At 63.9% G+C, this 49,535-nt stretch carries 49 protein-coding genes, 2 tRNA genes and 1 pseudogene; 21 read left to right on the forward strand and 31 right to left on the reverse strand.

The genetic code is table 11. From position 1 onward, the window contains the following. The 6 genes from RMN73_RS04325 to RMN73_RS04350 form a co-directional block, all read right to left on the reverse strand. On the reverse strand, positions 1-179 hold a 179-nt coding region (locus tag RMN73_RS04325; RefSeq protein WP_405051525.1), incomplete at its 3' end, for a GTP cyclohydrolase I. After that, on the reverse strand, positions 160-1,461 hold the full coding sequence (locus tag RMN73_RS04330) for an FAD-dependent oxidoreductase (RefSeq protein ID WP_309602086.1): 1,302 nt from the start codon (positions 1,459-1,461) through the stop codon (positions 160-162). The genes RMN73_RS04330 and RMN73_RS04325, both read right to left, overlap by 20 nt. Before the next feature lie 24 nt (positions 1,462-1,485). Continuing rightward, positions 1,486-1,562: transfer RNA gene (locus RMN73_RS04335), tRNA-Arg, on the reverse strand. A gap of 33 nt (positions 1,563-1,595) precedes the next feature. Further along, positions 1,596-2,420, reverse strand: coding sequence for a carbon-nitrogen hydrolase family protein (locus RMN73_RS04340; protein WP_309602087.1), 825 nt, complete (start codon positions 2,418-2,420; stop codon positions 1,596-1,598). 2 nt (positions 2,421-2,422) lie between these two features. Beyond that, entirely contained in the window at positions 2,423-2,680 is a 258-nt protein-coding gene (gene grxC, locus RMN73_RS04345) for a glutaredoxin 3 (RefSeq protein ID WP_309602131.1), read from the reverse strand. Between the two features lie 28 nt (positions 2,681-2,708). Next, positions 2,709-3,446 carry a ComF family protein gene (locus tag RMN73_RS04350; protein ID WP_309602088.1) on the reverse strand — a complete coding sequence of 246 codons (738 nt, stop codon included), beginning with the start codon at positions 3,444-3,446 and terminating at the stop codon, positions 2,709-2,711. Between the two features lie 41 nt (positions 3,447-3,487). Here RMN73_RS04350 and RMN73_RS04355 point away from each other — a divergent pair, with 41 nt between their 5' ends. Together RMN73_RS04355 and RMN73_RS04360 are read left to right on the forward strand one after the other, a co-directional pair. Continuing rightward, positions 3,488-4,225, forward strand: coding sequence for an SAM-dependent methyltransferase (locus RMN73_RS04355; protein ID WP_309602089.1), 738 nt, complete (start codon positions 3,488-3,490; stop codon positions 4,223-4,225). Between the two features lie 95 nt (positions 4,226-4,320). Continuing rightward, positions 4,321-4,503, forward strand: a complete 183-nt coding sequence (locus RMN73_RS04360; RefSeq protein WP_309602090.1) for a Flp family type IVb pilin — start codon at positions 4,321-4,323, stop codon at positions 4,501-4,503. A 12-nt stretch (positions 4,504-4,515) separates the two neighbouring features. Here RMN73_RS04360 and RMN73_RS04365 read toward each other — a convergent pair whose 3' ends face one another. The 5 genes from RMN73_RS04365 to RMN73_RS04385 all read right to left on the reverse strand — a co-directional run bounded on the left by RMN73_RS04365 (position 4,516) and on the right by RMN73_RS04385 (position 9,852). Continuing rightward, positions 4,516-5,976 (reverse strand): M48 family metalloprotease, encoded by a 1,461-nt coding sequence (locus RMN73_RS04365; RefSeq protein ID WP_309602091.1) that lies wholly within the window; start codon positions 5,974-5,976, stop codon positions 4,516-4,518. Positions 5,977-6,048: 72 nt separating this feature from the next. Further along, on the reverse strand, positions 6,049-6,990 hold the full coding sequence (locus RMN73_RS04370; protein ID WP_309602092.1) for an acetyl-CoA carboxylase carboxyltransferase subunit alpha: 942 nt from the start codon (positions 6,988-6,990) through the stop codon (positions 6,049-6,051). A gap of 37 nt (positions 6,991-7,027) precedes the next feature. Beyond that, positions 7,028-7,918, reverse strand: a complete 891-nt coding sequence (locus RMN73_RS04375) for a tyrosine recombinase (RefSeq protein WP_309602093.1) — start codon at positions 7,916-7,918, stop codon at positions 7,028-7,030. A gap of 10 nt (positions 7,919-7,928) precedes the next feature. After that, positions 7,929-9,698: a hypothetical protein gene (locus RMN73_RS04380; RefSeq protein WP_309602094.1), complete on the reverse strand. Its 1,770-nt coding sequence runs from the start codon at positions 9,696-9,698 to the stop codon at positions 7,929-7,931. Between the two features lie 16 nt (positions 9,699-9,714). Continuing rightward, entirely contained in the window at positions 9,715-9,852 is a 138-nt protein-coding gene (locus tag RMN73_RS04385) for a hypothetical protein (protein WP_309602095.1), read from the reverse strand. A 76-nt stretch (positions 9,853-9,928) separates the two neighbouring features. Between RMN73_RS04385 and RMN73_RS04390 the strand changes: the two genes are divergently transcribed. Beyond that, positions 9,929-10,468, forward strand: a complete 540-nt coding sequence (locus RMN73_RS04390) for a shikimate kinase (protein ID WP_309602096.1) — start codon at positions 9,929-9,931, stop codon at positions 10,466-10,468. Then, positions 10,465-11,523, forward strand: coding sequence for a 3-dehydroquinate synthase family protein (locus RMN73_RS04395; protein WP_309602097.1), 1,059 nt, complete (start codon positions 10,465-10,467; stop codon positions 11,521-11,523). The genes RMN73_RS04390 and RMN73_RS04395 overlap by 4 nt, the downstream gene beginning before the upstream one ends. Here the strand turns inward: RMN73_RS04395 and RMN73_RS04400 are convergent. The 5 genes from RMN73_RS04400 to radA are packed head-to-tail and all read right to left on the reverse strand — an operon-like array spanning position 11,520 to position 16,955. Continuing rightward, positions 11,520-13,313 carry a cation:proton antiporter gene (locus RMN73_RS04400; RefSeq protein WP_309602098.1) on the reverse strand — a complete coding sequence of 598 codons (1,794 nt, stop codon included), beginning with the start codon at positions 13,311-13,313 and terminating at the stop codon, positions 11,520-11,522. The two genes, RMN73_RS04395 and RMN73_RS04400, sit on opposite strands and share 4 nt — an antisense overlap. Then, the gene (locus tag RMN73_RS04405) at positions 13,310-13,726 is read right to left on the reverse strand and encodes an iron-sulfur cluster assembly scaffold protein (RefSeq protein WP_309602099.1); all 417 of its coding nucleotides are present in this window, start codon (positions 13,724-13,726) and stop codon (positions 13,310-13,312) included. The genes RMN73_RS04400 and RMN73_RS04405 overlap by 4 nt, the downstream gene beginning before the upstream one ends. Beyond that, positions 13,723-15,033 (reverse strand): cysteine--tRNA ligase, encoded by a 1,311-nt coding sequence (cysS, locus tag RMN73_RS04410; protein ID WP_309602100.1) that lies wholly within the window; start codon positions 15,031-15,033, stop codon positions 13,723-13,725. Before cysS ends, RMN73_RS04405 begins: the two co-directional genes overlap by 4 nt. After that, a complete protein-coding gene (locus tag RMN73_RS04415) occupies positions 15,030-15,548 on the reverse strand; it encodes a CvpA family protein (protein WP_309602101.1) in 519 nt (172 codons plus the stop codon). The genes cysS and RMN73_RS04415 overlap by 4 nt, the downstream gene beginning before the upstream one ends. Positions 15,549-15,590: 42 nt before the next feature. Beyond that, complete coding sequence (gene radA, locus RMN73_RS04420) at positions 15,591-16,955, reverse strand: DNA repair protein RadA (RefSeq protein WP_309602102.1); 1,365 nt, start codon at positions 16,953-16,955, stop codon at positions 15,591-15,593. Between the two features lie 79 nt (positions 16,956-17,034). Between radA and RMN73_RS04425 the strand changes: the two genes are divergently transcribed. The 3 genes from RMN73_RS04425 (at position 17,035) to RMN73_RS04435 (ending at position 22,023) form a co-directional block, all read left to right on the forward strand. Next, on the forward strand, positions 17,035-18,327 hold the full coding sequence (locus RMN73_RS04425) for an MFS transporter (protein WP_309602103.1): 1,293 nt from the start codon (positions 17,035-17,037) through the stop codon (positions 18,325-18,327). Then, the gene (gene cysK / locus RMN73_RS04430) at positions 18,324-19,250 is read left to right on the forward strand and encodes a cysteine synthase A (protein ID WP_309602104.1); all 927 of its coding nucleotides are present in this window, start codon (positions 18,324-18,326) and stop codon (positions 19,248-19,250) included. Before RMN73_RS04425 ends, cysK begins: the two co-directional genes overlap by 4 nt. A gap of 79 nt (positions 19,251-19,329) precedes the next feature. Then, positions 19,330-22,023: an EAL domain-containing protein gene (locus tag RMN73_RS04435; protein ID WP_309602105.1), complete on the forward strand. Its 2,694-nt coding sequence runs from the start codon at positions 19,330-19,332 to the stop codon at positions 22,021-22,023. Between the two features lie 4 nt (positions 22,024-22,027). Here RMN73_RS04435 and RMN73_RS04440 read toward each other — a convergent pair whose 3' ends face one another. From RMN73_RS04440 to RMN73_RS04450, 3 genes are all read right to left on the reverse strand, one after another. Next, positions 22,028-22,309, reverse strand: a complete 282-nt coding sequence (locus RMN73_RS04440) for a hypothetical protein (RefSeq protein WP_309602106.1) — start codon at positions 22,307-22,309, stop codon at positions 22,028-22,030. Between the two features lie 98 nt (positions 22,310-22,407). After that, positions 22,408-24,204 carry an acyl-CoA dehydrogenase C-terminal domain-containing protein gene (locus RMN73_RS04445; protein WP_309602107.1) on the reverse strand — a complete coding sequence of 599 codons (1,797 nt, stop codon included), beginning with the start codon at positions 24,202-24,204 and terminating at the stop codon, positions 22,408-22,410. Then, positions 24,205-24,633, reverse strand: coding sequence for a MerR family DNA-binding transcriptional regulator (locus RMN73_RS04450; RefSeq protein ID WP_405051527.1), 429 nt, complete (start codon positions 24,631-24,633; stop codon positions 24,205-24,207). A 196-nt stretch (positions 24,634-24,829) separates the two neighbouring features. On the opposite strand from RMN73_RS04450, the gene purF reads away from it, so the two are divergent. Beyond that, the gene (purF, locus tag RMN73_RS04455; RefSeq protein WP_309602108.1) at positions 24,830-26,317 is read left to right on the forward strand and encodes an amidophosphoribosyltransferase; all 1,488 of its coding nucleotides are present in this window, start codon (positions 24,830-24,832) and stop codon (positions 26,315-26,317) included. A gap of 9 nt (positions 26,318-26,326) precedes the next feature. Then, positions 26,327-27,037, forward strand: a complete 711-nt coding sequence (locus RMN73_RS04460; protein WP_309602109.1) for an SDR family NAD(P)-dependent oxidoreductase — start codon at positions 26,327-26,329, stop codon at positions 27,035-27,037. On the opposite strand, the gene RMN73_RS04465 is transcribed toward RMN73_RS04460, so the two are convergent. From RMN73_RS04465 to RMN73_RS04485, 5 genes are all read right to left on the reverse strand, one after another. After that, positions 27,027-28,271, reverse strand: coding sequence for a cyclopropane-fatty-acyl-phospholipid synthase family protein (locus RMN73_RS04465; RefSeq protein WP_309602110.1), 1,245 nt, complete (start codon positions 28,269-28,271; stop codon positions 27,027-27,029). The two genes, RMN73_RS04460 and RMN73_RS04465, sit on opposite strands and share 11 nt — an antisense overlap. 12 nt (positions 28,272-28,283) lie before the next feature. Then, positions 28,284-29,648, reverse strand: coding sequence for a deoxyribodipyrimidine photo-lyase (locus RMN73_RS04470; protein WP_309602133.1), 1,365 nt, complete (start codon positions 29,646-29,648; stop codon positions 28,284-28,286). Beyond that, entirely contained in the window at positions 29,645-30,601 is a 957-nt protein-coding gene (locus RMN73_RS04475) for a metal-dependent hydrolase (protein WP_309602111.1), read from the reverse strand. Before RMN73_RS04475 ends, RMN73_RS04470 begins: the two co-directional genes overlap by 4 nt. Before the next feature lie 17 nt (positions 30,602-30,618). Then, positions 30,619-31,638: a 2-oxoacid:ferredoxin oxidoreductase subunit beta gene (locus RMN73_RS04480; RefSeq protein ID WP_309602112.1), complete on the reverse strand. Its 1,020-nt coding sequence runs from the start codon at positions 31,636-31,638 to the stop codon at positions 30,619-30,621. A 79-nt stretch (positions 31,639-31,717) separates the two neighbouring features. Next, entirely contained in the window at positions 31,718-33,547 is a 1,830-nt protein-coding gene (locus tag RMN73_RS04485) for a 2-oxoacid:acceptor oxidoreductase subunit alpha (RefSeq protein ID WP_309602134.1), read from the reverse strand. Between the two features lie 191 nt (positions 33,548-33,738). Here RMN73_RS04485 and RMN73_RS04490 point away from each other — a divergent pair, with 191 nt between their 5' ends. From RMN73_RS04490 to RMN73_RS04510, 5 genes are all read left to right on the forward strand, one after another. Beyond that, a complete protein-coding gene (locus tag RMN73_RS04490) occupies positions 33,739-34,491 on the forward strand; it encodes a hypothetical protein (RefSeq protein ID WP_309602113.1) in 753 nt (250 codons plus the stop codon). 2 nt (positions 34,492-34,493) lie between these two features. Continuing rightward, a complete protein-coding gene (locus RMN73_RS04495) occupies positions 34,494-35,264 on the forward strand; it encodes a hypothetical protein (RefSeq protein WP_309602114.1) in 771 nt (256 codons plus the stop codon). Continuing rightward, entirely contained in the window at positions 35,212-36,027 is an 816-nt protein-coding gene (locus RMN73_RS04500; protein WP_309602115.1) for a sensor histidine kinase, read from the forward strand. Before RMN73_RS04495 ends, RMN73_RS04500 begins: the two co-directional genes overlap by 53 nt. Positions 36,028-36,186: 159 nt before the next feature. After that, a complete protein-coding gene (locus RMN73_RS04505; RefSeq protein WP_309602116.1) occupies positions 36,187-36,903 on the forward strand; it encodes an alternative oxidase in 717 nt (238 codons plus the stop codon). A 62-nt stretch (positions 36,904-36,965) separates the two neighbouring features. Beyond that, the gene (locus tag RMN73_RS04510) at positions 36,966-37,436 is read left to right on the forward strand and encodes an RNA pyrophosphohydrolase (RefSeq protein WP_309602117.1); all 471 of its coding nucleotides are present in this window, start codon (positions 36,966-36,968) and stop codon (positions 37,434-37,436) included. Here RMN73_RS04510 and RMN73_RS04515 read toward each other — a convergent pair. Further along, positions 37,433-37,894 (reverse strand): MaoC family dehydratase, encoded by a 462-nt coding sequence (locus RMN73_RS04515; protein ID WP_309602118.1) that lies wholly within the window; start codon positions 37,892-37,894, stop codon positions 37,433-37,435. The genes RMN73_RS04510 and RMN73_RS04515 overlap by 4 nt on opposite strands. Before the next feature lie 78 nt (positions 37,895-37,972). Here RMN73_RS04515 and RMN73_RS04520 point away from each other — a divergent pair, with 78 nt between their 5' ends. From RMN73_RS04520 to RMN73_RS04535, 4 genes and pseudogenes are all read left to right on the forward strand, one after another. After that, entirely contained in the window at positions 37,973-38,272 is a 300-nt protein-coding gene (locus RMN73_RS04520; RefSeq protein ID WP_309602119.1) for a hypothetical protein, read from the forward strand. Between the two features lie 47 nt (positions 38,273-38,319). Continuing rightward, positions 38,320-39,534: pseudogene (locus RMN73_RS04525) on the forward strand (hydrolase). After that, complete coding sequence (locus tag RMN73_RS04530; protein ID WP_309602120.1) at positions 39,531-40,553, forward strand: arginine N-succinyltransferase; 1,023 nt, start codon at positions 39,531-39,533, stop codon at positions 40,551-40,553. Before RMN73_RS04525 ends, RMN73_RS04530 begins: the two are co-directional and overlap by 4 nt. Further along, on the forward strand, positions 40,553-41,803 hold the full coding sequence (locus tag RMN73_RS04535) for an N-succinylarginine dihydrolase (protein WP_309602121.1): 1,251 nt from the start codon (positions 40,553-40,555) through the stop codon (positions 41,801-41,803). Before RMN73_RS04530 ends, RMN73_RS04535 begins: the two co-directional genes overlap by 1 nt. 335 nt (positions 41,804-42,138) lie before the next feature. On the opposite strand, the gene RMN73_RS04540 is transcribed toward RMN73_RS04535, so the two are convergent. Further along, positions 42,139-42,483, reverse strand: coding sequence for a hypothetical protein (locus tag RMN73_RS04540; protein ID WP_309602122.1), 345 nt, complete (start codon positions 42,481-42,483; stop codon positions 42,139-42,141). 141 nt (positions 42,484-42,624) lie between these two features. Here RMN73_RS04540 and RMN73_RS04545 point away from each other — a divergent pair, with 141 nt between their 5' ends. After that, the gene (locus RMN73_RS04545) at positions 42,625-42,783 is read left to right on the forward strand and encodes a hypothetical protein (RefSeq protein ID WP_309602123.1); all 159 of its coding nucleotides are present in this window, start codon (positions 42,625-42,627) and stop codon (positions 42,781-42,783) included. A 30-nt stretch (positions 42,784-42,813) separates the two neighbouring features. Here the strand turns inward: RMN73_RS04545 and RMN73_RS04550 are convergent. Further along, positions 42,814-42,890: transfer RNA gene (locus tag RMN73_RS04550), tRNA-Arg, on the reverse strand. 106 nt (positions 42,891-42,996) lie between these two features. On the opposite strand from RMN73_RS04550, the gene RMN73_RS04555 reads away from it, so the two are divergent. Continuing rightward, on the forward strand, positions 42,997-43,497 hold the full coding sequence (locus tag RMN73_RS04555; RefSeq protein ID WP_309602124.1) for a hypothetical protein: 501 nt from the start codon (positions 42,997-42,999) through the stop codon (positions 43,495-43,497). Positions 43,498-43,617: 120 nt separating this feature from the next. Here RMN73_RS04555 and RMN73_RS04560 read toward each other — a convergent pair whose 3' ends face one another. The 3 genes from RMN73_RS04560 to hemB are packed head-to-tail and all read right to left on the reverse strand — an operon-like array spanning position 43,618 to position 46,441. Next, positions 43,618-44,187, reverse strand: a complete 570-nt coding sequence (locus RMN73_RS04560; RefSeq protein WP_309602125.1) for a GNAT family N-acetyltransferase — start codon at positions 44,185-44,187, stop codon at positions 43,618-43,620. Then, complete coding sequence (locus RMN73_RS04565) at positions 44,184-45,452, reverse strand: APC family permease (RefSeq protein WP_309602126.1); 1,269 nt, start codon at positions 45,450-45,452, stop codon at positions 44,184-44,186. The genes RMN73_RS04560 and RMN73_RS04565 overlap by 4 nt, the downstream gene beginning before the upstream one ends. Further along, positions 45,452-46,441, reverse strand: coding sequence for a porphobilinogen synthase (gene hemB / locus RMN73_RS04570; protein ID WP_309602127.1), 990 nt, complete (start codon positions 46,439-46,441; stop codon positions 45,452-45,454). The genes RMN73_RS04565 and hemB overlap by 1 nt, the downstream gene beginning before the upstream one ends. Positions 46,442-46,502: 61 nt before the next feature. Here hemB and RMN73_RS04575 point away from each other — a divergent pair, with 61 nt between their 5' ends. Then, entirely contained in the window at positions 46,503-47,393 is an 891-nt protein-coding gene (locus RMN73_RS04575) for a diacylglycerol kinase family protein (RefSeq protein WP_309602128.1), read from the forward strand. Position 47,394: 1 nt separating this feature from the next. Here the strand turns inward: RMN73_RS04575 and RMN73_RS04580 are convergent. After that, a partial coding sequence (locus RMN73_RS04580; RefSeq protein ID WP_309602129.1) for a valine--tRNA ligase occupies positions 47,395-49,535 on the reverse strand: 2,141 nt, incomplete at its 5' end.

Genomic DNA, 49,535 nt, shown 5'->3' on the forward strand with positions numbered 1-49,535 from the left:
CGCGCATATTCCTTCCACGCCCGCGCCACCCGCGCCGGCGTATCGAGCAAACCCTCGCGGCCCGGATCGTCGCCCGCCCAGCGGATCAAGGTCCGCACCGCCTCGGCAACCTCGTCGGGCACGGCAATTTTCGGGTCGGCGGACACCAGGTCACCGGAATCAGGGCTGGACGACATCATTCAACTCCATCGCAATCGCATTCGCCACCTCGACCGCCTGTACCCGAATATCGGGCACCGCGATAATTTCCCAGTATCGCGCCTTGCCGAGCGATCCCATCGCCCACATCCGGTCCGCCCCTATCACCCGCACGCCGTCATCGACGTTGATCCCGATCCCCAGCGCATCGGGCTCGGCCAGCCCCGCATCGAGCAACGACCGCAACACCGGATCGCGGGTCCGCGCAATCGCGTGGAGCGGCCCGGTGCAATTGATCCCGACCGCAAAGCGCCGCACCGGATCATTCTTCGCCGCCCCACGCTGCCGAATGATTGCGTCGATCGCGCCATCCGCCTCGACCAGCGACTGCACCCGCCCGCCAAGCACTTCCATCCGCCCCTCGGCCATCATCCGTTCGACAATCGCCCCCGCCTTGGGCGCGATGCGGTGGCGATGGACGTCCCACCACGGCCGCGCGTGGCGCATGAAGCGGCGCTGGTCGTCCAGGCTGAGCGATGCCCACAATTCATGCGTTCGCGGTCGCACTGAATCTACCACGTCCCGCCACTCGATCGCGCCGCTTCGCTGCCGCACCCAGCGAGACAAAGCCCGGAGCGAGCCGCTCGGCGCGTCGTCGGACGACGGCACCTGGCTCATTGTCTCAAGCTGGATCCGCGGCATTTGCCCGCGCCGCGACACCGCGACCAGTTTGCCGCAATATCCGGCCGCATCGAGCGACATGGCAACGTCGATCATCGACAATCCGCTGCCCACCACCAGCACATCGCCGCCACTGGCAACCGCCTTGGCAATCACCGCGCGGCCCGCTTGGCCCCACGGATCAGCCGCGAACAGATGTTCCGGCAGATCGCGCGCGAACGGCAGCGCGTCGGGCGACTGGTTGCCGGGGGCAAGCACCACTGCCTCCGCCGCGATGCGCGACCCGTCGCCCAGCCGCACCGTCCAGCCCGGCTCGATGCCGATCGCCTCCCCCTCGATCACTGTTACCGCCGACGCCTCGAGAATATCGCGCAAATAGCGCCCGAACAGCATCCGCGGGACATAGGCCTCGGGGTCCGCTCCGGTCGCGTCCGCGAAATCGCCTGGCGCGTCGGGCCAGGCACCCATTTTCACCGCCGGGATATTGAGCAGATGCGCCGGGTCCTCGGTCGAATAAGCTACGCCCATCCCGACCTGTGGCGCGCGGCCGATCAGGGTCACGTCGATTCCCCGCTTGGCGAGCTGGACGGCGGTCATCGTGCCGCCGAAACCCGCCCCGATGATTGCGACGCGTTTCGGCAAAGTGTAACCTTATCATTGACTTAATGGTGGCCCCGGCAGGACTCGAACCTGCGACCTTCGGTTTAGGAAACCGCTGCTCTATCCGGCTGAGCTACGGAGCCGTGGGCGTCGAATAGGGGCCGCAGTGGCGCGAATCAATCACTCACCATCGGTATATCGCGGCGATGCTTCATCACCGGGATCCGCGACCTGACCTCGGCGATCCGCTCCAGATCGATCTCGGCGAACAGCAACTGTTCCCCCTCGCCCCCATCGACCATCACCTCGCCCCACGGATCGACCACCAGGCTATGGCCGAAAGTCGCGCGGCCATCGTCGTGCCGACCCGATTGTGCCGCCGCGACCACGAACAGCCCCGCCTCGATCGCCCTTGCACGCAGCAACACATGCCAATGGGCTTCGCCAGTCGGAACGGTGAACGCCGCCGGAACCGCAATCACCTCGGCCCCGGCCTCGCCCAGCCGCTCGAAGATCGCCGGGAAGCGCAGATCGTAACAGATCGTCAGACCCAACGACCCGACCGGAGTCCCGCGCACCACAACCGCCTCATCGCCCGCCTGATACACCGCCGACTCGCGCCAGCTTTCGCCGGTTGGCAGATCGACATCGAACAAATGCATCTTGTCATAGCGCGCCGCGACGTCCCCCGCCGCATCGATCACGAACCCGCGATTGACCAATTTGCCGCCGCCTTCGCGCAGGGCCAGCGACCCGAGGTGCACCCAGATATTATTCGCCCGCGCGGCGTCCCCCACCGCCGCAAGCACCTCATCCTCATCTTCGCTCCGTACCACCGCCCCGGCGCGCTCGCGATTGCTGTCGAGCAGTCCCGACATTTCGGGAGTGAACAGCATCGCCGCTCCGCCAGCCGCCGCTTGCTCGACCGCGACGACCAGCGCCGCCGCATTGGCCGCCGGGTCGATGCCGCTGCGCATCTGGAAAATCGCGATCTTGACCATCGTCAAGCCGCCAGCAAGCCGACCAGCTTCCCCGACGCAGCCAAGTCCATCAAATCGTCGCACCCGCCGATATGCCGACCACCAATGAAAATCTGCGGCACGGTCGTCCGTCCGCCGGCCCGGTCGATCATCTCGCTTTTCTTCTCCCCGCCCCGGTCGACCGCATATTCGACCACAGCAGCCCCGCTTTCGGCGAGCAGGCGCTTGGCACGGACGCAATATGGGCACCAATCCTTGGTGTAGATTTCGACCTTGGCCAACCTTGTCACTCCTCAATTTCCTCCGCTTCTAACGCCCCAGCAAAGCCGGCCGCACCACACGCGCAAAACAAATCAAATCGACTCGCTCGGCGCCGGCGCGAAGCAGGACCTTGGCGCAGGCGTCGGACGTGCTTCCGCTGGTCAGCACATCGTCGACCAGGACAAATCGCCGTCCCTTCACCCGCCCCTTATTCGTCACTTTGAACGCCGCTCGAACCTCGTCCGCGCGCTGCCGCGGGCTCATATTCTTGAGCGATCGGGTGCGCTTGACCCGTTCGAGCAATGCCGGCTCATGGATCATCCCGGTCAAGCCCGCCAGTCGCGCTGCAATCAGCCCCGCCTGGTTGAACCCGCGCCACCAGATGCGCGTCCAATGCAATGGCACCGGCACCAGCGCTGCATCGGGTGACACCTCCACCAACGGTCGCATATAGCGCGCCATCGTCGCTGCCAGCGCCACTTTTCGCGAATATTTCAGCCGCAGCACCAGCGACCTGGGGATGTCGCCATAAGCCATCGCCGCGCGCGTCCGCGCGATAATCGGTTGTTCCGCCAGGCACCGCCCGCAATGCTCGATGTCGGTCGCCTCGAGCGGCATGCCACAGCAATCGCAGCCGTGGCCAAGCCATTCGACCTGCTGCCAGCACGTCGCACAAAATTGGTTCGGCTCATCATTGATCGTGCCACACCCCGCGCAGCGCGCCGGAAGCGCGAAGTCGAGCGCATTGCGGCCAAGCCACTGTATCCCCTGCATCACGGCGTTCATCGCCTCTTGTTGCGGCTGTCGGCGCCGCGCACAAGGATCAAGTGAGCCATCCCATATTCGATCAATCCGTTCGCCAACTTCGACGTACCCGTGCCTTGCGGTTCGGCGGCGACCGTTTCCTCCACGACCGAGCGCTTGAGGAATGCCTTGATCGGTTGCGGGACATACGCTGGCCGATTGCAACGGCGCTGATCGTCGGTGACCATGCAAAGCCCTGGATCCGCGCCGTTTCGCAAGCGCTGCCCGAGGCCGCTGTCACGGCAGTGAGCGACCAGGAACTGCTTTACCTTGAGCCGGGGTCATTCGATCTGTGCCTGTCGATCGGTGAACTGGAAACCAGCCCTGACCTCACCATCGCGGCGTTTGCGCTGCGCCATCTGCTCACGCCTGGCGGACTCTTGCTCGGCGCGATCGTCGGCGGCAACAGCCTGCCACGCCTGCGTGTCGCGATGCTCGCTGCGGACCGGGCCGGAGCCGGCGCGTCGCCGCGCATTCACCCGAGCATCGACGGCCCGTCCCTGTCTGCCTTGCTTTCTGCGGTCGGCTTTGTCGAACCGGTGGTCGATGTCGACCGGGTCGAGGTCAGCTATGCGAGCTTCGACCGGCTGGTCGCGGACCTGCGGGCGATGGGCTGCACCAACATGCTGGTTGAGCGGTCACGCCGACCATTGACCCGGCACCAGTTCACCCTTGCGCGCGCCGCCTTCCTTGATGGCCAAGACCGGGCGAGCGAGAATTTCGAGCTGCTGCACTTCGCGGCGTGGGCGCCGCAACTCTGATCAAACAATATAGAAATTAACCTTGCTCTGCGAAGGTTCTCTTAACCAGTCGCGCCTAATCATGTCATTGTGGACCAAGATCAGAGGAGGGTGGCGTGACAGCTATCCGTATACTTTTGCGCACCTTGGGTGCGGACAAACGAGGCGCGACTGCGATCGAATATGGTTTGATCGCCGCGCTCATCGTCATCGCGATGATGGCCGGCCTGAAGACCCTCGGCGGCGGTGCCGGTGGCATGTGGACCAAGGTCGGCGACGTCGCCAACACCTACATGTGATCGCTCTCGCGGCTAAGCGCGCCGCCTGCCATAGACCACGACTTTGACCTTCTGGCCGGGGGTTAGCACGCCATTGGCCATGACCCCGTTGAGCGCCATGAAGCGTTCGAGCTGGAAATCGCGATAGGCCATACGCTGGGCCAGCGTGCGCACCGTATCGCCGCGCGCGACCGTCACCACGTCGATTACGCGCGGACGGATCGCCGCCGCATCGGCCGGCGATACGCGCTGCAACGAGTCGACCATCGACGCGAACGGCCCGATCCCGGCCCCCGCCTGTGTAATCATCACAAAATGATAGACCGTGTTGCGATCCCAGCGATACGCCATCACGCTGACATCGACTGCGCCTGAGGATGCATTCACCCGGCCTGAGCTGAACGCGGCTTCAATGCCGTTGATCATCGTCTGACGCGGCGGGTTCATCTGAACCTGCTGCTGGCGGCCGGTCAGACTGTTGACCACCTGCGCGATATAATTGCCGAGGTCGCCAGTATAGCCGCTGCCGCCGCCAAACTGGGCCTTGCCAGCGGTTCCGCCCTCGATGCTCACCGCGCTCGTGCTATTTTGCATCAAATAGCCGGTCGGCACCGTGAATCGCAGTCGCAGATCGGGATGAATGAAATTGCGCCCTTCGATGATACCCTGCGCAGGATCGTCATCGACCGTCAGCCCCTCGATCTGGGCGAGGAATTGGTCGCGGTTGCGGAGGCCCTTTCCGGCGCGCCCGCTCTGCATTGCAAGCTGTTGCTCGCGCTGCACCCGGCTCTGGCTGTTTGGGTGGGTGCTGGCCCATTCGGGCGTCGAGCGACTATCTTTGCCCTGGATGCGGAGTTGCAGCGCATCGGCGCGCCCTAAGGCAGCAAGGATCTTGGCCCCGCCGAGCGGATCATAACCCGCCGCGATCATGTAGCGGGTGCCTAATGTATCCGCCTGATACTCCTGATTGCGTGAGAAGCCGAGGGTCGCAACCTGCGCATATTGCTGCGCCAGCCCGCCGAGCGATCCGACCCCGGCAACGTTGCCAATGATCGCCCCGAGCACACCAAGGATCGAATTGCGTGTCGCCGCCGCCTTGCGCTGCTGCGCATGATTGGCGGCAATGTGACCCGCTTCATGGCCGAGTACGAAGGCCAGTTCGGACTCGTCGTCCATCAGTCCCATCAACTGGCGCGTGATGTAAATATAGCCGCCCGGCACCGCAAAGGCGTTTTCGACCGCGGTGTTGAGCGTGGTGAAATTGAACGCTTGCCCGGGGTTGGCAACGCCCGAATAGCTCGCGACTCGTCGACCAACGCCTTCGACATACGCCGCCCGAGCGCCGGTTTCCGCGCCGCCAAATTCCTTGACCAGGTCGGCATGCTGGCGCTGCGCCTCGGCGACCTCGCGCGGATTGAGCGAGCGCACCTGCGCGTCGGCGGCGGCGGGAAGGGCGAGCATCGCGCTGGCGGCGAGCAATAAGGTGTTACGCATAGTCACTCCGTGACAAAGAGGTGATTTCGCCTCCCTGAACGGGTTCAAATGCCGGATGGTTCCGTAACGATCTCAGCCGATGGCGAGAAATTTGGCGCGGCGCTGGGCAAGCAATTCGTCGGGTCCCAAATTCTGGCAACCGCTGATTTCTTCGACAATCGCCGCTTTCAGCGAGCCGATTGCCGCTGCCGGGTCGCGATGCGCGCCGCCAAGCGGCTCTTCGACGATACGGTCTGCGACCCCTAGCGCCTGCAGGTCATTGGCCGTGATCTTCATTGCTTCGGCCGCGTCGGCTGCCTTGTCCGACGTCCGCCACAGGATCGACGCGCAGCCTTCGGGCGAAATCACCGAATAAACCGCATGTTCGAACATCAGCACGCGATTGGCCGCCGCCAGCGCCACGGCGCCACCCGATCCACCCTCGCCGACCACCACCGCGATCAGCGGAACTTTCAGCGCCAGGCATTGCTCGGTTGATCGGGCAATCGCCTCGGCCTGGCCACGCTCCTCGGCCTGAACGCCCGGAAATGCGCCCGGTGTATCGACCAACGTCACCACCGGCAGCCCGAACCGGTCGGCAAGGCTCATCAGGCGGATCGCCTTGCGATAGCCTTCGGGCTTGGCCATGCCAAAATTATGCTTGAGCCGCGACGCCGTATCGTCGCCTTTCTCATGGCCGATCAGCATGACTTTCTTGCCGCCGATCCGTGCCAGCCCACCGATAATTGCGGGATCGTCGCCAAACGCCCGATCGCCCGCCAGCGGCATGAACTCCTCGGTCATGCCAGCAACGAAATCCTTGAAATGCGGTCGGTCGGGATGCCGCGCGACCTGCGATTTCTGCCACGGGGTCAGCCGCGCATAGATTTCCTTGAGCAATTTGGTCGATTTGGCCTCGAGTTTGGCCACTTCGCTGTCGATATCGATCGAGCCCGCACTCGCGGTTTCGCGCAATTCGGTCAGGCGCCGTTCGAGTTCGGCGATTGGTTTTTCAAAGTCGAGATAGGTGAGCATGGTCGGCGCGGGGGGTTAGGGCCGGGACCGCCCCCCGTCAACGTGGGCCTGCGCCCTTATGTGCCAGCGGATGGCGCTCGTTGACCAGTTGAACCAGCCGCTCGCTGTCGACATGAGTGTAGATTTGGGTCGTCGCAATGTCAGCATGACCAAGCAGCGTCTGCAGCGCGCGCAAGTCCGCCCCGCCGGCCAGCAAATGCGTTGCAAAGGCATGACGAAGCACATGCGGGCTGACCCGTTCGGGCGCGATCCCCGCTGCCGCTGCCATCGTCCGCATGATCTGGAATAGCCGCACCCGGCTGATATGCCCGGTCCGGCTGGGGAATAGCCACGGACCTTCGATCAACGTCGCCGACCAGCGCTCAACCGCCGCCGCAGCGCGCGATGACACCGGCACCAGCCGTTCCTTGTCGCCCTTGCCGCGAATGATCAGGAATGGCTGCCCCTGGCGCAATGCGCGCCTCGGTAGAGACACCAGTTCAGTGGCCCGAAGGCCCGATCCATAGAGCAGCTCAAGCAACGCCAGGTTGCGAAGCGCGATTGGCTCACCGCTCGACGCCTTGTCTTCGGCCGACCGGAACATCGTGTCGACATCGTCCCGGTCGAGGATCCGCGGGAGTGGCCGAACTTGGCGAGGGCGCGGCAATGCGGCGCCCGGGTTGTCCGCGCGCAGCCCCTCTTCCTGCAGGAAACCGTAGAACCGCCGCAATGCCGCCGAGCGCCGCGCGAGGGTCGACGACGCGAGCTGCGACCATGCCGGGGCAAGTCCACCCAACTCGTCGATCGATGCTTCGCCTAAGCTCGGAAGCAAGCCAGCCGCAGCCGCCAGGTCACTTCGATAGGCCGACAGCGTATTGCGCGACGCCCCTGCTTCCGACGCCAGCATGTCGAGAAACCGGTCGACCAACGCAAGGTCGTCCACGGTCACGCCAGATGCTTCATGTGCGCGACAGCGCCTCGGCAGCGATCATCCGGGCGGCAAAGGCTTGCCCATTGCGGTTCAGCGCGGTGATCAAATGAAACAAATGATAGCCGGGCACCGATTCCATTCCCGGAGCCTGCATCCCGACCGCCGCAAGCAATGCCACCGTGCCGGCCTGGTCCCGCACCGACGCGCCGTCGATCGTGCGGGTCCACACCGATTTGCCGCCCAGTCCGAGTTCGTACCGCGCGCTCAGCTGGCCTGCCGCGCTGGTGCTGATCCGGCCGAGCCCGGCGAGCCCGGCGACCAGCAGCGCACTTCGCTGCTTGTCCTTGCTCGCGTCATTCTTGATGAAATCGGCAACCCGTGATCCGCCAAGGTCGATCCCCTGGGTCGTTGGTGCCCCAAGCGCCAGCATCGCCCAGCATCGATCGGCATATTGGTCGTCCATATCGTTGACCACGGTGACCCAGCGGGCCGCTTCGCGGTCAAAGCCGCCAGCCAGCATGGCCGAAATCAGTTCGGGCGCTATCTCCTGCAATTCGGCGTCGGGGGGAATCCGTTGCGCTGCTCTTGCCAGCAAGGCACGGGTTGCCTCGCGTTCGGTCGATCCCTTGGCCGAATCGAGCAATTTGCGGATCGCCGCAATCTTGTCGTCCTGATTCTTGCCGGCCACCGCAAGCCGCACCTGCCATGCGTCGGTCTGGCCAAGGTCGCTGGCATCGGTCAGGTCGTAAATCTGGGCGTACAGGTCGATCAGTGCCTGCGATGAAAATACCCCCAGTCCGGTCGCGATCCGGGCCGATGCCAGCCTTTGCTCGGCACTCAGCATCGGGGCCCGTGCCTGCCACGCCCGCAATTGCGGACTGGCGGCACCGATCAGGGCCGCTGGCGGCTCCATCCCGGTCGCGGTCGCAAGGCCGAAGCGCCACGCATTGAGCCGCTTCACCGGCTTCCACTCGATCGTAACGGCGCGCGCGGTGTCCGCGCCCGCGCCGACCACTTTGTCAGCCAGCGCAAGGTCGATCGGGTCGAACCGGCCGCGACGTCGCGCTGCTTCCACATCGGCGGCCGCGATAGCACTATTGCCTGACAGCGACGCGCACATCGCCCGCACTAGCGGTGCAACGTTTCGCTCGACCTTGCGCAGCCCGTCCTCGATCGGACACAACGCCGAAGGATCGGCGCTCGCGAGCGCGCTCTGCACCGCAATCTGATACATTTTCGGGGTAAAGTCGGCGACGTCGACCCCCGCCACCAACAGCCGCGCGCCATCCGCTTCGCCCATCCGGATCAACAACCAGGCGCGTTCCGCTACCCAGTCGGCGGGATTGACGTCGCCCGGTCCGCGAACATTGGTCAGCAAGGCATTGCGAAGCAGGATATGCCCCCAGCGCGATGCCAGAGGGCCGTCGGTCTTGCGCATCAGGATCGACAAGAATTTGCCGCTCGACCTGCCCCACGGATTGTCACCGAAGCCGGTCTGGGCGGCGGGTAAAGGACCAACGCTCGACGGGTCGCGCCTGGCATCGTCGGGAAGCTCGATGGGCGGCGCGATTTCGACCACCATCGCGTCCGCCGCCTCGCTCGGGGTCAGTCCCGACAAGCCGGTCTCGACCACTGCGCTACTCTCGGCCGGCCGGGTTTCAGAGTCAGGCTTGGGTGCCGGGGTCGGCGTCTGGCTCGGCGCCGGGGCCGGATCGCCAAACCCGGGCGGAAGGATCGATTCCGGATTATCCTGGGCAAGCGCGGGGATGGCGACCGCCGCCACCGCCGCGACCGCCACGCTCCAGAGAAGAAATTTATTGCGCAGTTGGTACACGGGCGACGTCAGCCTCGATCTTGGTCAGCGGAACCTCATGGGCGCTTGATGACAGGAAAAACGCGCCGCCGACCACCAGCAGCAATAACAGAATGAGGACTAAGACACCGCGTGACATTGCATTCCTTGCCGGCTGAAAAAGGTAATCGCGGCCTTTTGCCCGACCATGCATCCCCATGTATAGCCCCTTCACTGTGCAAAGTTGGACTGATCATCTCGACAAACCGATTGTCCTTGTCGGCCTGATGGGGGTCGGCAAGTCGACCGTCGGTCGGCGTCTCGCCAAGCGGCTCGGGCTGCCGTTCGTCGACAGCGATTCGGCGATCGAGGATGCGGCCGGTTTCAGTGCGGCCGAAGTGTATGAGAAATTTGGCGAGGAGGATTTTCGCGACGGCGAGCGGCGGCTGGTCGCGCGGTTGGTCGATGGAAAGGTCGGGGTGATCGCCACCGGCGGCGGCGCGTTCATCGATTCGCGAACCCGCGAATTGCTCAACGCCCGGGCAATTACTGTCTGGCTCGACGCGTCGGTCGACGTGCTGAACGAGCGAACCGGGCGCCGTGACACCCGGCCCCTGCTCCGCAATGCCGACCCCAGAGGGACGCTCGAGAAACTGGCCGACGAGCGCCGTCCCTCTTATGCCGAGGCACACATCCACATCCTGAGCGGGGGCGGCGGCCATTATGAAGTGGTCGAGCGGATCATCGTCGCGCTGGAGCGCCATCTGGCGGCGTGACGGGCTTGGTTTCTTGCGGTGGCGGCGTGGTGATTGGCGACCTGTCCGAAGCGTTGGATCGCATCTCGAGCATCGGCGGGGGGCACCCGCTCCCACTCGTAACCGACGCCCGCATCCTCGCTCTCCACGGTGCCAAACTAGGTCCGGTCATGCTCCAGCCGCCGATCCTCATTCCCGAGGGCGAGACCGCCAAGGACTGGCCGACGCTGGCCGCAATCATCGACGGCCTTGCCCAGCGCGAAATCCGTCGCGGCACCCCGATCATCGCGTTTGGCGGCGGATCGATCGGCGATGTCACCGGCCTCGCCGCGTCGCTCTACAAGCGCGGCTGCCCGATCATTCAAATTCCAACCACCCTGCTGGCGCAGGCCGACAGTGCGATTGGCGGCAAGACCGCGATCGACGCTGCAGGGCAGAAAAATCTCGTCGGCACGTTCCACATGCCCGCCTTGGTCGTGGTTGACCCGTCGTTGCTCGACACGCTTGATCCGCGCCAACTCGCCTCAGGCTATGCCGAAGTGCTCAAATATGGCCTGATCGACGATCCCGCTTTCTTTGCTTGGTGTGAGGCGAACGGCGCGGCACTGATCGCCGGGGACCGCGCTGCGCGCCATCACGCCATCACCACCTGCGTCCGTGCCAAGGCGCGTATCGCCGCCGCCGATCCCGACGACACCAATGGCCAGCGCGCCCTGCTCAATCTCGGCCACAGCTTCGCCCACGCCATCGAAGCGGAGGCTGGGATCGGGCAGCTGTTGCATGGCGAGGCGGTGGCCATCGGGCTGGTGCTCGCGTTTCGATTGTCGGTCCGGCTCGGGCTTTGCCACGACGCCGACGCAATGCGCCTGGTCACCCATTTGCGCGCTGTCGGCCTTCCGACCGGCCTCGACCAGGTCGGGCTTGAACGGGCGGGCGGTGCCATCCTTGACCAGATGCGCAACGACAAGAAAAACCGCTCGGACGACTTCACCCTGATCCTTGCGCACGGGATCGGCCGGGCGATACTCGCGCCAGTCCCGGCGGGCGCCCTATTGGCCATACTTTCGGCGGCCTAAAGGCCGGCCTTATCCTCGGGATCGGCGAGCGCGCGATTCTCGGCGAAAATCTGGTCCTGTCCGGCGCGATAGTCGCCTGCTTCGCGCTGGCGCTCCAAACGCTCGCAATCGCGCAGACGATAGGCGCTTTCGACGCGGTCGATTTCCTCGGCTTCGATGCCGAGTTCGGCGAGTGCCTTGCGGCCCACCTTGACCGCGCTTTCGAACAGTTCGCGCTGGGCATAGGCCAGGTCGAGCCCGCGCAAATCGATTAACTGCCGCCGGTCGAATACGCGGGCCATGATGCTAGCTTGTGGAAAGGCCTCGAGCACGCGCGTGAGCGATTCGCGGTTGAGGCTGTCGCCATCGTTGCAGAACAGGATCGCCCGCGCATCGGCCGCACCGGCGGTCCGCAACAGGTCGATCCGCGTCCCGTCGCCATAATAGACCTTCCACCCGAATTCGCCGCTGACGTCGATCATCTCCGCGTCGAGATCGATGATCGTCACCCCGAACCCCTTGGCCATCAGCATCTGGCCGACGGTCTGGCCGAAGCGGCCGTAACCAACCATGATAACCGGGGTGACGGGCGACTTTTCGGGGCCGTCGAGGTCGGTCCTTTTTTCTTCGTAGCGGTCGAGCGCGCCAGTCAGCCGCATCAGCAGCGGGGTGGTCGCCATCGACAGCACCACCACGGCGCTGAACATCGCCGCTGCATCGGTCGTCAGCAATTGCCCCGCCGCCGCCTGCGCGAACAACACGAAGCCGAATTCCCCCGCTTGGCTAAGCAAAAGGCCAAGGCGGATCGACCGATGCCACGGCACCCGGAAGGCGCGGCTGACCAGCATCAGCACCAGTGCCTTGATCACCACCATGCCAACCGCGATCCCGATCACCGTCAGCGGTCGATTGGCGATCACCGTCAGGTCGAGCAACATCCCGACCGACAGGAAGAACATGCCGAGCAACAGCGAGCGGAACGGTTCGATGTCGCTTTCAAGCTCGTGGCGATAGGGGCTCTCAGCCAGCATCACGCCGGCGACGAATGCGCCAAGTGCCACTGACAGGCCGAAGAAATGCATCAACGCCGACACGCCGACCACTACGAACAGGCCGGCGAAGACGAACAATTCCTGCTCCGCAATCCGTCCGACCAGCCGGAACAACGGCCCGAGCAGGAACCGGCCAGCCACCACCAGCCCGACCACTGCGGCGATCGTATAAAGCGCCAGCGTCAGCCCGCTTGGTGCCGACGGATCCGGATTGACCCGCGACAAAGCCGCCACGATCGTGATCAGCGGGACGATGCTCAAATCCTGGAACAGCAGGATCGAAAAGGCGCGTTCGCCGCGCGGCGTGTTGAGCAATCCGCTCGACCGCAGCATCGGCAGTATCTGCGCGGTTGACGACAGCGCCAGCGGCAGGCCGATCGCCAGTGCCGCCTGCCACGACGGCTCGAACACCAGGTAAATGAACCCGCTGAGCGCCAGCCCGGACAGCACGACCTGCGCCAGCCCAAGCCCGAAGATGTTCTTGCGAAGCCGCCACAAGCGGCCCGGGTCAAGTTCCAGCCCGACAATGAACAACAACAGCGCAATGCCGATTTCGGTCAGCCCCGACAATCGTTCGGGCTCCTCGACCAGCCCCATCGCATAGGGGCCAATCACCGCCCCGCCGACGATGTACCCGAGCGTCGCGCCAAGCTTCAGCTTGCGGAACAGCAAAGCGAAGATCAGCCCCGCGCCCAGCAGGATCGCGCTCGCCTCGAGCAAGGCGGTGGTGGCGTGCGCGGTGCTTTGCGGATCGCTCATTTTGCCTGCTCGATTCCGGCGACAAGCGCACGGAACGGCAAAAGAATAGCCCCATGTCGCCCGCGCCGGTCACGCGCCGGATCAAGCATTGCCATGCCCGGCCAGGGTTCATCGCCCGCCCCGTCCAGCCAGCGCTCCACACTAGCCAGCACGGCGACTGCACCGATTTTGTCAGTGCCTGCACCATGCATCCCGACCAGCGCCGCCGCCGCTTGCCCAAATGCGCACGCCTCGACCGCCTGCTCGATTTCCGTCACGCGGCCGTCGGCATCGAGCGCCACCCGCATCGCCACCCGGCTGCCGCAGGTCAGTGATCGGACCGCGGCGACATCGTCCAGTTCATCGAACGATTTTTGATTCGGAATCGACGCGGCGAGGCGAAGAATGTCGCGCGTGTACAACGGAAGGGTCACGCTCGCCGCCACGTCGTCCCTCCGGGCCCGTCCTCGAGCAGGATTCCGTCGGCCTTCAGCGCATCGCGAATGCGATCGGATTCGGCAAAATTTCGCGCTGTCTTGGCTGCGGTCCGGGCCGCAATCTGTACATCGATGGCGCTCGAATCACCGTCGCCACGAAACCAATCGTCGGACGACATGGTCAGCAGCCCGAGCAACCCCGCCGATGCCTTCAGTGTCGTGCTATCCTCAATCGCGCCCAATCGAGCGATTGCCAGCGGCGTGTTCAGATCGTCGGCCATCGCCTCGACCACGCCCGGATCAATCTCTCCAGGCGCACCATCACCGGCCTTGCGGTACAATCCGTCGAGCGTCGCCTTCGATTGCGCGATCAGGCTTTCGGTCCACGGCAGTGGTGATCGATAATGGCCCGACAACAGGGCAAACCGAAGCACCTCCCCGCGATGCCCCGCGGCCAGCAGTCGATCGACCGTCACCACATTGCCGAGGCTCTTCGACATCTTCTCTGCGCCCATGTCGACGAAGCCGTTGTGCACCCAATAGCGCGCCAGCGGAGCGCCATCATGCGCACAGCGGCTTTGCGCGATCTCATTTTCGTGGTGGGGAAAGATCAGGTCGAGCCCGCCGCCATGGATATCGATTGTCTCGCCAAGGTGCGCGCGGATCATCGCCGAGCATTCGATGTGCCAGCCCGGTCGTCCGCGACCCCACGGGCTATCCCAACCGATCACCCCGTCGGCGCTCGGCTTCCACAGCACGAAGTCGGCCGGGTCGCGCTTGTACGGTGCTACCTCGACCCGTGCGCCGGCGATCATCGCCTCGCGGTCGCGGCGACTCAACTGGCCATAATCGGGGTCCGACGCGACCGAGAACAGCACATGCCCCTCGGCGGCGTAGGCGTGACCCTTGTCCATCAATGTCGCGATCATTGCCACCATCGGCCCGATTTCAGCGGTCGCGTGCGGCGCGATGGTTGGCGCCGCAACGCCAAGCGCGGCCATGTCATCGAGATAAAATTGCTCGAACCGCTTGGTAATCACCGACGGCTCGACTCCTTCTGCCTCGGCGGCAGCGATGATCTTGTCGTCGACGTCGGTGACATTGCGGGCATAGGTCAGGCTGCCCTCGCCATAGTGATGCTCGATCAACCGCCGCAGCGTGTCGAACACCACTGCGGGGCGCGCATTGCCGATGTGCGCGCGGCCATAAACCGTCGGGCCGCAGACATACATGGTGATCGCTTTTGGGTCCGCGGGAACGAAGTCGCGCTTGGCCCGCGCCAGCGTGTCGTGGAGGCGGATCATTTCGGTTCGCCGGTCACCTGCGGCTGGTGCTTGGTCTCGACCCAGTCGACCACCGCTTTCGAGGTCGCGTTGAGCAATGGATAGGTGCGCGAGCTGGTCATCCACTCAGGCCGTTCTGCGGTCGGGCCATAGACCATGTCGGTGGCGAGGTGCGCGAGCAGGAAGAATAGAGTCGCGCCGATCAGTCCCTTGACCATGCCGAACCCGCCGCCAAGGATCCGGTCGAGCGGGCCAAGGATCGAGCGCCGCGCCTTGCCGCCGACCGCGCGGGCGAACAATTTGACCCCGATGTAGCTTGGCAGGAACAGCAAGGCGAAGGCCACCGCCGCCGCGCCCGTCTCGGTCCCGACCGACCCGGCCAGCCGCGCCTGCAACGGTGCGTGGAGGAATTTCAGCGCAATGATCGCGACCACCCAGGCGAGCAACGCCAGCACTTCATGTGCGAACCCACGCACAAAGCCGACCATCGCGCTTCCGGCGAGCAACAGGACGACGAAGATATCGAGCGCGGTCATGATGCTTCCGGCTAGCGGCGGTCGGGCGCGAACGCCAGCCCCCTATCGCCCCAAAATCTGGTCGGCCAACCCGCGCAGATTGGCAAACCCCGCAACCTTGATCCCGCCCTCGCTTTTGCTGCCGATCGGGGCCCACGCCTGGCCGAACCCCAGTTTAGCGGCTTCCTTGAGCCGCAACGGGGCGTGCGCCACCGGGCGAACTTCACCCGACAATGCAATTTCGCCCATTACGATCGCATCCTGCGGCACCGACCGTTCGCTCATCGCCGAGACCAATGCCGCCGCCACCGCGAGATCGGCCGCAGGGTCGGTCAGGCGGTAGCCACCGGCGACGTTGAGATAGACTTCGACCGTCGCAAAACTCAGCCCGCAGCGCGCTTCGAGCGCCGCGAGAATCATTGCCAGCCGCCCCGAGTCCCAGCCCACCGCCGCACGCCGCGGGGTTGCACCACTCGCCAGCCGCACCGTCAGCGCCTGGATTTCGACCAGCACTGGGCGGGTCCCCTCCAGCGCGGGGAAGATCGCGGTCCCGCTAACCGCATCGTCGCGGCTGGTCAGGAACAGCGACGACGGATTGGCGACCTCGGCCAGCCCGCCTTCTTCCATCGCGAACACGCCAATCTCGTCGGTCCCGCCAAAGCGGTTCTTGACCGCGCGCAGGATCCGATACTGGTGGCTGCGCTCGCCCTCGAAGCTCAGCACGGTGTCGACCATATGCTCGAGCACGCGCGGGCCGGCGATGCTGCCGTCCTTGGTGACATGGCCGACCAGCACCACCGCCGCACTGCTCTGCTTGGCAAAGCGCACCAGTTCCTGCGCCGACGCCCGCACCTGGCTGACTGTCCCCGGCGCGCCCTCGATCAGGTCGCTATGCATCGTCTGGATCGAATCGATCACCACCAAGGCGGGTGGCTGGCCCTCACTAAGCGTGGTCAAAATATCGCGCACGCTGGTTGCCGCCGCCAGCTCGACCGGCGATCCACCCAGCCCGAGCCGGAGCGCGCGCAGCCGCACCTGGTTGGCGGCTTCCTCGCCCGAAACATACACCACCCGGCTGCCCGCCCTGGCCAGCTTGGCCGCGACCTGCAGCAGCAGGGTCGACTTGCCGATTCCCGGATTGCCGCCGACCAGCATCGCCGATCCCGGGACGATCCCGCCGCCGATCGCGCGGTCGAATTCGGCAATCCCCGATGCCAACCGCTGGGGCAGCGCAACCTCGTCGTCGAGCGAGGTCAGCGTGATCGCCCGCCCGCCACCCGACAGATCATGCTTGGCACTGAAGATATTGGTCACCGTCGCTTCTTCGACCAATGTATTCCATTCGGCGCAGTCGGCGCATTGCCCCTGCCAGCGGTGGCTCGACGACCCGCACGCCTGGCAGACATAGACTTTCTTGGGCTTGGCCATGGCATCACATTGACGTGAACGAAGCAAGAACGCAAGCGCGCCGCTTGTCGATGCTTGGCGTGCCAGCTAGGCGGCGAACATGACCCTCCTGCCCGCGCCACTGCGGATCGCCGAATTCAGGCTCTATTGGATCGCCCGCTTCGCCGCGGTGCTGGCGACGATGGGGATGGTCGTGATCATCGGCTATCAGGTCTACGATCTCGCCCGCGCCGCGCCGTCGGCTGGCGGCTATGGCATGTCGATCCGTGCGGCCTCGTTCCAGCTCGGCCTGCTCGGCCTGTCACAATTCGTCCCGCTCGCCTTGCTGACCCCGGTCGCCGGCTGGGTTGCCGACCGGTACGAGCGGCGAACGGTGGCGCGGCTCGCCAACGGGATCGACATGAGCATCGCGCTCGCGCTCGGATGGCTGACCGCGACCGATGCGCTCAGTTTGCCAATCCTGTTCGTTTTTGCTGCGCTGCACGGGGTCGCGCGGGTGTTCGTCGGGCCGGCGATGTCGACCATCGCCCCCAACATCGTCCCACCCAAGATATTGCCCGAAGCGATCGCCATGAGCTCGATCGCATGGCAGGTCGGCTCGGTCATTGGCCCGGCAATCGGCGGCTTCCTGTACGCGTCCGACCCGGCCCTTCCTTACTGGGTATCGGCCGGGCTGATGCTGGTGGCGATCATCGCGATCAGCCCGATCCGCCCGATCAAGCCGCCAACGATTACCGGCAATGCCCATCCGTTGCGCCAGATGCTCGACGGCCTGACCTATGTCCGCCTGCACCGCTTCCTGCTCGGCGCGATCACGCTCGACCTATTTGCAGTCCTGCTCGGCGGAGCGACCGCGATGCTCCCGGTCTATGCGCGCGATATCCTCAAGGTCGGGACGGAGGGGCTTGGCTTGCTGCGTGCCGCCCCGGCGGTCGGCGCAGCTTTGCTTGCGCTTTATTATGCCTGGGTGCCGCTCAAGCGGAACGTCGGGGTCAAGATGCTGCTCGCCGTCGGCGGCTTCGGCGCGATGACCATCGCGTTCGGACTGTCGCGCAACATGGCGCTCTCGCTTGGCGCCCTCGCCTTGCTCGGCATGTTCGACATGCTGTCGGTCTATGTCCGCTCGAGCCTGGTCCAGCTCCACACCCCCGATGCGATGCGCGGCCGGGTATCGGCAGTCTCTGGCCTCGCCATCTCCGCCTCCAATGAATTGGGCGAAATGCAATCCGGCCTGGCCGCTGGATTGCTCGGTCCGACGCTTGCGGTCGTCAGTGGCGGCGCGGCGGCCATTGTCGTTGCAATGGGATGGGCCATATTCTTTCCTGAACTTCGTAACGCGCGCACCTTCGATCCACCGGTGGCGCCCGACCCTCTGAAAGGAGAAACCGCATGAAGGCCAACTCGACCCTCGACACCATCGGCAACACCCCGCACATCCGCCTCAGCCGCCTGTTTCCCGATGCCGAAGTTTGGTGCAAATCGGAGCGCGCCAACCCCGGCGGGTCGATCAAGGACCGTATCGCGCTGGCGATGATCGAGGATGCCGAGAACAGCGGCAAGTTGAAGCCCGGCGGGACGATCATCGAGCCGACCAGCGGCAATACCGGGGTTGGTCTGGCGATGGTTGCCGCAGTCAAGGGCTACAAGCTCATCCTGGTCATGCCCGATAGCATGTCGATTGAGCGCCGCCGCCTGATGCTGGCTTACGGCGCGACCTTCGTGCTGACCGATCGCGCCAAGGGCATGCAGGGCGCGGTCGATCGTGCGACCGAGATGGTCGCCGAAAATGACGGCGCGTGGATGCCGGCCCAGTTCGACAATCCTGCCAATGTCGAGGTTCACGTCCGCACCACCGCAGAGGAAATCCTGGCCGACTTTCGCGACACCCCGTTCGACGCGATGGTCACCGGGATCGGCACCGGCGGCCACATCACCGGTGTCGCGCGAGTCCTGAAAAAACAATGGCCGTCGATGAAGGTGTATGCGGTCGAACCGGCGCTGTCGGCTATCCTCAACGGCGGCAAGCCCGGCCCGCACCCGATCCAGGGCATTGGCGCCAACTTCATCCCATCGATCCTCGATCGCGACCTGCTCGATGAAGTGATCGACATGGACGCCGGCGAAGCCAAGGACATGGCCCGCCGCGCGGCAACCGAGGAAGGCATGCTGATCGGCATTTCGTCCGGCGCGAGCCTCGCTGCGGTCGCGCGCAAGCTGCCCGAATTGGGCGCGGGCGCAAGGGTGCTGACGTTCAACTACGATACCGGCGAGCGTTACCTTTCGGTCGCCGATTTCCTGCCCGAGGAAGATGCTTAAGTTAACAAACACCGCGTTCGTTTGAGGGGCTGTTAACTCCTGCCTGCCATAGTCGGCCCTAGAGTAAGGGTATTGGACGATGCGTAGGAGCAGATTCGGCAGCAGTATCAAGGCGGTGGACCGCGATCCGCGCGCTGCGTGGCTCGAAACCCTGTCGTTCGACCTGCGCCCGCCGGTCGATGGCGAGGAATCGGTCATTGCCGATCAGCGCGTCGCCCAGCTGACCTATGTGCCGTTACTGCTCGGTGTCGCACACATCATTTCGACAGCCGCAATCCTGCTCCACTACGGCTTCTCAATCCCTTCCTACGTCGCGCCCTATTTGTTCGTGCCTGCCGGCATTGCATTGATGTTCGATGTTGCGGCCTTGGCCTTCATGCGGATGCGCGAGCGGTTCGATGTTTCGCCGCGCAACGTTACGGTCGCCATGTCCGTCGTGGTGTTCCTGTCATGCAGCCTGTGGTCCTTGTTCGGCCACGCCGCCGCGACCTTGCCCAATTCTTCGCAGTCGGGGATTCTCTCGCTAGTCATCGGATCGGTGATCGTTGCCAGCGCGGTCGCGGTCAGCAGTTCGCCGGTGCTCGCGGTTGTCTGCGCGTTTGTCGGGACGGTCGGCGCAGCGATCTTCAGCGGCGATCCGGCGGTGGTCGGCGGGATTGGTACGATGTCGATGGTCGTGGTCGCATACAGCGTTGGCAGTGCCCGCAAGATGATCGCGTCAGCGCGCCGTCGCCTATCGCTCGACAATGAAGCGCATAAGGCGCTGCATTTCGTCACCGAATTCGAAAATAGCGGCCGCGGCTGGTTCTGGGAAACCAACAGCCAGGGCACCTTATCCTATGTATCGCAACAGTTGGCGGAGGATTTCGAAACCCAGCCCGAGGCACTACTCGGCCGTCAGTTCACTGCCTTGCTATCGGTCGACGCAAGCCCGGATAGCCCGCTTCGCGAGGAACGCACCCTAGGCTTCCACCTGTCGGCGCGTTTCCCATTTTCCGACGTGATCGTCCGCGCCGCAACCAATGACGACGTCCACTGGTCGCTATCGGGTAACCCGATCTTCGACGACAATGGCCGCTTCATGGGCTTCCGCGGGATCGGCACCGACCTCACCGAACAACGCCGCTCGGAGCAGGAAATCACCCGCCTCGCCCGGTTCGACTCGCTGACCGGGCTGCCCAACCGCGCGATGATGCGCCAGACGCTCGAGGAGGCTCTTCGCAACGCCGCGCGCCGGCAAAAGGGCTGCGCCTTGTTCCTGATCGATCTCGATCGGTTCAAAAACGTCAATGACACGCTGGGGCATCCGATCGGCGATGCCCTCCTCCGCCAGGTCGCCGAACGACTGAAATCGGTGATGGGCGTCCACGGCCAGGTCGGCCGCCTGGGCGGTGACGAGTTCAAGGCGGTGCTCCCCGGAACGGTCGAGACCGGCCTGCTCGAGTCGCTCGCCAAAACCCTGATCGAGCAAGTCTCGCGGCCCTACACGATCGAGGGTCACAAGGTGACGATCGGTGCCTCGGTCGGCATTTCGATCGGCGATCCGGGCCGCGCCTGCGCCGATGCGTTGGTCCGCAACGCCGATCTCGCGCTGTACGCCGCCAAGGCTGCCGGTCGCGGCCAGCATTTCTTCTACGAACAATCGATGCACAGCGAAGCGACCGATCGCCAGGCGCTCGAAAATGATCTCCGGCTGGCGATCGATCGCGGCGAAATGTCGGTCGTCTATCAGCCGATCGTTCGTACGACGGGTGAAGATGTCTGCGGGTTCGAGGCGTTGGTCCGCTGGACTCACCCCACGCGCGGCGCCATCGGTCCCGACAAGTTCATCCCGCTCGCCGAAGAATGCGGCATGATTGAAAAAATCGGGACCTTCGTGCTTCGAACCGCCGTCGAGGAAGCCAGCCATTGGCCCGACCAGGTGCGGATCGCGGTCAATCTGTCGCCGATCCAGTTCAACAATCCAGCGATCATCGCCACCGTCGCGGCCGCCCTTTCGGATCACAAACTTCGCGCCGAACGGCTCGAGCTGGAAATCACCGAAGGCGTGTTCCTGGCCGACAATGACGCAACCGATGAGACATTCGCCAATCTCAAGGCGCTGGGCGTTCGCCTTGCGCTCGACGATTTCGGCACGGGCTACTCGTCGCTCGGCTATTTGAAGAAAGCACCGTTCGACAAGATCAAGATCGACCAGAGCTTCGTTCGCGGTGCTGCATCGCGCGACAATCGCAACTCGGCAATCATCCGCGCGATCGTCACGCTCGCCGAAAGTCTCGGCATGGATACCACGGCCGAAGGCGTCGAGACCCACGACGATTTGCAACTCATCCGCGAACTTGGCGTGAGCCAGGTCCAGGGATTCATCTTCGGTCGTCCAGCGGATGGCGCGACGGCCCGCGAAATCGCGTCGAAGCTGGCGGTCGAGGCCGATGGTTTCGCCTGCGTCCGCGAACCAAGACAGAGCCTGATGCGCCGCGCGCTGACCGCGATCAACGGCGAAACGGTCGAGATTCGCTTGCGCAACATTTCGGCCATGGGCGCCCTGGTCGAGTGCACCGCGCCGGTCGCACCGGGGACCCAATTGACGGTCGACATCGTCGGTGTCGGCCCGGTGGTCGGCACGGTCCGCTGGGCGCAAGCCAGTCGGTTCGGAATGAAGTTTGAAGAAACATTCGAAATCGCCCGGCTCGCCCCGCGCCGCGAAAAGCTCAACGACGTGACGATGCTATCGCCCTGGTACATCGGCGACCGAGGCAAGATCGCCAGCTAAGCGCTCAACCCAGCAGGTATGCGCCGAAACAGGCAAGACCGGTTGCAGTCAGGAACGGCCAGCCAATGTGGCGTCCACGAGTCATGACTGCGTCGATCAGACCGCCCACCGTCAAGCTCAGGCCAGTCGCCAGCAGCAGGACATCGCGCACCGCGTCGGGCCGCACGACCATTGCAACCAGCACCGCCGCGATCGTCAATCCAATCGCCGTAGTCAAATGCCAGGCAAAGCGAACTACGCCCCGCGCAAGACTATTATCGAGAACCCCGCCACCAATCGCCAGCATAGGCCCGATCAGCCGCCGCTCACCCAGCAGCGAATGGATCGTGACGGTGACGGCGATCAGCGCCGCCGCCGCCAGGGTCAGGACATCGGCCTTTGCGATCAGAACGCCTCGACCGGCAACGCCATCAGGCTTTCGGCCCCAGCCTCGACCTTCTTGCGAAGCGTCGACGCCGCGACCAGTTCGCGCTGGGCGAAATAGCGCGCGGTGATGATTTTGGTCTCGTGGAAGCTTTTGTCCTCGCCGGCCTGATCCTTGAGCCTCGCCGAAACGCCAGCCATCTTAAGCCACATCCAGCCGAGCGAGACGAGCCCCATCAACTGCATGTAAGCATAAGCGCCCGCACCGGCATTATTGGGATCGGCCATGCCATTCTGCGCCAGCCACATGGTCGAAGCCTGCAAATGCTGGACTGCGCCCTCTAGCGCTTCGGCAATCCCGGCGGGATCACCAGCCGCCTTGGCATCGGCAATGTCGCGGCCGAGCAGGTCGAAGAAGGCGCGAATGGCGCGACCGCCGTCCTTGCCAATCTTGCGCCCGACGAGGTCCATTGCCTGGACACCGTTGGTGCCTTCATAAATCTGAGCAATGCGGGCGTCGCGGACGAACTGGTCCATACCCCATTCGCGAATATAGCCATGACCGCCGAACACCTGCTGCGAATTGACCGCAGTCTCGAACCCGCGATCGGTGAGGTAGCCCTTGATCACCGGAGTGAGCAGCGAAATGAGGTCATCCGACGACTGGCGCTCGTCTTCGGTCTGTGCCTGGCGCGAGAGGTCGACCTGCAATGCACCCCACAGGATCAGCGCCCTCGCTGCCTCGTTGAACGCCTTGCCTTCCATCAGCATGCGGCGAACGTCGGGGTGAACGAACAGGTTGTCGGCCTTGGCGTCGGGGTCACGATCTTCGGGCTTCAAGGCGCGGCCCTGCTTGCGATCCTTGGCGTACATCACCGCATTCTGATAGGCGACCTCGCCCATCGCCAGCCCCTGCATGCCGACGCCGAGCCGCGCCGCATTCATCATGATGAACATCGCGGCCAAGCCCTTCTCGGCCTCGCCCACCAGCCAGCCCTTGGCACCATCATAATTCATCACGCAGGTCGAATTGCCGTGGATGCCCATCTTATGCTCGATCGAGCCGCAGCTGACTGGATTGCGCTCGCCCAGGCTGCCATCGTCGTTGACGAGGAACTTGGGCACCACGAACAGGCTGATGCCCTTCACATTGTCCGGCGCGCCGGCGATCTTCGCCAGCACCAGGTGAATGATATTCTCGGCCAGATCATGCTCGCCCGACGAGATGAAGATCTTGGTCCCGCTGATCGCGTAGCTGCCATCGGCATTGTGATCGGCCTTGGTCTTGATCAGCCCCAGATCGGTACCGCAATGCGGCTCGGTCAGGTTCATCGTCCCGGTCCAGGTGCCCGCCACCATCTTGGGGACGTACATCTGCTTTTGCTCGTCGGTCCCCTTGACCAGCAACGACGCGATCGCGCCGGCAGTCAACCCGTGATACATTTCAAACGCCTGGTTGGCCGACAGCACATATTCGCTGACCGCGCTGGCGAGCACCTGCGGCAAGCCCTGCCCGCCATATTCCTCGGGCGCGCTCAATGTGGTCCAGCCCCCGTCACAGAATTGCTTGTAAGCATCCTTGAAACCGGTCGGCGTGGTTACCGACCCATCAGCGTGGCGGGTACAGCCTTCTTCGTCACCGACACGGTTCAATGGGGCTAGCACTTCGGACGAAAAGCGCCCGCCCTCCTCCAGGATCGCACCGACAATGTCGCTCGACGCATTGGCGAAGGCCGGCAGATTGTCATATTTGCCAAGCTCGACAATGTGGTCGAGCACGAACTTGGTCTCGCGAACCGGTGCGGCGTAGACGGGCATTTAACTCTCCTGGTCTTGCGCCTTCACGAGCGCGATGAATTGATTGAGTTCGGTAATCGTGGCGTCGATATCGACCCGCTGGGCGGCCAGTTTGTCGGCTTGCGCCTGGCACCGTTCGATGGTCACCATCCGCTGGGTCTTGCGACCGTCGCCGACGTCATACAGGTCGAGCAATTCCTTGATGTCGTTGAGGCTGAGGCCGACGCGCTTGCCGCGCAGGATCCACGCCAGCCGCGACCGGTCGCGCTCAGAATAAAGCCGCGTCGTCCCCCGCCGCTCGGGCGCGATCAAAGCTTCATCTTCGTAAAATCGAAGCGCGCGTGCGGTGACCGCAAACTCTTCGCACAATTCGCCGATCGAATAATGGCTCCGCCCCTTGTCGCCACCAAGCTTGTGGGTCGGCTGGGCAAAGGCGTCTGGCAAGGCCAGGCCCAACGGCCGAGTGGATGCCACTGGTCCCGTCGAACCCACGGACGCTGATTTCGCTGATCCATTGCTGAGCATGACAACCAACTACCTTACGTTTCCGTAAAGGTCAATGCGTCAAAAGCGAATAGCGACAAATGTGTGACGCCCGCGTATAGGCGCATCTTCACTCGCCCATGTCATGGATTCGCGCCGTCCCATGCTGACGACCAACCCGTTTGAAATCTTCGATCCGGAGGCGGACAAGCTTCATGAGGAATGTGGCGTGTTCGGTATCTGGGGGGCGGACAAGGCCTCGGCCCATGTCGCGCTCGGGCTGCACGCATTGCAGCATCGTGGGCAGGAAGCGTCGGGCATCACCAGCTTCGACGGCAAGCATTTCCATTCGCACCGCGCGATGGGCCACGTCGCTGGCAATTTCGACCGCGACGACGTCATCAACGCGCTCGCCGGGTCCGCCGCGATCGGCCACAATCGTTATTCTACCACCGGCGAGAACGGCCTGCGCAACGTCCAGCCATTGTTCGCTGAGCTTGCCACTGGCGGGTTCGGAATCGCGCATAACGGCAATCTGTCGAACGCCATGGCGCTGCGCGACCAATTGGTGAAGCGCGGCTCGATCTTCCAGTCGACCAGCGACACCGAAGTGTTCATCCACCTCGTCGCGCGCTCGTCACATGATGCTTTGGTCGACCGGCTGATCGATGCATTGAAGCAGGTCGAGGGTGCTTATTCGCTGGTCATCCTGACTCCGCAGGGGATGGTGGCGTGCCGCGATCCACTCGGCATTCGGCCGCTGGTGATGGGCATGATCGGCGATTCGACCGTCTTCGCGTCGGAGACTGTTGCGCTCGACGTGGTCGGCGCGACCTTCCTGCGCGATGTCGAGCCGGGCGAAATGATCTTCGTCAATGAGGCCGGTGCAAAATCGATCCGCCCGTTCGCTTCGGTCCGCCCGCGACCGTGCATTTTCGAGCATGTCTATTTCAGCCGCCCCGACAGCGTCGCCGAAGGCAAGTCGGTCTATGAAGTGCGCAAGAATATCGGCGCGCAGCTGAGCCGCGAAGCCCCGGTCAAGGCCGATTATGTCGTCCCGGTGCCCGACTCAGGCGTGCCGGCAGCGATCGGGTTCAGCCAGGAAAGCGGAATCCCGTTCGAGTTGGGGATCATCCGCAGCCATTATGTCGGACGCACCTTCATCCAGCCCAGCGCCGAAGGGCGCGGCAATAGCGTCAAGATGAAGCACAACGCCAATTCGGCGCTGATCAAGGGCAAGCGCATCGTCTTGGTCGACGATTCGATCGTGCGCGGCACGACCAGCTTGAAGATCGTGCAAATGATGCGCGATGCGGGCGCGACCGAAGTCCATATGCGCATCGCCTCCCCACCAACCGCCCACAGTTGCTTCTACGGCGTCGACACGCCGGTGCGCGAGAAACTGCTTGCCGCGCGGATGGACGTCGAGGCGATGCGGCAGTTCATTCAGGCCGACAGCCTGGCGTTCATCACCATCGACGGGCTGTACCAAGCGATGGGAGAAGCGCGGAATGCCGCCGCGCCGCAGCGTTGCGACGCCTGCTTCACCGGCGCTTACCCGACGACATTGACCGATCACCCGGCGGGCGCAAGCGACGTCGCGCAGGAACAGGCGATGGAAGACAGCTTCCCGCTCGCCGCCAACCTTTAGGACGTTGAAATGACTGACACGAAGCCATTTGATGGCAAGCTTGCGCTCGTCACCGGCGCGAGCCGCGGCATCGGCGCTGCAACTGCCGAGGCGCTTGCGGCCGCCGGCGCTCATGTGATCCTGACCGCGCGCACCGCGTCGGCGCTCGAGGATGTCGAGGAACGGATCCATGCCGCCGGCGGCGCGGCGACAATCGCGCCGATGGACCTGACCGAAGGCGATCATATCAAGAAACTGGCTGAGGCGGTCGCTGGTCGATGGGGCAGCCTGGACATATTGGTACTGAATGCCGCGATGCTCGGAAGCCTGAGCCCGGTCGAGCATCTCGACCCCAAGGAATTGGGCCGCGTGTTCGCGCTCAACGTCCACGCCAACCAGGCGCTGATCGGGGCATTCGACCCGTTGCTCCGCCGCTCGGCCAAAGCCGATGTGCTTGGTATTACGTCATCGGTCGGCAGCGAAGCGCGCGCGTTCTGGGGCGGTTATGGCGCGTCGAAGGCTGCGTTTGAGATGCTGCTCAACGCCTATGCCGACGAGACGGCGCATGCTGGCAAGCTGCGGGTGCGGACGCTCGACCCCGGCGCAACTCGGACGCGGATGCGGCAGCTGGCGTTTCCGGGGGAGGAGCCGGAGTCGGTCAAGGGGCCGGAGGTCGTAGCAGCGGTGATCATCGAGCATCTGCTCGGCGACGGGGCGACGGGTAGCCGGATCACGATCTAGTCAGCGTTACCTGCGCTACATCGATGCCGCGACCGCGAAAACCGCCTTCGCAATACATCAGATAGTAACGCCAGAGATTGTGGAACTCGTCATCGAACCCGGCGAGGCGGCCGGCGGCAACCGCGCAGTCGTACTGCGAGCACCATATGGCGAGGGTGTCGGCATAATCCGAAGCGAAGCCTTCGCGGTCGGTCCAGTCTAGCCCGCGATCTTGTGCAAGCTCTTGAAAACGCAGTTCATTCAGCAACATGCCGCCGGGGAAAATGTAGGCCTGAATGAAGTCGGCGCTGCTCGAGTAAGCGTCGAACAAGCGGTGGTCGATCGAAATGAACTGGAGCGCCGCTTTGCCGCCAGGCTTCAAGTTGCGGTGCATGCAGTCGAGATAGGCGGGCCACCAGCGCTCGCCGACCGCTTCGACCATTTCGACCGAGGCGATCGCGTCATACTGCTCGTTGACCGCCCGATAATCCTCGAGCCGGATGGAGCAAAGATTACTTAGACCCGCTTTGGCAATTGTTTCGTCGGCATAACGCTTTTGTTCGGCAGATAACGTAAGTCCAACCACGTCGACTCCGCGCCGTGCAGCGGCGACGGCAAAGGTTCCCCAGCCGCAGCCGATCTCAAGCAGGCGCTGGCCGGGCTTGAGGTCGAGCCGGTCGAGCAGCATTTCGTTCTTGCGATGCTGCGCAGCCTCGAGCGTGTCGCCGGGCATGAACCGCGCCGACGAATAGGTCATGCTCGGGTCGAGCCAGGCCGCATAGAAATCATTGCCGAGGTCATAATGCGCGGCGATGTTGGCCCGAGCACGCGACAGGCCGTTGTCGCGCAGTCGATGGGCGAGCGAATTGATCCACCGCATCGGCCCCTTGGCGCGGGCAACGTCCCCCAGCGCAACCGCATTGGCCATGAACAATTCAAATAAGGGCACCGGATTGGGCGACGACCACTCGCCCGCCGCCCACGCCTTATACCAGCCGACCGATCCCGAAGTGGCAAGCCGCACCAGCGGCATCCAGTTATGCAGCCGAACAAGCGCCACCGGCCCCGGCGCTCGAAAGCCGATCCGGCGGTGCGATCCATCGGGCAAGGTCACGTCGATCCCGCCCAGTTCGAGCCGTTCGTCGAGCCGGTCGAGCACCGCAGCGAAGGCCGGCGCGGCGATCCGCCCGACGATGCCCGCGCCGGTCGCGAACCGCCGGTCGGCCCGGACCAGATGAGAACCACGCGACGCCATTTCCGCTTTATCCTATCCGGCCTTCGCCGTGGCAAGCGCGCCAAGCGCCCGTTCGCGGGCTTCGCGGTGACCAATCATCTTCACCGGATAGGTCCCGCGCTGCCCATCGGCAGGGTCGTGAATATCTTCATCCGACAAGGTGGCCAGTTCCGGCACCCATTGGCGGATGTAACCGGCGGCATCGAACTTGTCCGACTGGCTCAGCGGGGCCATGATCCGGACGAACATGTTGGCGTCGATCCCGCTGCCTGCGGTCCATTGCCAGTTGACGCTGTTCGAGCCGTAATCGGCATCGACCAGGCAATCCCAAAACCATTGCTCGCCCGCCCGCCAGTCGATCAGCAGATGCTTCACGAGGAAACTGGCGGTGATCATCCGCACGCGATTATGCATCCAGCCCGATGTCCACAATTGGCGCATTCCGGCGTCGACAATCGGGTAGCCGGTCATCCCCTGCTGCCACGCGGCGAGATCGGTCAGGGCGTCGCGCCAACGGATTGCGTCAAGCTGGGGGCGGCCGTTAGTGCGGCCGTAGTCGGGCAATTGCAGGATGACGTTCTGGGCATAGTCGCGCCAGCCAAGTTCCCCGAGAAACGTATCGACCGATCCGCGTTTGGCGGCGACGGCATGCCAGATGGTCGCGGGGGAAATTTCGCCGAAGTGAAGGTAGGGCGACAGGCGCGAGGTGCCTTCGATCGACGGCAGATTGCGCTGCCCCTCGTACCGCGACGCGATGGCGGCGAAGTCGTCGAGCCGGTCGGATGCGCCAGCTTCCCCGGGGATCCATTCTTCGCCGAAGCCGGTCGCCCAATCGGGCTTCGTGGGGAGCAAGGTCCAATCGTCGAGCTTGTCCGACGTCGGCCAAGCTTCGGGCGGAGCCAGCTGCTCTGGAACGGGCAACGGCTCGGCGGGGGGCAATTGCTCGAGAAGCGCGCGCCAGAACGGCGTGAAGATCTTGTACGGCTGGCCCGCGCCAGTCGTGACACTGCCCGCCGGAGCGAGGTAATTGCCATCGTGGAGAACCAAGTCGAGCCGGTTGGCGACCGCGCGCTCTGCGTTGCGCCACCACGGCTCATAATGGTGCAGCGCGTGGACCCGAATGGCGCCCGTTTCCCTAGCAATTGCGGCCAGCACGTCATCGGACTTGCCGCGCCGCAGGATCAGCCGCGATCCCTTTGCCCGGAGCGCCGCATCGAGCGCTCCGAGGCTGTGGTGAAGCCACCAGCGCGACGCCGCGCCCATCTTGCGATGCTTTGGCGTTTCGTCATCGAGCACATAGACCGGGACCACGGGCCCCTCCCCCGCCGCTGCAAGCAAAGCCGCCTGATCGGTCAGGCGCAGGTCGCGGCGAAGCCAGACGATGGTGGGCGTGGTCAGCAGCCCGGTCCCGGCAGTTTGGTGACGATCTGGCGCTCAAGCCGCGACCGGCGCGATCCGCCCTGGAGATAGCGGCCGTCGCCGATCGAAACGGTCGCCTTGCACTTACTGCGCTCGACCGTGGCAATGGGCAGGATCGACCAGCCAAGAAACCGGCGCAGCGCGGGGCGCTGGGCGAGGGTCTGGCGAACGATCGGATCGTCCATCCCATCGGGCTGGAGCTGCTCGTCAGGCATCAGCCCGCCGCCGAACGGTCGAAATTCGGCGCGACCGATCGAGCGCCCCGCGCGCCAGCTCATCGAACGCTGCCAGAAAAACACCGGCGGCGGCGACGCGAAAATAGCGGTCGCGCTGGGCGAACGCCGGGCAACGGCTTCCCGCGCCGTCTGGCTGAGGCCGGCATTGAACGAGACGTAGACCAGAAAAGCAGCGATTACCGCCTGTACCGGCTGACGCCATTCGCGGTCGTGTTTTTCCCGCCAGCGCGACCAGGCGATGGTCAGGCCAAAAGCGCTCCACACCCAGACATCGATGATGAACAGACTGTCCATGTGATACCAGGCGTTGCTGAATGGCGAGAGCAGCTGGACGGCATAGGTGGTCTGTAGGTCGAGCAAGGGATGGGAAATCGCGCCGAGGTAAGAAAGCGCGATCAGCCAGCCGGGATGCATCGCAAGGCCGCTCTTGAACGTGGTGCCGCGGCCGACTTGCCAGCGGTCGAGCAGGAGCAGCAGTCCGGCGAGCATCAGCGGCATGATCAGGACGCCGCCGACCAGTCCGTGGGTAAAGCCGCGATGCATCGCCAGCGGCGGCCAGCCGACCCAGCCGAAGAAGACATCGATGTCGGGCATGTTGGCGCCGAGCATCAACGCGGCGAGGCCCTTGCGGGTCTTGATCTTCAGACCAGCCTGCCCAAGCGCCAGACCGGCGAGGGTGTGTGTGAGGTTATCCATACGCTAAACCCGCGGTCCTACTCGACACGCGGTTCCTTTTCGACTTGCCAGGTCTGCCCTTGCGCGACGAGCTTTTGGAGGTCGGGGGTTTTGCCTTTGGCGATGGCGGCATTCTGTTCGATCACCGCGCTGTCGAAGGTTGGGCGGGGGTCGTCGTACAGGACCCCGAGCGCAACCGGGAAGCCGGCCTCGGGCATTTCGACCAGCATGTGCGCGACGCCGCGATTCTTGGGATCGTGGGTGATGATTTCGGGGCTGTCGCCCGGGACGATCTTGAGGGTCAGGGTCGCGGTATCAAGTGCGATGCCTTTCTCGCCATTGGCAAACAGCATCTTCTCACCCGCCTTGAGCCACAATTGCTTCTCCGCCGCGACCGCGCGATCAGTGAAGGCAGCAAACACGTCGTCATTATAGACCACGCAATTCTGGAAAATTTCGACGAAGCTAGCGCCGCGATGGGCGTGGGCGGCCTTGAGCACGTCGGGCAGATGCTTGCTGACGTCGATCCCGCGCGCCACAAATCGCGCGCCGCTGCCCAGCGCAAAGGCGCACGGGGACGCGGGGCGGTCGACCGAGCCGAACGGGGTCGAGGGGCTGCGCGTGCCGATGCGACTGGTGGGCGAATATTGGCCCTTGGTCAGGCCGTAAATCTCGTTGTTGAACAGCAAAAGCTGGCAATCGAGGTTGCGGCGCAAGAGGTGCATGGTGTGATTGCCGCCGATCGACAGCGCGTCGCCGTCCCCGGTGATGATCCACACGTCGAGCTCGGGATTGGCGAGCTTGACCCCGGTGGCGACGGCGCAGGCGCGGCCGTGGATGGTGTGGAAGCCGTAGCTCGCCATGTAATACGGAAAGCGGCTCGAACAGCCGATGCCGCTGACGAACACGGTCTTCTCACGCGCGGTGCCGAGCTCGGGCATGGTTCGCTGAACCGCTTTCAGTACCGCATAATCGCCGCAGCCGGGGCACCAGCGGACTTCCTGATCGGACGCCCAATCTTTCGCGGTGGTGGTCGGGATGGAAGTGACTTCGTTCATTGGAAATATCCGAGGAACATGAGGATGAGCAGGACAGTGATGACCAGCATCGCGACGATCGGGAAGACGCTGATCGGCTTCATGATGCGTGTTCCTTGGCCAGCACCCCGTCGATCGCGGTCGCGATTTCGGCGATGGTGAAGGGCTGGCCGCTGACCTTGTTGAGCGGGCGGGCGTCGACCAGATAGTGATCGCGCAGCACCGTCTTCAATTGGCCGGTATTCATTTCCGGGACGATGATCTGGTCGAAGCCGCGGAGCAAATCGCCGAGGTTGTGCGGCATCGGCGCAATGTGGCGAATGTGGATATGCGATACATCGAGACCGCGCCCTTGTGCGCGGCGGACGGCCTGGTGGATCGGGCCGTAAGTCGAGCCCCAGCCGACGATGGCGAGCTTGCCCGAGGCATTGCCAAGCTCGACCGCCTGGTCGGGGATCGAGTCGGCGATCCCGGCGACTTTGGCGACGCGGATGCGGGTCATTTCGGCATGGGCCTCGGCCGAATAATCGATGTTGCCGGTGCCCGGTGCCTTCTCGATCCCGCCGATGCGATGCTCGAGCCCCGGCGTTCCGGGCTTGATCCACGGGCGGGCGAGCTCGGCATTGCGCGCGTAGGGGAGCACCGGGGTGCCGGGCTCCTGTTCGGGAGCGAAGGTCACCGGGAATGGCGCATAATCGGCCATATCGGGGACTTTCCACGGCTCGGCGGCGTTGGCGATGTAGCCGTCGGTGAGCAGCAGCACCGGGGTCATGTAGCGCACCGCGATCCGCACCGCCTCGATCGCGCAATCGAACGCGTCGGCGGGCGAGCGCGCGGCGATTACCGGGATCGGCGCATCGCCGTTGCGGCCATAGACCGCCTGGTAGAGATCGCTTTGCTCGGTTTTTGTCGGCAGGCCGGTCGAGGGACCGCCGCGCTGCGAATTGACGATGATCAGCGGCATTTCGGTCATCACCGCGAGGCCCATCGCCTCGCCCTTGAGCGCGATCCCCGGGCCCGAGGATGAGGTCACGCCAAGTTGGCCGGCATAGCTGGCGCCGATCGCGGCGCAGATGGCAGCAATCTCATCCTCCGCCTGAAAGGTGATGATGCCATATTCCTTGAGGCGCGACAGATGATGGAGGATCGCCGAGGCAGGGGTGATCGGGTAGCCGCCGAAGAACATCTTGAGGCCTGCCAGTTGCGCCCCCGCGACCAGCCCGATCGAGAGCGATTCAGCCCCGGTGACGGTGCGATAGAGTCCCGGCTCGGCGGGCGCGGCGGCAATGTGATGCTGGCGAACCTGGCCGCCAATCTCGATCGTCTCGCCATAGGCATGACCGGCGTTGAGCGCGGCGATATTGGCTTCGGCAAGTTCGGGCGCCTTGGCGAATTTGGTCTTGAGCCAGGCGGTGATCGGTGCGCGATCGCGGTCGAACATCCACAGCGCGAGGCCGAGCGTCCACATATTCTTGCAGCGCAGCGCCTCCTTATTGCCCAGCCCGAACGGCTTGACCGCATCGAGCGTGAGCTGCGAAATGTTAAACTTGACCAATTGCCAGCGGCCGAGGCTGTCGTCGTCGAGCGGGTTGGCGTCATAGCCCGCCTTGGTCAGGTTGCGGGCGGTAAACTCGCCCTCGTCGGCGATGATCAGCCCGCCGTCGCGCAAGCTGCCGACATTGGTCTTCAATGCCGCGGGGTTCATCGCGACGAGCACGTCGGGCTGGTCCCCGGCGGTATCGATCGCGGTCGAGCCGAAGTTGATCTGGAACGCCGAAACACCGAAGGTCGTCCCCTGCGGAGCGCGGATTTCAGCGGGGAAATCGGGGAAGGTCGACAGATCGTTGCCGGCCAAAGCGGTGGAGAGCGTGAACTGCCCGCCAGTGAGCTGCATGCCGTCGCCGCTATCGCCTGCAAAACGGACGACCATTGCATCCTTGGGCGGGTGCGCGTCGGCTTCTTGCGGGGTCAGCAGATGGGTCGCCGACTGGGTCAAATGAGGTCCTTCAAATGATGCGATTGGGGTTTCATTGCTCTTAGAACGGTGGGCGATGCTTCGCTAGTGTTTGTCATGTCGGACGTCGCACTTGGCGTCAGGCCGGCAAAATGCAACATTGAGCAATGATCCTACGCCGCCTGAGCATCAACCTTCGCGCCCAGAACTGGACAGCGATCATGGTCGAGTTCGTAATGGTCGTGCTTGGCGTGTTTTTTGGAATCCTCGCTGCCAACTGGAATTTGGAACGCTCGGCGAAGCAGGAAACAGGCCGGTTGCTGTCCCAGCTCGACAGCGAAATGGGTGTTTTCATCGCCAACCTCGACAGTATCGCCACTTATTACCAGGTTACCGACGCCTTCGCGGCACAGGCGGCGGCCGGCTGGCGCGGCGATCCGGCAGTGAGCGACAGCGCCTTTGTCATCGCCGCTTATCAAGCCAGCCAGATCAACGGCGTGGGCAACAACAGCTCGGTCTGGGCGCAGATTTTCGGGGCGGAGAATTTGCGCAATATTGATGATTCCGGACTGCGGCTGAACCTGCGTCAGTTGATGACGTTCGACTATGACCTGGTCCATCTCGCCGCTGCCGCATCGCGCTATCGCGAGGAAGTGCGCAAGGTCATTCCAGACGTGCAGCAAAAGGCGATCAGAGCGCAATGTGGCGACAAAGATCGGCCCGGCGGAATCATCGTCATTCCAGCGCGTTGTGATTTGGTGCTGCCACCCGCCGAAGCAACGCGCACCGCAGCAGCCCTTCGCGCCAGACCCGAATTGGCGGGCGAGTTGAACTGGCACCGGGCGGCCATCGCAACCCAGATGCAGAACATCAACACCCTGAAGAATCATTGCATCGCACTGACGAAGCGGATCGACTGAGCATGATCTACAAACGGGTGGCGGCGCGATTGAAGGCGCAGGACTGGCTGGCGATTACGATCGAGCTGGGGATCGTGGTGGTCGGAGTGTTCATCGGGACGCAGGTGTCGAACTGGAATGCGGGGCGACTGGAGAAGGTCGAGTCGCAGCGGATGCTGGCGCAGCTGAAACCCAATTTGCAATCGCTGACCGATTATTATGAGAGCGCGCGGGTCTATTATGCGACTACCCGGCGCTATGCGACGACCGCGTTCGCGGGCTGGCGCGGCGACCCCAAGGTGAGCGACCAGGACTTCGTCATCGCCGCCTATCAGGCAAGCCAGGTGCTTGGCCTGGGGACCAACGGGTCGACCTGGGCTACGGTATTGGGGGCCGACCAGCTACGCGGGATCGACAATTTGGCCATCCGCAACGATTTGTCGTTCCTGATGTCGGCCGATTACACCCAGTTCGACATTCCCGCCGTCAACACTCCGTACCGGCCGGGCGTGCGGCGATTGATCCCGGTCGATATCCAGGATGCGATCCGCGCCCAGTGCGGCGACTACCCCGATCCCAGGAAGCCGCTGTTTTTCACTCTGCCGCCAACCTGCAATCTCAAAATCGCAGCGGATGCGGCGGCCAAAGCGGCGGTGATCCTGCGCGGCCACCCCGAACTTGCCGAAGATCTGCAATGGCACATGGCCGCGCAGGCGGCGCTGCTGACCAATTTGATTCCCTATGAAAACATCACCGTCGACCTCAATCGGCGGATTGCGCATATCAAGGAATGAGGCTTCAACGGGCGCCGGTGGCGGGACAGTAACGTCGCCATTACCGACGACCAACTATATCGCTGGCAGCGACAAGACTGCCAAGCGCGCGGCGGAGAAGGAAAAAGACGAACTGGTCGCCGACAAGGTGTTGCTGATCAAGGAATTGCAGCACCGTGTCGCCAACAGCCTGCAGATCATCGCCTCGGTGCTGATGCAGTCGGCGCGGCGCGTCAGCAGCGACGAAATCCGATCTCACCTGCAAAAGGCGCATAACCGCGTATTGTCGGTCGCCTCGCTGCAGAAGCAGCTGGCCACGACCGGCGCGCTTGAGGTCGAATTGCGGCCCTATTTCACGCAACTGTGCTCGAGCATCGGCGCGTCGATGATCGCTGATCCCGAGGAACTATCGATCGCGGTGGATGTCGATGAAACGGTGGTACGATCGGACGTGTCGGTGAGCCTTGGCCTGATCGTCACCGAATTGGTGATCAATTGCCTCAAACATGCCTTCCCCGACGGCCGCGGCGGCGTGATCAAGGTTAGTTACCGGACTGATGAAGACGGCTGGACGTTAAACGTCGCGGATGACGGGGTCGGAATGCCGGCGAACCCAAGACTGGCCGACGCCGGGCTCGGGACCAGCATCGTCGAAGCGCTCGCCCGGCAATTGCGCGCGCGGATCATGATTGCCGACGCCAAGCCGGGGACGAGCATCAGCATCGTCCATGAAGCCGCCGAAACCAGCGGCGCCGACGTCCTCCCGCTGGTGCGCGCGATCTGAGGCGAGCCGCCTGACGCGCGACGGCGCGCTTGCCGCCTGCCTCGCCAAATGGAGGCAGCCGTGCTAATCCATTGTCATCACCTGCCCTTTTCGCAAGCATCCCTGTGACAGAGAGCTGTTCTTTTGCTCCCGCTTGCCCACGCACAAGGTGACCGATCCATGGTCAATAAAATTCTCGCTCCCGATGCCGCTGCCCTCGCCGAGGAACGCGATGCCGAGCCCGTCATCCACCACCAGCCAGTCGGCGCGTCGGATCGCTTTGCGCTGGGTTTCACCAAGTTGTTGCGGTTCTGCGCCGACACTTTCTTCGCCAAGCGTTATGGCCACCGCGCGATCGTGCTTGAAACGGTCGCGGCGGTGCCGGGCATGGTCGGGGCGATGTTCACCCATCTTACCTGCCTGCGCCGCATGAAGAATGACGAAGGCTGGATCCGTACCTTGCTCGAGGAAGCCGAGAATGAGCGGATGCATCTGATGACCTTCATCGAGATCGCCAAGCCGACCCTGTTCGAGCGGCTGGTGATCCTGATGGCACAGTGGATTTTCCTCGCTCTATTCTCCCTGCTCTACCTGATCTCGTCGAAAACCGCGCACCGTGTTGTTGGCTATTTCGAGGAGGAAGCGGTGATCAGCTATACGCTCTACCTCAAGGAAATCGACGAGGGCCGCTCGCCCAACGTCGCCGCGCCGAAGATCGCGATCGATTATTGGAAGATGCCGGCCAACGCGAAATTGCGCGATGTCGTGCTGCTGGTCCGCGCCGACGAAGCGCATCACCGCGACGTCAATCATGGCTTTGCGAGCACGATCGGCGGAACTAGGAAAGACATGATGCCGATCGCGCCCTATCCGGAGCATGCCGCGACACTGGCTTGAGGCGCGCAACCCGGATTGCTACGCCGATCCGCGCCTCGCGATGACGGGGCGAGGAGATTTCGATGACCGACGACCATCTCTATCGCCGCGGGGTTGGCGTGATGTTGCTTAATGCCGAGGGCCAGGTGTGGGTCGGGCGGCGGATCGATAATAGCGACGAGGCTTGGCAGATGCCGCAGGGCGGGATGGACCCGGGCGAGGAGCCGCTCGACACCGCGCTGCGCGAGCTTGAGGAAGAAACCGGGATCCCGCCGCACCTGGTCGAGCCGGTCGCCGCGCATCCGCAGCGGCTGCGCTATGATCTGCCGCCCGAGCTGGCGGGGCGGTTGTGGAAGGGCAAGTGGAAGGGGCAGGACCAGGACTGGTTCCTGATGCGCTTCACCGGGACCGACGCGGATGTCGACATCGCAACCAAGCATCCCGAGTTCAACGCCTGGAAATGGGTCGATCCGGCGCATCTTCCCGACATGATCGTGCCGTTCAAGCGCGACATGTATCGCGCGATCGTGGACGGGTTCGGGGACTATCTCTAATCGCGTTTGCGCTTGAAGACCGGTGCCTTGACCGTGAAGATCTGGACGATCGTTCCGGACTGGTCGCGCGTTTCGCTGCGCATTGTAACGATTCCCAGCCCGGGCTTCGACCGAGATGGGCGGACATCTATGATCTCGGTGAATACGCGGAGCGCCATTCCCGGCCGGGTCGGCGTCGGCCAGACGACTTCGGTGCTGGCCCCGATCAAGCCATCCGCGAACGGCACGCTTTCGACCATGAGCCGCATCGTCAGCGCCATGGTGTGCCAACCACTCGCCGCCAGCGTTTCGAAGATTGAGCCTGCGGCGCCTTCGTCGCTGAGGTGGAAAGGCTGCGGGTCATACGCCCGGGCGAACGCGACAATCTGTTCGCGATCGATCGTGTGCGCCCGACTTTCGAACCGTTGGCCGACGGCCAGGTCTTCGAGATGTAACGTTGCGCCGGTCAATTGGGTCATGGGTTGCTCCCGATCCGTCCGTCCTACGGATAGCGCGCCGTCAAAGAAACGGATACGGCGGTAAAAAGGAGTGGCATGATGGCGACGACGGCGGCGGCGTTGATGGCGAAGGCTCGGCGCGATGTGGTGTCGCATTTCATGGCTGCCAATGCGGTCTCGGCGGAGAGCGCAGTGGCGTATGCGCCAGGGCGGAATATCCGCCAGCGAGAGTTTGAGCGATTGTGCGACGCGGGAGTGATCCGCGCGGCTGGCGACGGGCGATACTGGATCGATGTGCCGCGCTTCGAGGAATGGTCGCGCTCGCGGCGGCGGCGCGTGATCCTGGCGATTGCGGCGCTGCTGTTGATCGTGGCGGTGATGGGGTTGATCGTCCGCTAGCGTCGCACGGTGTGGCCTTCCCCTGCGTCCCGCGCTAGGCAGCGGCGATGACGGGGCTGACTTCACAGGAACGCGATTGCGTTGCGCAAGCGATGGCCGCGCAGGGCGCGATGCTGGCCAATGTCGAGGCGTGGGCGGCGATCAATTCCGGGTCGCGCAATCTTGAGGGATTGGTTTCGGTAGCTGACGCGATTGGGGCGGCGTTTGGGGCGTTGCCGGGTGAGGCCACTCGGGTTGAGCCAGCGCGGGTCGAAGCAGTGGATGGTGCGGGCCGGAAGTTCGACTTGCCGCATGGCCAGCATCTGCGTTTGAAGGTCCGTCCCAACGCGCCGCTGCAAATCCTGCTGACCGGACATATGGATACGGTGTTCGCGATCGATCATCCGTTTCAGGTGCTGACCTGGCTCGAGCCGGGCAAGGTGCTCGGCGGGCCGGGGGTGGCCGACATGAAGGGCGGGATCGCGGTGATGCTGGCGGCGTTACAGGCGGTCGAGGCGAGTCCGGCGGCGGCGGGAATTGGTTATGAGGTGGTGCTCAATTCGGATGAGGAAGTCGGGTCGCTCGCTTCGGCCGACCTGATCGCGAGCGCGGCGCAGGGAAAGCGCGCGGCGCTGTCGTTCTAGCCGTCGGCGCTGCCCGACGGCTCGCTGGCCGGGGCGCGGCCGGGGAGCGGCTATTTCAGTTTCACGGTGCGCGGAAAATCGGCGCATGCCGGACGCAATCCCGAGGATGGGCGCAATGCGCTGATCGCGGCGGCGGACCTCGCGCTTCGATTGAAGGCGGCGGTCCGGCCTGGCCTGTCGGTCAACCCGGCCAGGATCGATGGCGGCGGGCCGAACAATGTCGTCCCCGATCTGGCGGTGCTGCGTGTCAATTTGCGCCCCGCGACGATCGAGGATCAAGCGCTAGCGCAGAGTCTGATCGAGGCATCGGTGGCGATGGTGGCGGCGGAGCATGACGTGGTAATCGACACGCACGGCCATTTCGCGCGGCCGCCCAAGCCGATGACGCCTGAGCTTGAGGCGTTGTTCGGGCTGGTCAAGCAGGCCGGCGCCGACCTTGGCCAGACGATCGGCTGGCAACCGACCGGCGGGGTGTGCGATGGCAATAATATCGCGGCCTGCGGGGTGCCGGTGATCGACACCATGGGCGTGCGCGGGGGCAAGATACATTCGATGGAGGAATATCTGATCGTGGATTCATTGGCCGAGCGCGCGGCGCTGGCGGCACTTACCATGTTGCGACTGGCCAATCCGCGATGACCTTCCGCATCCGCGCCGCGACCGAGGCTGATGGCCGCGCTTTATATGATCTCGCCAAGCTGACCGGAGGCGGGTTCACCAACTTGCCCGCCGACAAAGCGACGCTCGAGGCCAAGCTGGCGAAATCGCAGGCCGGGTTCGAGCGCGAGGGCGAGAATCAGGATGACGATCTGTTCCTGTTCGTGCTCGAAAATGTCGAGACCAAGGCGATCCGCGGCACCTGCCAGGTGTTCGGCAAGGTCGGCAATGACCGGCCATTCTATTCGTACCGCCTATCGACGCTGACCCAGCGCAGCCACGAGCTCGACCGGATCTTTCGCAACCAGACCTTGTCCTTGTGCACCGATCTTGAGGGATCGTCCGAAGTCGGCGGGCTGTTCCTCCATCCGCAGGAGCGCGCCGGGGGGCTTGGCATGTTGCTCGCGCGGTCGCGTTACATGTTCATCAAGCAGCACCGCCCGCGGTTCGGGCCGCGCGTGCTGGCCGAGCTTCGCGGGGTGATGGACCAGGCCGGCCATTCGCCATTCTGGGACGCGCTGGCGGGGCGGTTCTTCGGGATGAACTTTCCCGAGGCCGACGAATTCAACGCGGTCCACGGCACCCAATTCATCGCCGATTTGATGCCCAAGACGCCAATCTATGTCGCGATGCTGCCCGAGAGCGCCAAGATGGTGATGGGCCAGCCGCATCCGACCGGGCGCGCGGCGCTGCGGATGCTCGAAAGCGAAGGCTTCACCTACGATTGCTACATCGACATTTTCGATGGCGGGCCGACGGTCACCGCGGCGACCGACAAGATCAAGACAGTCGAGCAATCGGAGTGGCTGCGCTTTGCCGGACCGCCGCAATCCGGTGCCCCGAACGAGACGATGGTGCTGGCAAGCGGTCGGCTTGATGGGTTCATCTCCTGCTACGGTCAGGCGCAGCGCGGCGATGACGGGCAAATCCTGCTCGACGACCAGACAGCCGAGCTGCTCCGGCTCGACATGGGCGATGCCGTGCTGGCGACGAAGCGCTAGTGCCGATCCGCGAAATCAATTTCGACGGGATTATCGGGCCGAGCCATAATTATGCCGGCCTGAGCCTTGGCAATCTCGCATCGACTCGCAATGCGGGCGGCGTGTCGCAGCCACGCGCGGCGGCGCTGCAGGGGCTCGACAAGATGCGCGCCAATCTGGCGCTCGGGCTGGTGCAAGGCGTGTTCGTTCCGCAGCCACGGCCGGCGCGGGCTTGGCTGGCCGAGCTTGGTACGACGATCAAGGCAGCGGAGCCCGGGCTTGCCGCCAATGCGATGAGCGCATCGGCGATGTGGGCGGCCAATGCGGCAACGGTCAGCCCCGCGCCCGACACCGCCGATGGCAAGTGCCACCTGACCGTGGCCAATCTTCGGACGATGCCGCACCGCAGCCACGAGTGGGTCGCAACGCTGGCCCAGCTGAAGGTCGCGTTCGCCGATCCGGCATTCGCAGTGCACGGGCCGGTTCCAGCGGCGTTCGGCGACGAGGGTGCCGCCAATCACATGCGGCTGGTGGGCGGACATGGCGCGCCGGGGATCGAACTGTTCGTCTATGGCCGGACCGGCGGCCCTTTCCCTGCGCGGCAACATGTCGAGGCGTCGAAGGCGATTGCGCGGCGGCACGGGCTCGATCCGTCGCGGACCCTGTTTATCGAACAATCCGAAGAAGCGATTGCGGCGGGGGCGTTCCACAATGACGTGGTCGCGGTCGCCAATGAGCGGGTGCTGTTTGCGCATGGCAAGGCGTTTACCGACCGCGACGGGACGTTCGCAGCGATCGAGCGGATGATGCCGGGCGTCGAGATTGTCGAAGTTTCGGACTCCGATGTACCATTGGCCGATGCGATCAAAAGCTATTTGTTCAACGCGCAATTGGTCACGCCCCCCGATGGTGCAATGACGTTGGTCGCGCCGACCGAGTGCCGCGACACGCCATCCGTGAAGGCGTGGATCGACCGTCACCTGGCGAGCAATGGCGCGATCCGGCGAGTCGCGTTCGTCGATGTCCGCCAATCGATGGCCAATGGCGGCGGGCCGGCATGCCTGCGGCTGCGGGTGGCGTGCGATCCCGCGCTGGTCGATCCGCGCTTCCTGGTCGACGAGGCCAAGCTGGACCGGCTGGCGATGACGATCGGCAAACATTGGCCACAAGAGATTGCAGCCGGCGATCTGCAGCAGTCAACGTTGATTGCCGATGTCATCGAGGCGCGTTCCGCATTGCTTGAAGCACTGGACCTCGAATCACTGTCCTGAGTCGGGACAATTGACACTTTTGTTAAATGTTAACGAATTTTTGGCGGAACCCCGCAGCTGGCATGACGTTTGCTTAACCATAGCCATGCTCAAGCGTATCGCCAGATTGTTCGTCATCAAGACCCGCTTCGAGGCGTGGTTCATCATTTTTGCAATCGCCATGGGTGCGGTCGAGCGCGGCCATCGCTATCTGGAAATCTACCCGGGCAAGATCGGCTGGATGTTCGCCGCATTGGCGACCGGCGTGGTGTTTGTCGCGGGCGCGAAATTACTCGACTCAGTCCGCCCGGTGGAAGCGCCGGTGCAGGCGCCGCACGTTCCCCAGCGCCGCCGGATCAGTCGTAATCGACCCAGGCGAGACCCGCGTCATTCCGCCGCAAGGTCACCAGTTTCACATCGCATAGATTGACGCCCGACCAAGTGACCGTCGCGCCACCGGCCAGGGTCGCGCGCAAATCGAACGCGCAATCAGGATCGGAAAAGCTGACCGACGCCGACTTGCCCGCCGCCGGCGACGCGCCAAGCGGCTGCCACTGGCCCGACCCGACTCGGCGAATCGACATCGCGCCAATGTCCTTGCCGACGCCATTGACGATCGCAAATCCCGCCACACCGGCGCTGGCGGCGGTCGGAATCAGCAGGCCGATGACAGCCGCGACGATCAACAAATCATGTTTCATCTGTCTGTAAAATAACCCTCATTACCCAAAACACCAACGTGTTTTAGAAAGATCGTTACTGGACTGAAATTAATGAGTCGAAATTAACCATCTGTTAGGGCAAGAGTCGCATCTTCGTGCCGTCCTGGGGGAGTGACGACAATGGAGTCGAATTTGCGCTATTACCTACGCCGGGCCGCCGAAGAGCGGACTGCGGCTAATCGCGCCGTCACTCCGCAAGCCCGCGACTGGCATTCCAAACTGGCCGGTGAATTCGCCCTTCGCGCCAACGCCTGCGCCCCAACCGCAATGACCGCCTGACACCAACTAAGCTGCTGCTGCTTGGAAAATTGGCGCGCCCGGAACGATTCGAACGTCCGACCCTCAGATTCGTAGTCTGATGCTCTATCCAGCTGAGCTACGGGCGCGCGGTGGGCTGGCTATTAGGGGGAAGGGTCACCGCGCGCAACCCTGTTGGCGAGCGAAATCGCACGGCGTTGCGCGGCGTCGCGGCCCGCCCTACACCGACCGGCGATGCGATCCTTACCCTTCCTGCTGATGCTTGTTCCGCTTGCCGGTTGCGCCGCGACTTCGGCGATTGAGCCGTCGCTCGCCCAGCGCCCCGCCGAACTGATCGATCCGCGCTTGCCGCTTGCCGCCGACGCCCCGATTGGCCCGGTCGATCCGGCGTTGGCCAGCCGGCTCGGGCAGCTGATTGCCGAGGGCAAGGAGGGTGCGCGCAGCTTCGATGCCTTGGTCGGCCAGGTCGAGGCGCAAGCTTATGCCGCTGGTCCGGCGCAAAGCGAAAGCTGGATCGTCGCGCAACAATCGCTGTCGGGGCTGGAGGCCGCCAGGGCCAAGACCACGGCGGCGCTGGCCGAGGTTGATTCGATTGCCGCGGGCCGGATCCAGAGCAAAGCCGGTTTGACCACGGGCGACCTTGGGGCGATCGAGGCCGCGTCGGCGCAGCTTCGCGCGATGGCCGACGGACAAAACGCAACGATCGACCGGATCGGGGCGCGGCTCGGGCACTAGAGTCTGTTTAGCTAAGAGGGATCGGCACCGGCCCGCGCCCCCACCCGACCTCCCAATCCAGTTTACGTTGCGGGAGGCCGGGTGGGGGCGCGGGCCGGTGCCGTCTGATCGAATCAGACTCTAAGCAAGTGCTGCGGCGCGGGCGGCGGGCCAGTCGCCAGCGTCGATGGCGTAGGTGATGGTCGGATTGAGCTCCGGCCCGAACCGCGGATCGTGATAATCGAGGTCGGCGCGGCGGGTCATCCCGAGCCGCTCCATCAACCCCCAGCTGCCGACATTGCCGGCCACAGTGAACGCCACGACATGCGGTGCTGCAAAGCGGTCGAAGGCGAGATCGAGACTGGCGATCGCGGCTTCCTTGGCGATGCCCTGCCCCCAGGCATCCTCGCGCAACCGCCAGCCGACTTCCATATCGCCATGATTGTGCGCGCCTGCGGAATTGACCCGCTTGAGGCCGCAGAAGCCGAGCACTTCGCCATCCGCCTTGCGTTCGACGATCCAGAAGGTGTGGCCATGTTCGCGGGCATAGCCGTCGAGCCGGTCGAAGGCGGCGGTGTAGGTCGCATCATCCTGCACCCCGCCGAGCCAGCGCATAACGGCCGGGCTGTTCAAATGCTGAAGGAAGATTGCGCGGTCGCCGGCGCGCCAGTCACGCAGGATCAGGCGGTCGGTGGCGGTGATAATGGTCATCCGCGCCGACGCCCCGCGACGAGGTAGAGCGACGCGCCGGCCAGCGCGAGCAGCCCGACAGCTCGCCATTCGGCAGCGTTCGACTGGGTCATCGCCCAGACGCACAAGCCCGCCCCGATCGTCGGCAGCAGCAGGCGTCGCGGCCAGGCGCGATGCGCACCAAATTGCCGGTCGAGACGGGGCGCGGCGGCGATGCAGCCGAGATAGACGAACAATCGGGCGAGCGCGCTGACCACGGCGAGGAAAACGAACGTGCCGCTCAAGGCCAGCGCCATCGCGATCAGGCCATAAAACAGGATCGAGAACACCGGCGTGCCGAAGCGCGGCGACAGTCGAGCGAAACGCGCCGGGATCATGCCGCCTTCGGCCATTCCGACGGTTAGCCGCGAACTGGCCAGGATCGATGCGGATTGATTGCCGAGGATCGACACGATCACTGTCGCGGCCATGATGCCCGCCCCGACCGGGCCAGCCAGGTCACGCGCGAGGTCGACCAACGGAGTCTCGCTATTGGCCAGGCCCGCCGTGCCATAGGCCCATTGGACGAGGGCATAGAGGATGGTGATCGCCAGCACCGTGCCGACCAATGCAATCGGGATGATCCGCTTCGGCTCGCGCGCCTCGGCGGCGGGAACCGTGCCTGCCTCGAACGCGGTGAAGGCGTAGAGCGCCACCAACGCAATGCTCTCTACTCCTGAAAGCGGCGGAATGACCGGCGCGGAGCCCACGCCGTTGGTGAGCAAGGCCGCGATGGCAAACAAAGCAAGCGGCAGTATCTTGAACAAGGTTAGTCCGCCGAGCACCGTCAGCGCCCGGCGGACGCTCAGAATGTTAAGGGTGATGAGCGAGGCGAACAGCAGGATGATCAGGATCGAGCGACCGAGCGGTGCCCCCGCTGCGGGCCAGAACAACGCCACCGTCGTCGCCAACACGGTCGCATTGGCGGCTATCGACGCGATCCGCGCGACATAGAATAGCCAGCCGATCGTAAAACCGGGAAGCGGCCCGAACGCGGTCCCGACATAGAGCAATGGTCCGCCCGATTTGTCGAAGTGGCGCGCGCAGTCGCCGAATGACAAGGCGATGCAGGCCATGCCCAGCCCGGCGATCAGCAGCAACAAAGGCGCGAAGCTCCCGACCGCCGCGTCGAGCTTGCCGGGAAGCGCGAAAATCCCTGTGCCGATCATCCCGTTGGCGGCGATCAGGATCACCCCCAACAGCCCGAAACTTCTCGCCGGCGTCACCAGAGCGGACGCCGAGGCCATCAGCCGGTGATCAACCGTGCAGCATGCAGCGCGTGATAGGTCAGCACCCCGGTTGCGCCAGCGCGTTTGAACGCCATCAGCGTCTCGAGCACGAGCGGGTCGCGCTCCCCTGCCCCGGCCGCCACCGCAGCCTCAATCATCGCATACTCACCCGACACCTGGTACGCGAAGGTTGGCACACCGAACGCGTCCTTCACCCGGGTGAGGATGTCGAGATAGGGCAGGCCCGGCTTAATCATCACCATGTCGGCACCTTCGGCGATGTCGAGCTCGACCTCGCGCAGCGCCTCGGCACCATTGGCGGGGTCCATTTGGTAAGTGCGCTTGTCGCCCTTTAACAGCCCGCGCGATCCGACTGCGTCGCGGAACGGGCCGTAGAAGGCCGAGGCATATTTGGCGGCATAGGCCATGATCGCGACGTTATGATGGCCGTCGCTTTCCAATGCTGCACGGATCGCCCCGACGCGCCCGTCCATCATGTCCGACGGGGCGACGATGTCGGCCCCGGCGGCGGCCTGGATCAACGCCTGGCCGACCAGTTGCTCGGTGGTTTCGTCGTTGAGGACAGTGCCCGCGTCGTCGACCAGTCCGTCATGGCCGTGCGAAGTGTAAGGATCGAGCGCGACGTCGGTCAGCACGCCAATTTCGGGCACCGCATCCTTGATGCTGCGGATCGCGCGACACATGAGGTTGTCGGGGTTGAGCGCTTCGGCCCCGTCATCGGAGCGCAGATTGCCCGGCGTATTGGGGAATAAGGCGATGCACGGGATGCCGGCATCGCGGGCTTCCCGTGCCCGTGCAGCCAAGCGATCGACCGTCCAGCGCGACACGCCGGGGAGCGAAGCGATCGGCTCCTCACCGTCCTTGCCGTCGGCAATGAACAACGGCCAGATCAGGTCGCTGGGGTGCAGCCGATGCTCGGCGAGCATTTCGCGGATCCACTGGGCGGAGCGGCCGCGCCGCATGCGCAAGGCAGGATAAGATGACATCGCGATGCTCTAGCCCGAGGAAGGCGTGGAAAGAAAGGCCATGCCCGTGCATTGGGGCGAGATGAATGATGCACTCCCCAAACAGGCGATCCTGATCGTCAACGCCATGAGCCGCCGCGGCGCGGACGTATTCGACGAGGCGCGGGCCAAGCTCGAACTTGCCGGGGTCGAGTTGATCGACGCCATCGCAATCGACCGGCCCGAGCAGATGGACCAGACGGTGATCGACGCGGTCGCGCGCGCGCCAATGGTGATCATCGGCGGCGGCGACGGCAGCCTGTCGAGCAATGTCGATTTTTTCGTCGGCAAGGATACGGTATTCGCGTTCCTGCCGCTGGGCACCGCCAACAGTTTCGCCAAGACGATGAAGATGGGCACCGACCTGGATTCGGCGATCGACGTCATCGCCAACGGGCGGCGACGGCGGATCGATTTGGGGATCATCGACGGCGATTATTTCGTCAACGCCGCCGCGCTGGGCCTGTCACCGTTGATCGCCGACACCGTGCCGCATAAATTGAAGCGCTATCTGGGGATGGTCGGCTATCTGATCTGGGCCGCCCGAAGCGCGTTCCATTTCCGCCCGTTCCGGCTGCGCGTGACGCTGGACGACGGGCGCATCGAGAAGGCCTGGGCGACCGAAGCGCGGATCGCCAATGGCACGCATCATGGCGGGGTCGAACTGGTCGAGAGCCAGGAAGTGGATTCGGGCGAAATCGTGATCCAGGCGGTCACCGGAAAGAGCCTGTGGGGGCTGGCGTGGAGCTGGTTCGCGACCCTGTTCAAACTGTCGGGGCGCGAGCGGACCACGACCGAATGGCGCGGCAAGACGCTTAAGCTGGAGGCGCGGCCGCAGCAGAAAATCTCGATCGACGGCGAGATTGCCGCGAGGACCCCGGTGACGGTGTGCATCGCCAAGGGCGCGATCGAGGTTGCGGCCCCGCACGAATAACTTACCCCAGCCTGGCCAGCGCCGCGCCTAGACGCTCAGCTTCCGCAGCGCGCGCGTCATGATCTTCGCGAGCCTTCGCTACCGCTTCGGGCTTGGCGCGATCGGTGAAGGCGGGGTTGGACAGGCGTGCGGCGAGGCCGTCGCGGTCTTTTTCCGCCGCGACGATGGCCTTGGCGAGGCGCGCGCGCTCGGCGTCGAGGTCGATCGCGTCGCCTAGAGGGAAGGCGATGGTCACCCCGTTCACTACAAGTTGAGCCGACGATGACGGGATGCTTTGAACATGGACAGCAGTAGTGACCTTTGCCATTCGCCTCAACTGAGGCTCGAATAAACCCATGAGTCCAATAAGATCGCTGAGGTCGGAGAGCTTACCAGACGGCTCGATGAGTTGTGGCACTAGTTCAGCCGTCCAAGGAATATTCAGTTCCGCGCGCATGGCGCGCACACCATCAATAACGGCGATGAGGCTTTTGACCTGATCGGTGGCAGCTGTGTCGAAGTGTGCCTTCGGAGCGGGCCACTTGGCGGTAATGAGCGGATAATCGTCGCGCTTTCCTTGCCCCATCGAATGCCATAACTCTTCAGTGATGAACGGCATCAGCGGGTGAAGGATGACGAGGATTTGGTCGAATGCCCAACCTGCCACAGCGCGGGTTTCACCGTCCCACTCACCTTTCACGAGCTCAACATACCAGTCACAGAATGTCGCCCAGGTAAAGTGGTAGATCGAGTCGGCCATGTCGTCGAAGCGCAAATCGGCAATCGCCTTGTTCATCGCGTCGAGGGTCGCGACGACCTCGCCGATGATCCAGCGATTGACCGGGAGGCTCGCCTCGGGCGCGGCGATGCTGCTGCTCGCACCGACGCCATTGCCCTGCAGGAAGCGCGCGGCGTTCCATAATTTGGTGGCGAAGTTGCGGTATCCCTCGACGCGTTTCTCATCCAGCTTGATGTCGCGGCCCTGGCTTTCCATCGCCGCCATGGTGAAGCGCAAGGCGTCCGCGCCATATTTTTCGATCAGGCCGAGCGGGTCGACGGTATTGCCCTTCGACTTGGACATTTTCGCGCCGTTAGCGTCGCGCACCAGGCCGTGGAGGTAGAGCGTCTTCCACGGCACCTCCTTCATGAACTCCATCCCCTGCATCGCCATCCGCGCATCCCAAAAGAACAGGATGTCGAAGCCAGAGATGAGGACGTCGTTGGGGTAATGTCGGGCGAGGTCGTGGGTCTGCTCGGGCCAGCCGAGGGTGGCGAAGGGCCAAAGCGCAGAGGAGAACCAGGTGTCGAGGACGTCCGGATCGCGAATTAAAGCCACCGACGTTTCCGAGTCTTCAAAAAGTCCCGACGCCTTGCCTTCGTTGTATGCCGCAATTGCGTCATCATAGCTGTCGAACACCAGGACGGCTTTATCAGGATTGTCCCGCTCCGCCAGAATGAGAGCCTCTCCTTCGCTTAGAGCGACATAGACACCCTTCGTATCCGAGCTGATGTAATCGCCATTCTCTAAACCGTCGGGGTCGCGTTTGTAGTCCTTGGTATTCCAAGCCGGGATGCGGTGGCCCCACCATAATTGTCGGCTCACGCACCACGGCTGGATATTCTCGAGCCAGTTAAACCAGGTTTTCGACCATGTTTCAGGGACGATCTTGATCGCGCCCGACCGCGTCGCCTCGATCACCGGCTTCACCAGCGTCGCGGCGTCGACATACCATTGGTCGGTCAGCCACGGCTCGATCACCACGCCCGAGCGGTCGCCGTAGGGGGTGGCGATCTGGCGGTCCTCGACCTTGACCAAAGCGCCCTCGGCGTCGAGCAGGTCGACCACGGCTTTCCGGGCCTCGAAGCGGTCAAGGCCGATCAGCGCATCCGGAATGCCGCCGCTCTGGACGACACGCGCCTGGCCGTCGAACATGTTGAGCATGTCGGCGGGTTTGAAACCGGCGCGCTTGCCGACTTCATAATCGTTGAAGTCGTGACCCGGTGTGACCTTTACCGCGCCCGATCCAAGCTCGGGATCGGCATGTTCGTCGGCAATGATCGGAATTTCGCGGCCGGTGATCGGCAGTCTGATCTGCTTGCCGACCAGCGCGGTATAACGCTCGTCGGTCGGGTGGACCGCGACCGCCATGTCGGCGAGCATCG

Origin of the sequence: Sphingomonas sp. (genome assembly GCF_031372575.1) — a bacterium.
Classification (GTDB): Bacteria; Pseudomonadota; Alphaproteobacteria; order Sphingomonadales; family Sphingomonadaceae; genus Sphingomicrobium.

Coding starts and splice junctions, on each gene's coding strand:
- RMN73_RS04340 (WP_309602087.1), bottom strand. CDS start 2,420: ATGGTCAAGATCGCGATTTTCCAGATGCGCAGCGGCATCGACCCGGCG.
- RMN73_RS04350 (WP_309602088.1), bottom strand. CDS start 3,446: ATGAACGCCGTGATGCAGGGGATACAGTGGCTTGGCCGCAATGCGCTC.
- RMN73_RS04365 (WP_309602091.1), bottom strand. CDS start 5,976: ATGCGTAACACCTTATTGCTCGCCGCCAGCGCGATGCTCGCCCTTCCC.
- RMN73_RS04370 (WP_309602092.1), bottom strand. CDS start 6,990: ATGCTCACCTATCTCGACTTTGAAAAACCAATCGCCGAACTCGAACGG.
- RMN73_RS04385 (WP_309602095.1), bottom strand. CDS start 9,852: ATGTCACGCGGTGTCTTAGTCCTCATTCTGTTATTGCTGCTGGTGGTC.
- RMN73_RS04400 (WP_309602098.1), bottom strand. CDS start 13,313: ATGAGCGATCCGCAAAGCACCGCGCACGCCACCACCGCCTTGCTCGAG.
- cysS (WP_309602100.1), bottom strand. CDS start 15,033: ATGATCCGCCTCCACGACACGCTGGCGCGGGCCAAGCGCGACTTCGTT.
- RMN73_RS04415 (WP_309602101.1), bottom strand. CDS start 15,548: ATGACCGCGCTCGATATCTTCGTCGTCCTGTTGCTCGCCGGAAGCGCG.
- radA (WP_309602102.1), bottom strand. CDS start 16,955: ATGGCCAAGCCCAAGAAAGTCTATGTCTGCCAGGCGTGCGGGTCGTCG.
- RMN73_RS04425 (WP_309602103.1), top strand. CDS start 17,035: ATGACCCTCCTGCCCGCGCCACTGCGGATCGCCGAATTCAGGCTCTAT.
- cysK (WP_309602104.1), top strand. CDS start 18,324: ATGAAGGCCAACTCGACCCTCGACACCATCGGCAACACCCCGCACATC.
- RMN73_RS04435 (WP_309602105.1), top strand. CDS start 19,330: ATGCGTAGGAGCAGATTCGGCAGCAGTATCAAGGCGGTGGACCGCGAT.
- RMN73_RS04440 (WP_309602106.1), bottom strand. CDS start 22,309: ATGCTGGCGATTGGTGGCGGGGTTCTCGATAATAGTCTTGCGCGGGGC.
- RMN73_RS04445 (WP_309602107.1), bottom strand. CDS start 24,204: ATGCCCGTCTACGCCGCACCGGTTCGCGAGACCAAGTTCGTGCTCGAC.
- purF (WP_309602108.1), top strand. CDS start 24,830: ATGCTGACGACCAACCCGTTTGAAATCTTCGATCCGGAGGCGGACAAG.
- RMN73_RS04460 (WP_309602109.1), top strand. CDS start 26,327: ATGACTGACACGAAGCCATTTGATGGCAAGCTTGCGCTCGTCACCGGC.
- RMN73_RS04465 (WP_309602110.1), bottom strand. CDS start 28,271: ATGGCGTCGCGTGGTTCTCATCTGGTCCGGGCCGACCGGCGGTTCGCG.
- RMN73_RS04475 (WP_309602111.1), bottom strand. CDS start 30,601: ATGGATAACCTCACACACACCCTCGCCGGTCTGGCGCTTGGGCAGGCT.
- RMN73_RS04480 (WP_309602112.1), bottom strand. CDS start 31,638: ATGAACGAAGTCACTTCCATCCCGACCACCACCGCGAAAGATTGGGCG.
- RMN73_RS04485 (WP_309602134.1), bottom strand. CDS start 33,547: ATGGTCGTCCGTTTTGCAGGCGATAGCGGCGACGGCATGCAGCTCACT.
- RMN73_RS04490 (WP_309602113.1), top strand. CDS start 33,739: ATGATCCTACGCCGCCTGAGCATCAACCTTCGCGCCCAGAACTGGACA.
- RMN73_RS04495 (WP_309602114.1), top strand. CDS start 34,494: ATGATCTACAAACGGGTGGCGGCGCGATTGAAGGCGCAGGACTGGCTG.
- RMN73_RS04500 (WP_309602115.1), top strand. CDS start 35,212: ATGAAAACATCACCGTCGACCTCAATCGGCGGATTGCGCATATCAAGG.
- RMN73_RS04505 (WP_309602116.1), top strand. CDS start 36,187: ATGGTCAATAAAATTCTCGCTCCCGATGCCGCTGCCCTCGCCGAGGAA.
- RMN73_RS04510 (WP_309602117.1), top strand. CDS start 36,966: ATGACCGACGACCATCTCTATCGCCGCGGGGTTGGCGTGATGTTGCTT.
- RMN73_RS04515 (WP_309602118.1), bottom strand. CDS start 37,894: ATGACCCAATTGACCGGCGCAACGTTACATCTCGAAGACCTGGCCGTC.
- RMN73_RS04520 (WP_309602119.1), top strand. CDS start 37,973: ATGGCGACGACGGCGGCGGCGTTGATGGCGAAGGCTCGGCGCGATGTG.
- RMN73_RS04530 (WP_309602120.1), top strand. CDS start 39,531: ATGACCTTCCGCATCCGCGCCGCGACCGAGGCTGATGGCCGCGCTTTA.
- RMN73_RS04540 (WP_309602122.1), bottom strand. CDS start 42,483: ATGAAACATGATTTGTTGATCGTCGCGGCTGTCATCGGCCTGCTGATT.
- RMN73_RS04545 (WP_309602123.1), top strand. CDS start 42,625: ATGGAGTCGAATTTGCGCTATTACCTACGCCGGGCCGCCGAAGAGCGG.
- RMN73_RS04555 (WP_309602124.1), top strand. CDS start 42,997: ATGCGATCCTTACCCTTCCTGCTGATGCTTGTTCCGCTTGCCGGTTGC.
- RMN73_RS04560 (WP_309602125.1), bottom strand. CDS start 44,187: ATGACCATTATCACCGCCACCGACCGCCTGATCCTGCGTGACTGGCGC.
- RMN73_RS04565 (WP_309602126.1), bottom strand. CDS start 45,452: ATGGCCTCGGCGTCCGCTCTGGTGACGCCGGCGAGAAGTTTCGGGCTG.
- hemB (WP_309602127.1), bottom strand. CDS start 46,441: ATGTCATCTTATCCTGCCTTGCGCATGCGGCGCGGCCGCTCCGCCCAG.
- RMN73_RS04575 (WP_309602128.1), top strand. CDS start 46,503: ATGAATGATGCACTCCCCAAACAGGCGATCCTGATCGTCAACGCCATG.